Source organism: Terrabacter sp. C0L_2 (genome assembly GCF_036352015.1).
Lineage (GTDB): Bacteria > Actinomycetota > Actinomycetes > Actinomycetales > Dermatophilaceae > Terrabacter > Terrabacter tumescens.
In genome coordinates this window covers 3,975,422-4,033,092 of record NZ_CP143557.1, presented here as the reverse complement: position 1 = coordinate 4,033,092, position 57,671 = coordinate 3,975,422, and the positions used below count along the sequence as shown (strand labels likewise).

Annotated in this window: 48 protein-coding genes and 1 pseudogene (2 of these 49 running past the window's edge); 34 read left to right on the top strand and 15 right to left on the bottom strand. The window is 72.4% G+C overall.

All coding sequences use genetic code 11. The features are described 5' to 3' along the window. On the bottom strand, positions 1-476 hold the start of the coding sequence (gene mmsA / locus U5C87_RS18755; RefSeq protein ID WP_052358279.1) for a multiple monosaccharide ABC transporter ATP-binding protein. Its footprint begins 1,078 nt before the window's first position; only the first 476 of its 1,554 coding nucleotides appear in the window; its start codon is at positions 474-476; its stop codon lies off the left edge, out of view. Positions 477-903: 427 nt separating this feature from the next. Here mmsA and U5C87_RS18750 point away from each other — a divergent pair, with 427 nt between their 5' ends. From U5C87_RS18750 to U5C87_RS18740, 3 genes are read left to right on the top strand one after another with little or no spacing between them, the layout of a single operon-like run. Beyond that, complete coding sequence (locus tag U5C87_RS18750; protein ID WP_330473992.1) at positions 904-2,682, top strand: proline--tRNA ligase; 1,779 nt, start codon at positions 904-906, stop codon at positions 2,680-2,682. Beyond that, entirely contained in the window at positions 2,679-3,464 is a 786-nt protein-coding gene (locus U5C87_RS18745) for an HAD family hydrolase (RefSeq protein WP_330473991.1), read from the top strand. The genes U5C87_RS18750 and U5C87_RS18745 overlap by 4 nt, the downstream gene beginning before the upstream one ends. Beyond that, positions 3,461-4,243 carry a TSUP family transporter gene (locus tag U5C87_RS18740; RefSeq protein WP_030146598.1) on the top strand — a complete coding sequence of 261 codons (783 nt, stop codon included), beginning with the start codon at positions 3,461-3,463 and terminating at the stop codon, positions 4,241-4,243. The genes U5C87_RS18745 and U5C87_RS18740 overlap by 4 nt, the downstream gene beginning before the upstream one ends. Before the next feature lie 41 nt (positions 4,244-4,284). On the opposite strand, the gene U5C87_RS18735 is transcribed toward U5C87_RS18740, so the two are convergent. Next, positions 4,285-5,568 carry a cytochrome P450 gene (locus tag U5C87_RS18735; protein ID WP_330473990.1) on the bottom strand — a complete coding sequence of 428 codons (1,284 nt, stop codon included), beginning with the start codon at positions 5,566-5,568 and terminating at the stop codon, positions 4,285-4,287. A gap of 70 nt (positions 5,569-5,638) precedes the next feature. Between U5C87_RS18735 and U5C87_RS18730 the strand changes: the two genes are divergently transcribed. The 9 genes from U5C87_RS18730 to U5C87_RS18690 all read left to right on the top strand — a co-directional run bounded on the left by U5C87_RS18730 (position 5,639) and on the right by U5C87_RS18690 (position 15,047). Then, positions 5,639-6,649, top strand: a complete 1,011-nt coding sequence (locus tag U5C87_RS18730) for a 3-oxoacyl-ACP synthase III family protein (protein ID WP_330473989.1) — start codon at positions 5,639-5,641, stop codon at positions 6,647-6,649. Beyond that, positions 6,646-7,437 carry a glycosyltransferase family 2 protein gene (locus tag U5C87_RS18725; protein ID WP_330473988.1) on the top strand — a complete coding sequence of 264 codons (792 nt, stop codon included), beginning with the start codon at positions 6,646-6,648 and terminating at the stop codon, positions 7,435-7,437. Before U5C87_RS18730 ends, U5C87_RS18725 begins: the two co-directional genes overlap by 4 nt. After that, a complete protein-coding gene (locus U5C87_RS18720; RefSeq protein ID WP_330473987.1) occupies positions 7,434-8,675 on the top strand; it encodes a cytochrome P450 in 1,242 nt (413 codons plus the stop codon). Before U5C87_RS18725 ends, U5C87_RS18720 begins: the two co-directional genes overlap by 4 nt. Continuing rightward, positions 8,672-10,252: a class I adenylate-forming enzyme family protein gene (locus U5C87_RS18715; protein WP_330473986.1), complete on the top strand. Its 1,581-nt coding sequence runs from the start codon at positions 8,672-8,674 to the stop codon at positions 10,250-10,252. The genes U5C87_RS18720 and U5C87_RS18715 overlap by 4 nt, the downstream gene beginning before the upstream one ends. Next, positions 10,249-11,211, top strand: a complete 963-nt coding sequence (locus U5C87_RS18710) for an NAD-dependent epimerase/dehydratase family protein (RefSeq protein ID WP_330473985.1) — start codon at positions 10,249-10,251, stop codon at positions 11,209-11,211. The genes U5C87_RS18715 and U5C87_RS18710 overlap by 4 nt, the downstream gene beginning before the upstream one ends. Positions 11,212-11,261: 50 nt before the next feature. Beyond that, the gene (locus tag U5C87_RS18705) at positions 11,262-12,683 is read left to right on the top strand and encodes a ferredoxin reductase family protein (protein ID WP_330473984.1); all 1,422 of its coding nucleotides are present in this window, start codon (positions 11,262-11,264) and stop codon (positions 12,681-12,683) included. A gap of 85 nt (positions 12,684-12,768) precedes the next feature. Continuing rightward, a complete protein-coding gene (locus U5C87_RS18700; RefSeq protein WP_330473983.1) occupies positions 12,769-13,320 on the top strand; it encodes an FMN-binding protein in 552 nt (183 codons plus the stop codon). 34 nt (positions 13,321-13,354) lie between these two features. Continuing rightward, entirely contained in the window at positions 13,355-14,224 is an 870-nt protein-coding gene (locus U5C87_RS18695) for an FAD:protein FMN transferase (RefSeq protein WP_330473982.1), read from the top strand. A gap of 415 nt (positions 14,225-14,639) precedes the next feature. Continuing rightward, positions 14,640-15,047 carry a hypothetical protein gene (locus tag U5C87_RS18690; protein ID WP_330473981.1) on the top strand — a complete coding sequence of 136 codons (408 nt, stop codon included), beginning with the start codon at positions 14,640-14,642 and terminating at the stop codon, positions 15,045-15,047. A 70-nt stretch (positions 15,048-15,117) separates the two neighbouring features. Here the strand turns inward: U5C87_RS18690 and U5C87_RS18685 are convergent, their stop codons facing one another. Together U5C87_RS18685 and U5C87_RS18680 are read right to left on the bottom strand one after the other, a co-directional pair. Continuing rightward, complete coding sequence (locus U5C87_RS18685) at positions 15,118-15,915, bottom strand: response regulator transcription factor (protein WP_330473980.1); 798 nt, start codon at positions 15,913-15,915, stop codon at positions 15,118-15,120. Positions 15,916-15,979: 64 nt separating this feature from the next. After that, the gene (locus U5C87_RS18680; RefSeq protein ID WP_330473979.1) at positions 15,980-17,971 is read right to left on the bottom strand and encodes a thioredoxin domain-containing protein; all 1,992 of its coding nucleotides are present in this window, start codon (positions 17,969-17,971) and stop codon (positions 15,980-15,982) included. Between the two features lie 90 nt (positions 17,972-18,061). Here U5C87_RS18680 and U5C87_RS18675 point away from each other — a divergent pair, with 90 nt between their 5' ends. Beyond that, the gene (locus tag U5C87_RS18675; protein WP_330473978.1) at positions 18,062-18,709 is read left to right on the top strand and encodes a hypothetical protein; all 648 of its coding nucleotides are present in this window, start codon (positions 18,062-18,064) and stop codon (positions 18,707-18,709) included. Here the strand turns inward: U5C87_RS18675 and U5C87_RS18670 are convergent. From U5C87_RS18670 to U5C87_RS18660, 3 genes are all read right to left on the bottom strand, one after another. After that, complete coding sequence (locus tag U5C87_RS18670; protein ID WP_330473977.1) at positions 18,685-20,103, bottom strand: MATE family efflux transporter; 1,419 nt, start codon at positions 20,101-20,103, stop codon at positions 18,685-18,687. The two genes, U5C87_RS18675 and U5C87_RS18670, sit on opposite strands and share 25 nt — an antisense overlap. A gap of 131 nt (positions 20,104-20,234) precedes the next feature. Then, positions 20,235-21,203, bottom strand: a complete 969-nt coding sequence (locus U5C87_RS18665; protein WP_330473976.1) for an aminoglycoside phosphotransferase family protein — start codon at positions 21,201-21,203, stop codon at positions 20,235-20,237. Next, entirely contained in the window at positions 21,200-22,225 is a 1,026-nt protein-coding gene (locus tag U5C87_RS18660) for a hypothetical protein (protein WP_330473975.1), read from the bottom strand. The genes U5C87_RS18665 and U5C87_RS18660 overlap by 4 nt, the downstream gene beginning before the upstream one ends. 132 nt (positions 22,226-22,357) lie before the next feature. Here U5C87_RS18660 and rimP point away from each other — a divergent pair, with 132 nt between their 5' ends. The 9 genes from rimP to U5C87_RS18615 all read left to right on the top strand — a co-directional run bounded on the left by rimP (position 22,358) and on the right by U5C87_RS18615 (position 33,401). Next, positions 22,358-22,963 carry a ribosome maturation factor RimP gene (gene rimP, locus U5C87_RS18655; protein ID WP_330473974.1) on the top strand — a complete coding sequence of 202 codons (606 nt, stop codon included), beginning with the start codon at positions 22,358-22,360 and terminating at the stop codon, positions 22,961-22,963. Next, on the top strand, positions 22,963-24,018 hold the full coding sequence (gene nusA / locus U5C87_RS18650; protein ID WP_043415654.1) for a transcription termination factor NusA: 1,056 nt from the start codon (positions 22,963-22,965) through the stop codon (positions 24,016-24,018). The genes rimP and nusA overlap by 1 nt, the downstream gene beginning before the upstream one ends. Positions 24,019-24,136: 118 nt before the next feature. Continuing rightward, positions 24,137-24,382: a YlxR family protein gene (locus U5C87_RS22695; protein ID WP_229674773.1), complete on the top strand. Its 246-nt coding sequence runs from the start codon at positions 24,137-24,139 to the stop codon at positions 24,380-24,382. A gap of 177 nt (positions 24,383-24,559) precedes the next feature. After that, entirely contained in the window at positions 24,560-27,496 is a 2,937-nt protein-coding gene (gene infB / locus U5C87_RS18640) for a translation initiation factor IF-2 (protein ID WP_330473972.1), read from the top strand. 195 nt (positions 27,497-27,691) lie between these two features. Further along, entirely contained in the window at positions 27,692-28,186 is a 495-nt protein-coding gene (gene rbfA / locus U5C87_RS18635) for a 30S ribosome-binding factor RbfA (protein ID WP_030146577.1), read from the top strand. Then, a complete protein-coding gene (gene truB / locus U5C87_RS18630) occupies positions 28,183-29,133 on the top strand; it encodes a tRNA pseudouridine(55) synthase TruB (protein ID WP_330473971.1) in 951 nt (316 codons plus the stop codon). The genes rbfA and truB overlap by 4 nt, the downstream gene beginning before the upstream one ends. A gap of 56 nt (positions 29,134-29,189) precedes the next feature. Next, positions 29,190-30,161, top strand: coding sequence for a bifunctional riboflavin kinase/FAD synthetase (locus tag U5C87_RS18625; protein WP_188960082.1), 972 nt, complete (start codon positions 29,190-29,192; stop codon positions 30,159-30,161). Next, positions 30,125-31,387, top strand: a complete 1,263-nt coding sequence (gene rodA, locus U5C87_RS18620) for a rod shape-determining protein RodA (RefSeq protein WP_330473970.1) — start codon at positions 30,125-30,127, stop codon at positions 31,385-31,387. The genes U5C87_RS18625 and rodA overlap by 37 nt, the downstream gene beginning before the upstream one ends. Positions 31,388-31,547: 160 nt before the next feature. After that, positions 31,548-33,401 (top strand): AMP-dependent synthetase/ligase, encoded by a 1,854-nt coding sequence (locus tag U5C87_RS18615; protein ID WP_330473969.1) that lies wholly within the window; start codon positions 31,548-31,550, stop codon positions 33,399-33,401. A 245-nt stretch (positions 33,402-33,646) separates the two neighbouring features. Here the strand turns inward: U5C87_RS18615 and U5C87_RS18610 are convergent, their stop codons facing one another. Then, positions 33,647-34,780 carry an MBL fold metallo-hydrolase gene (locus U5C87_RS18610; RefSeq protein WP_330473968.1) on the bottom strand — a complete coding sequence of 378 codons (1,134 nt, stop codon included), beginning with the start codon at positions 34,778-34,780 and terminating at the stop codon, positions 33,647-33,649. 126 nt (positions 34,781-34,906) lie between these two features. On the opposite strand from U5C87_RS18610, the gene U5C87_RS18605 reads away from it, so the two are divergent. After that, positions 34,907-36,898, top strand: a complete 1,992-nt coding sequence (locus U5C87_RS18605) for a TIGR03960 family B12-binding radical SAM protein (RefSeq protein ID WP_330473967.1) — start codon at positions 34,907-34,909, stop codon at positions 36,896-36,898. 98 nt (positions 36,899-36,996) lie between these two features. On the opposite strand, the gene U5C87_RS18600 is transcribed toward U5C87_RS18605, so the two are convergent. The 6 genes and pseudogenes from U5C87_RS18600 to U5C87_RS18580 form a co-directional block, all read right to left on the bottom strand. Then, on the bottom strand, positions 36,997-39,285 hold the full coding sequence (locus U5C87_RS18600) for a hemagglutinin (protein ID WP_330473966.1): 2,289 nt from the start codon (positions 39,283-39,285) through the stop codon (positions 36,997-36,999). Positions 39,286-39,748: 463 nt separating this feature from the next. Then, positions 39,749-41,338, bottom strand: a complete 1,590-nt coding sequence (locus U5C87_RS18595) for a hypothetical protein (RefSeq protein WP_330473965.1) — start codon at positions 41,336-41,338, stop codon at positions 39,749-39,751. A gap of 341 nt (positions 41,339-41,679) precedes the next feature. Continuing rightward, the gene (locus tag U5C87_RS18590) at positions 41,680-42,213 is read right to left on the bottom strand and encodes an NUDIX hydrolase family protein (RefSeq protein WP_030146570.1); all 534 of its coding nucleotides are present in this window, start codon (positions 42,211-42,213) and stop codon (positions 41,680-41,682) included. Between the two features lie 61 nt (positions 42,214-42,274). Then, a complete protein-coding gene (locus U5C87_RS18585) occupies positions 42,275-42,688 on the bottom strand; it encodes a M28 family peptidase (protein ID WP_330473964.1) in 414 nt (137 codons plus the stop codon). Between the two features lie 80 nt (positions 42,689-42,768). Beyond that, positions 42,769-43,020, bottom strand: a pseudogene (locus U5C87_RS22690) (Zn-dependent exopeptidase M28); the annotation flags it as partial. 342 nt (positions 43,021-43,362) lie between these two features. Further along, a complete protein-coding gene (locus tag U5C87_RS18580) occupies positions 43,363-44,217 on the bottom strand; it encodes a GNAT family N-acetyltransferase (protein WP_330473963.1) in 855 nt (284 codons plus the stop codon). A 363-nt stretch (positions 44,218-44,580) separates the two neighbouring features. Here U5C87_RS18580 and ileS point away from each other — a divergent pair, with 363 nt between their 5' ends. The 11 genes from ileS (at position 44,581) to U5C87_RS18525 (ending at position 56,926) form a co-directional block, all read left to right on the top strand. Then, positions 44,581-47,865 (top strand): isoleucine--tRNA ligase, encoded by a 3,285-nt coding sequence (gene ileS / locus U5C87_RS18575; protein WP_330473962.1) that lies wholly within the window; start codon positions 44,581-44,583, stop codon positions 47,863-47,865. Beyond that, the gene (locus tag U5C87_RS18570) at positions 47,862-48,428 is read left to right on the top strand and encodes a GNAT family N-acetyltransferase (RefSeq protein ID WP_330473961.1); all 567 of its coding nucleotides are present in this window, start codon (positions 47,862-47,864) and stop codon (positions 48,426-48,428) included. The genes ileS and U5C87_RS18570 overlap by 4 nt, the downstream gene beginning before the upstream one ends. Further along, positions 48,425-49,816, top strand: coding sequence for a bifunctional folylpolyglutamate synthase/dihydrofolate synthase (locus U5C87_RS18565; RefSeq protein WP_330473960.1), 1,392 nt, complete (start codon positions 48,425-48,427; stop codon positions 49,814-49,816). Before U5C87_RS18570 ends, U5C87_RS18565 begins: the two co-directional genes overlap by 4 nt. 51 nt (positions 49,817-49,867) lie before the next feature. Continuing rightward, complete coding sequence (locus U5C87_RS18560; RefSeq protein ID WP_330473959.1) at positions 49,868-50,311, top strand: hypothetical protein; 444 nt, start codon at positions 49,868-49,870, stop codon at positions 50,309-50,311. A gap of 79 nt (positions 50,312-50,390) precedes the next feature. Beyond that, positions 50,391-50,831, top strand: coding sequence for a DUF4233 domain-containing protein (locus U5C87_RS18555; protein WP_330473958.1), 441 nt, complete (start codon positions 50,391-50,393; stop codon positions 50,829-50,831). Further along, positions 50,828-51,256, top strand: a complete 429-nt coding sequence (ndk, locus tag U5C87_RS18550; RefSeq protein WP_030146561.1) for a nucleoside-diphosphate kinase — start codon at positions 50,828-50,830, stop codon at positions 51,254-51,256. The genes U5C87_RS18555 and ndk overlap by 4 nt, the downstream gene beginning before the upstream one ends. Positions 51,257-51,274: 18 nt before the next feature. After that, positions 51,275-52,309: a rod shape-determining protein gene (locus tag U5C87_RS18545; RefSeq protein WP_443082075.1), complete on the top strand. Its 1,035-nt coding sequence runs from the start codon at positions 51,275-51,277 to the stop codon at positions 52,307-52,309. A gap of 4 nt (positions 52,310-52,313) precedes the next feature. Next, the gene (gene mreC, locus U5C87_RS18540) at positions 52,314-53,186 is read left to right on the top strand and encodes a rod shape-determining protein MreC (protein ID WP_330473957.1); all 873 of its coding nucleotides are present in this window, start codon (positions 52,314-52,316) and stop codon (positions 53,184-53,186) included. Continuing rightward, positions 53,183-53,683, top strand: a complete 501-nt coding sequence (gene mreD, locus U5C87_RS18535) for a rod shape-determining protein MreD (protein ID WP_330473956.1) — start codon at positions 53,183-53,185, stop codon at positions 53,681-53,683. Before mreC ends, mreD begins: the two co-directional genes overlap by 4 nt. A 23-nt stretch (positions 53,684-53,706) precedes the next feature. Then, complete coding sequence (gene mrdA / locus U5C87_RS18530) at positions 53,707-55,716, top strand: penicillin-binding protein 2 (protein WP_330473955.1); 2,010 nt, start codon at positions 53,707-53,709, stop codon at positions 55,714-55,716. 73 nt (positions 55,717-55,789) lie between these two features. Then, positions 55,790-56,926 carry an FUSC family protein gene (locus U5C87_RS18525; RefSeq protein ID WP_330473954.1) on the top strand — a complete coding sequence of 379 codons (1,137 nt, stop codon included), beginning with the start codon at positions 55,790-55,792 and terminating at the stop codon, positions 56,924-56,926. 331 nt (positions 56,927-57,257) lie between these two features. Here the strand turns inward: U5C87_RS18525 and mctP are convergent, their stop codons facing one another. After that, positions 57,258-57,671, bottom strand: the 3' end of a protein-coding gene (gene mctP, locus U5C87_RS18520) for a monocarboxylate uptake permease MctP (protein WP_330473953.1). 1,281 nt of this gene lie beyond the right edge of the window; 414 of the gene's 1,695 nt are visible here — the last part of the coding sequence; the start codon falls outside the window, past its right edge — the gene reads right to left on this strand; the stop codon is at positions 57,258-57,260.

Genomic DNA, 57,671 nt, shown 5'->3' with positions numbered 1-57,671 from the left:
ATGAGCAGCTTGACGTCCTTGGACAGCGCCTTGGCGATCTCGACGAGCTGCTGCTTGCCGACACCGATGTCGCGGATCTTGGTGTCCGGCTCCTCCTCGAGGCCGACGCGGGCGAGCAGCTCACGCGCCTTGACGCGCGTGGACAGCCAGTCGATGACGCCGCCCTTGGCCGTCTCGTTGCCGAGGAAGATGTTCTCGGCGATCGACATCTCCGGGATGAGCGCGAGCTCCTGGTGGATGATGACGATGCCGGCGTGCTCGCTGTCGCGGATGTTGTTGAACTCGCACAGCTTGCCCTCGAAGTGGATCTCACCGTCGTAGGTGCCGGCGGGGTGCACCCCCGACAGGACCTTCATGAGGGTGGACTTGCCGGCGCCGTTCTCCCCGCAGATCGCGTGGACCTCTCCTCGACGGACCGCCATCGAGACGTCGGAGAGGGCCTTGACGCCGGGGAACTCCTTGGTGATCTCCCGCATCTCGAGAATGATGCTGCCGGGCGGGGCGGCGGGCTGCGCCGCGCCGGCCGTCTCGGCACTCGATGATCCAGGAGCCGGGTTGGAGGGGGTGCTCATCTGGTCGTCAACACTCCTTTGTGGTGTTCGTGAGGCGCACGCGCCCGTCCCGATTGTTCCTCACGGTTCGTGCTCACGTGGCCGAACACCGCGTCGTGGTGTCACAAGGACGTCACGATCTCCGGACAAGCTCACATCGTCATCCGGCAGGGGTCACTGAACCCGCGGTGCTGCCTGTCGTCAACCCCGTGACCACGTCTTGTCCGGTCGGGACAACAACCGGACAATTCCCGGGCCGACGGCACCCTACGGCACCGTCCGGCAGGTGCGCCGGGTGGCCGATATCCTTCCAAGGTTCCGCACCACGCCCAGCACCACAAGAGGAGACCCGGTGGCCCTGCACATGTCGTCCCTGTTCCTGCGAACCCTTCGCGAGGACCCGGCGGACGCAGAGGTCCCGAGCCACCGGCTGCTCGTGCGCGCCGGCTACGTGCGCCGGGTCAGCCCCGGCGTCTACACGTGGCTGCCGCTGGGCCTGCGCGTGCTGCGCAACGTCGAGAGGATCGTGCGCGAGGAGATGGACGCCATCGGCGCCCAGGAGCTGCTCTTCCCGGCGCTGCTGCCCAAGGAGCCCTTCGAGGCCACGGGACGCTGGACCGAGTACGGCGACAACATCTTCCGCCTCCAGGACCGCAAGGGCGCCGACCACCTTCTCGGCCCGACCCACGAGGAGATGTTCACCCTCACGGTCAAGGACCTCTACAGCTCCTACAAGGACCTGCCGCTCTCGATCTACCAGATCCAGACGAAGTACCGCGACGAGGCGCGCCCCCGGGCGGGCGTGCTGCGCGGACGCGAGTTCGTCATGAAGGACAGCTACTCCTTCGACGTCGACGCCGCGGGGCTCGACAAGAGCTACCAGCTGCACCGCGAGGCGTACGTCCGCATCTTCGACCGCCTCGGGTTCCACTACGTCATCGTCGAGGCGATGGCCGGGGCCATGGGCGGCAGCAAGAGCGAGGAGTTCCTCGCGACCGCCGAGGTAGGCGAGGACACCTACGTCCACTGCACGAGCTGCGGGTATGCCGCCAACGTCGAGGCCGTACGCGTGCCCGCGCCCGACCCCGTCGGCTGGGACGGCGTCCCCGCCGCGCACGCCGAGGACACCCCGGACACCCCGACGATCGAGACGCTCGTCGCCCACCTCAACGAGCGCTTCCCGCGCGAGGACCGTCCGTGGGCGGCCGGCGACACGCTCAAGAACGTCGTCGTGACGCTCGTGCAGCCCGACGGCACCCGCGAGCCGCTCGCCATCGGCGTGCCCGGTGACCGCGAGGTCGACGAGAAGCGTCTCGGCGCCCAGGTCGAGCCGGCCGAGGTCGAGGCCTTCACCGAGGCCGACTTCGCCGCCAACCAGGCGCTCGTCAAGGGCTACATCGGCCCCGGCGCTCTCGGGCTCGAGGGCACGAGCGGCATCCGCTACCTGCTCGACCCCCGGGTCGCCGAGGGCACCCGCTGGGTGACCGGCGCCAACGTCGCCGGTCAGCACGTCATTGACCTCGTCGCGGGCCGCGACTTCACGGCCGACGGCACCATCGAGGCCGCCGAGGTGCGGGCCGGTGACCCCTGCCCGAACTGCGAGCACACGCTCTCGACGGCGCGCGGCATCGAGATGGGCCACGTCTTCCAGCTCGGCACGAAGTACGCGGAGGCGCTCGACCTCAAGGTGCTCGACCAGAACGGCAAGCTCGTCACCGTCGTCATGGGCTCCTACGGCGTCGGCGTCTCGCGCGCGGTGGCCTGCGTCGTCGAGGGCAACCACGACGAGTCGGGCATCGTCTGGCCGCGCGAGCTCGCGCCCGCCGACGTGCACATCGTGGCCGCCGGCAAGGACGAGGCGCTCTTCGTCAAGGCCGAGGAGATCGCCCGCGAGCTCGAGGTGCAGGGCCTGACCGTCCTCGTCGACGACCGCAAGGGCGTCAGCCCCGGTGTCAAGTTCAAGGACTCCGAGCTCATCGGCGTCCCGACGATCCTCGTCATCGGTCGCGGCCTCGCCGACGGCAAGGTCGAGATCAAGGACCGCCGCACCGGTGAGCGCCGTGAGGTCGCCGTCGACGACGCCGTGGCCGCCCTGACCGCCGAGGTCACCGCCGAGATCGAGCGCTCGTGACGGCTTCCCGGCGCCCCGTGGAGGCCGTGGTCTTCGACTGGGGTGGCACGCTGACCCCCTGGCACGAGGTGGACCTCCCGCAGCAGTGGCGGGTCTTCGCTCGCACCGTGCACGGGCTCCCCGTCGAGGACCCCGCCATGCCGGCCGAGGACCTCGCCGAGGCCGACTCGCTCGCGATGCGCATCCACGACGCGGAGGAGCACGCCTGGCGACGCGGTCGGGAGACGCACGAGAGTGCGTCGATCGCGGCGATCCTCGAGGCGGCCGGTGTCGACCCGGAGCACGACCGGCACCACTTGGCGCTCGCGGCATACCAGCGCTTCTGGGAGCCGCACACCCACACGGACGAGCAAGTGCGCCCGCTCTGGGAGTCTTTGCAGCGCAAGGGAATCCGGGTCGGTGTGCTGTCCAACACCATCTGGACGCGCGACTACCACCGGGAGGTCTTCGAGCGTGACGGGGTGCTCGACCTGCTCGACGCCGACGTCTACTCGTCCGAGATCCACGTCGTGAAGCCGCACCCGGACGCGTTCCGCGCCGTGTGCGATGCGCTCGGGGTGGCACCCGAGCGCGCGGTCTACGTCGGCGACCGGATCTTCGAGGACGTCCACGGCCCGCAGCAGGTCGGCATGCGCGCGATCCTCGTGCCGCACTCTGACATCCCGGCGGGCCAGCGCACGGCGGTCGAGGCCCGCCCCGACGCGGTCGCCCACGAGCTGCTCGACGTCGCGGGGATCGTCGCCCTCTGGAACCACGAGGCCCAGGAGCCGGAAGGGGCGTGAGCGACCCGACCACCACGACCCTCGCCTTCCTCGCGGCAGCGGCCTTCGTCGCCGGGTGGATCGACGCCGTCGTCGGCGGGGGAGGGCTCGTCCAGCTGCCCGCGCTGCTCATCGGGATGCCGGGGGCCACGCCGGCGCAGCTGCTCGCGACGAACAAGTTCGGCTCGATCTTCGGCACGGCGACGAGCTCGATCACCTTCTACCGGCGGGTCCGGCCCGACCTGCGCACCGCCCTGCCCATGGCCGCCGTCGCCTACGTCGGCTCGATCGGTGGCGCGCTCATCGGGCTGCACATCCCGAAGTCGGCCTTCAACCCGATCATCCTCGTGCTCCTCGTCCTCGTCGGGGCCTACACGCTCTTCAAGCCCGACCTCGGCTCCGAGTCGATCCGGCGGTTCCACGGTGCCCGCCACACCGTCCTCGCGATGCTGACCGGCTTCGTCATCGGGGCCTACGACGGGGCGCTCGGGCCCGGCACCGGCAGCTTCCTCGTCTTCGCGCTCGTCGGGCTGCTCGGCTACAACTTCCTCGAGGCCAGTGCCAAGGCCAAGATCGCGAACTTCGCGACCAACCTCGGTGCGCTGACGATCTTCGCCCCGATGGGCCTCGTCATCCTCAAGGTCGGCGTCGTCATCGCCGCGGCCAACCTGCTCGGCGGCTACGTCGGGGCGCGCACCGCGGTCGCCAAGGGGAGCGGCTTCGTGCGCGCGGTCTTCGTCGTCATCGTCAGCGCCTTCATCGTCAAGATCGGTGGCAGCCTGCTGGGCTGGTGGCCCTGACCTCCGGTGTCGTCGACTGACCGCCAGCCGGAGGGCCGTCGTCAGGCCCGGGCGACGACGAGCCTGCGGTAGGTCGGGATCAGGACGCGGCGGGCCGGCTCGCGCTCGACGACGGCCCAGGGCCCGACATCGGCCAGCGCTCCGAGCACGACGCGCAGCTCGGCGCGCGCCACCGGCGCCCCGAGGCAGAGGTGGCGTCCGGCGCCGAACCACAGGTGCCGGTTGTCCGGCAGGTAGGGCCGGTCGAGGTCGAGGGCACCGGGAGCGGTGTTGGCGACGTAGGTCAGGGCCAGCACCCGGTCGCCGGCCCGCAGCGTCCGTCCGCCGACGGTGACGTCCCGGGTGACGTGGCGGCCGATGACGGGTGCCGGGGTCGTGACCCGCAGGCCCTCGCGGACGGCGACGTCGAGCAGGTCGTCGCGCTCGTCACCCGTCGCGGCGCAGAGCCGCGACGCCTGGCCGGTGTCGGCGAGCAGGGCCGTCGTCCGCGCGATCGCGCTCGCTGCCGTCTCGGTCCCCGCGACGAGCAGGAGGGAGGCCAGACCCGTGGCCTCCTGCTCGGTGACCCCGAGCTGCCGGCAGCGGCCGAGCACCGTCGTGACCGGCGAGGAGCGGTAGGCCGCGGGGACCCCTGAGGTGAGCCCGCCGAGGAGCTCGCGGGCGCGGGCGACCGTGTGGTCGGAGAGCGTGGTGTCGGCCTGGGTCCCCAGGGCCAGGGCAGCGAGCTCCTCACCACGGGCGAAGACGAGCCGGTAGGCGCCCCAGCCGTCGTCGTCGAGCCCAGCAATCGCGGCCTCGTCGGCGAGGGTCGTCGCGTCGAGGCCGAGCATCGCCACGACGAGGCGTCCGACGAGGACCCTGGCCAGGTCGGCGACGTCCACGGTGTCCCCGTCACGGTCCCCGTCACGCAGGCGACGTCGGAGGACCTCGGTCACCGGTCCCGCGGCCTCCGACACGAGGTCACGGGCTGCGGCCTCGGTGAAGAGGTCGCGGGCGCGGGTGCGCAGCGAGTGGTGGCCCCGGCCGTCGAAGAGGTCCTCCACCCAGTCGCCGAGCACCTGCGACCAGAGGTGCCCGACGCCGCCCTCGCCGAGGAGCGAGGTGGAGCGGTGGTCGACGAGCAGCTCACGGATGAGCGCGGGATCCCGGACCAGCCAGCCGAGGCCGGGCACCCTCACGATCCGCGGGCCGCGTCGGGCGAGAGCGACGAGCAGACCCAGACGGGGGTCGGCCGACCTGATCACGCGGCGCTCGTGACGCGCGGCCAGCCGGTTGCCCGCCGGCGACGACACGGGGTGAGTACGTCGGCTCAGCACGGGCTCCATGGCCTCACCGTAAACTGCCCGCACGGTGCCGGGAGGGCCCGGTCGCCGAGCCAGGGAGGGTCACGCGCGCATGTCCAGTCGCATCGCCGGCGTCAGCGCCCACGTCGCCGAGCACGCCCTCGACGTCGAGCAGGTCGAGGCCCGCATCGTCGCGTCCAGCAGCGGGTTCGTCCCTCCCACCGGCGTGCTCGGACGCCTGACGGGCGTGAGACGGATCCACCACGCCGGCCCGGACACCCAGGCGTCCGACCTCGCGGCGGCGGCCGCCCGCACGTCGCTCGCGTCGCTCGACCTCGAGATCGGCGACGTCGACCTGCTCGTGTTCGCCTCCGCGTCGCAGGACCTCGTCGAGCCCGCGACGTCGCACATCGTGGCCGACCTGCTCGGCGCCCGGTGCCCGGTCATGGACGTCAAGAACGCGTGCAACTCCTGGCTCAACGGCGTCCAGGTGGCGGAGGCCCTGATCGGCATGGGGCAGTACGACCGCGTGCTCGTCGTGACGGGAGAGATGCCGTCGCGCGCGGCCCGGTGGTCCGTGCGCGACGCGGCGCAGTTCGTCGAGTCGGTGCCCGGCTACACGATGAGCGACGCCGGGGCGGCAGCCCTGGTCGAGCGGGCCGCACCGGGCGCCCGAGGCGAGATCCTGCACCGCTGGTTCACCGCCGAGTCCCGGCACTGGTCGGTGGGCCAGCTTCCGGCCGGTGGCACCAGGCACCCGCGCGACGTCGACAAGGGCTACTTCGTCATGGACGGCGCCCGCCTGCGCCAGGCGTTCGACAGCGTCGACGTCGAGGAGATCCACCGCGCGCTCAAGGCCGACGGACTCGGCGTCGAGGACTTCGTCGCCGTCGCCGTCCACCAGGTCGCGATGCCCTACCTCGACGTCTTCGCCGCGCGCCTCGGGCTGCGGCGCGACCTCGTCGTCGAGACGCTGCCCGAGCACGGCAACTGCGCCTCGGCCACGCTGCCCCTCCAGTGGCAGCTGGTGCAGCGGCTCGGTCTCGCCGAGCCGGGGGACCCGGTACTGCTCGTCGGGCTCGCGGGCGGCATCAGCGTCGGCACCATGGCGGTGCGCTGGTGACGGGTCCCGCACCCCTCGGGGCCGGTGACGTCCGGCTCTGGGTCGTCGTCCCGGCCTTCGACGAGGAGGCCGGCATCGCGCGCACCATCGCCGCGCTCGCCGCACAGCACGACCGCGACTTCAGACTCGTCGTCGTCGACAACGCCAGCACGGACGGGACGGTCCGCGCCGTCGAAAGAGCCTGTGCGGCATACGGACTCGGCGTCACGATCATCACGGAGCGGCGCAAGGGCACGGGCGCGGCCTCCGACACGGGGGTGCGCCACGCCATCGCGCACGGGGCGACGCACGTGCTGCGCACCGACGCGGACACGTTGCCCACTCCTCCGTGGACCGCCGTCGGGCGCCGCGCGTTCGCGGCCGGCGCCGACCTCGTCACCGGACCCATGCGGGCCCGCACCGACGAGGTGCGGCTGCGTCCGTGGGAGCGCGTCGTCCTGCCGGGAGTCATCGGCTTCTGCCAGGCGTTCGGCCGCTTCCGCCCGAGCAACCGCTCACCCGGGCTGCTCGGCCCCTACCGGATGAGCCCGGGCTGCAACCTCGGCGTCAGCGCCCGCGCCTACGAGGCGAGCGGCGGCTTCCCCCGCACGGCGATCGAGGAGGTCCACGAGGACCGTGAGCTCGTCAACCGGGTGCGACGAGTCAGCGCGCGCGTCGAGCACCACCGCGACCTCGTCGTGCACGCGTCGGTCCGGCGGCTGCGCGCCTACGGCCTGCTCAACACCCTGCGGTGGTACCTCGACCACGGCCACCGCCCAGACGTCGTCGACGTGCGGGTCGTCGCGTGAGGGCGCTCGCGCCCACCGACCCCGGCAGCCGCTGGGAGTCACGGCTGGTGCGTTCGGCCCACCCCGTGGTCGCCCGCGTGGTCGACTCGGCCGTGTCGCGTCGCGGGGTCGTACGCGTGCCCGGAGTCGGCGTGCTCGTGGCCGACCCGGGGGTGGCTCGGCGGGTGCTGACCGACCCGGACGCCTTCGCCAAGAACGGTCCCGGGTCGTCGGGGGCCCTGTGGACGCCGGTCCTCGGCGAGCGGGTCCTGCTCAACATGGAGGGCGAGGACCACCGCGCCCTGCGTCGCTCGCTGTCCGACCTCTTCTCGCCTCGCGTCGTCCGCGAGGTCTGCGACGCCGCCGCCGGGCCGCTGGTCGCCGCGGCAGCATCGAGGCTGAGGGCGGGTGAGGACCTCGACGTCGTCCGGCTCGCGCGCGAGGTGTCGGCCGCTGCCATCGGGGTCGTCGTCGGGCTCGACCCCGCGACGCCGCCCGCGACGCTGCTCGAGGCGAGCGACGCCATCGAGTCGATGGTCAGCTGGCGCACCCGCGGCTTCGACGACGGTGCCGTCCGTCGGGCGCGCGGGGCGCTAGCCGTCGTGCAGGACGCGGCCGAGTCCGCCCACGCGGCAAGGGAACCCGACACCGTCATGGGCCGACTGGCACGCCAGGGCGCCTCGCTCGACGACGCCCGGTCCCTCGCTGCAGCACTCTTCCTCACGGGCACCGGCACCGTCAGCAGCGCGTTGCCGCGGATCGCCGGGCAGCTCGCCGACGCCGACCTCCTCGCGCCCGGACGGGTCCTCTCCCACGACGTCGACGCCGTCGTCGCCGAAGGACTGCGCATGACGACGCCGAGCCTCGCGACCCTGCGCCGGTGCGTGCACGTCACCGACCTCGGCGGGGTCCGCGTGCGCGCCGACGAGCGCGTCGTCGTGCTGCTGTGGTGGGCGACCCGGCGCGAGGGCGGCTTCGACCCCGGTCGCCCCGCCACGGGCGACCTGCGCCACCTGTGGTTCGGCGCCGGCAGCCACTTCTGCCTCGGGGCTCCGCTCGCCCTCGCCGAGCTGCGCGCGATGACCGCGATGCTGCTCGACGTGGCTGGCGAGCAGGGGCTCGTCGTCTCGTCGCGCCGGGCTGCCCGTCGCGTCCTCGTGCCGCGCTACGCCGAGCTGACCGTGCGGACGCCGAACGGCAGACACGTCGACGGCATGGCGCGGTCGGCGGGGCCGAGCCGATCGGACCGGGCGGCGTGACCCCCCGCGACGACCTCGTCACGACGATCCTCGCGAGGGCCGGTGAGTCGCCACGTCGCGTGGCCATCCGCGACCACCGGGGCCGGTCGGTGACGTTCGGCGAGCTCGGCGCGGACGTCACGCGCGTCGCCGCACATCTCGCGTCCCGCGGTCTCGTCGCCGGGGACGGCGTGCTGCTCGCCGTCCGGCCCTCGCCGCGGGCCGTGTCCGCAGCCCTGGGGGTCGTCCTCGCCGGGGGAGTCGTCGTCGTGGCCGACCCCGGAGCCGGCGAGGCGCTGCTCGACGTGCGCCGCCGGACCGTGCCGGTGCGCGGGGCGGTCTCCGACACCCTCGTGCACGCCGCCACCCGCCGGCCGCTCTCGTCCTTGCTCGGGCGGCTGCCGGCCACATCGGGGCTACAGCTGCCGGACCTGTCGACCCCGGGACTGGTCCACCTCGTCACCGGCCCGCGCCTGCCCGGTGTGCCGAGGTCGGCGACGCGCTGGGAGCAGCTTCCGACCGGCAGTCCGAACCGCAGTCCGACTGCGGCCGTTGGGGATCCGACACGCGACGCGCTCGTCGTGTTCACGTCAGGGACGACGGCCGCGCCTCGGGCGGTCGTGCACACCCTGCGCTCGCTCTCTGCCGGTGTCGAGGCCGCCGTCGTGGCCCTCGAGCTCGACGAGCGTGTCGTCATGCACACCGACCAGCTCATGATCGGGCTGCCGACACTCGTCGCCGGAGCGACGTGGTCGCTGCCGCCCGTCACGGCCACGACGCGGGCCTGGCGGCGGCAGGCCGAGCGGGAGCACGCGACCCACGCGTATGCCGTGCCGGCCAAGATGCTGGCCGCCGCGTCCCGTGGGCTGCCGCCGGCGATGCGGCAGGTCGGCATGGGTGGCGCTCCCGTCCTGCCGGTCACCGTCCGTCGGCTGGGATCGCTCGCTCCCGGCGTGTCCGTGCGGGCGGTCTACGGGCTGACCGAGGCCCTCCCCGTCGCTGTCGCCACCGGGGAGCAGGTGCTCGCGTCGCCGCCCGGCCGCACCTGCCTCGGCCCCCCGCTGCCGGGGGTCTCGGTGCGCATCGAGGCTCCCGACCGCGACGGTGTCGGCGAGATCGTCGTCCGTGCGCCGCAGGCCCGCCACCGCCTCGCGGGCGAGTCCCCGACCGAGGAGGTGCGCACCGGCGACCTCGGCGAGCTCGGCCCCGACGGCACGCTCCTGCTCGCCGGACGGTCCAAGAACATGATCATCCGGGGCCAGGCCAACATCTACCCCGAGCTCGTCGAGCCGCTGCTGCTCGACCGGCTCGGCGACGCCATCGCCGACTGCGCCCTCGTCGGGGTCGCCCACCCCGTGACGGGGGACGAGCGCGTGGTCCTGGCCGTGGTCCCGGTGCCTGGACGGTCGCCGGAGCCGGACGCTGCCACCCTGTCGCGCCTCGTGCTGCGCGCCTGGTCGGGACTCGCGGACGAGGCCTGGCGTCCCGACGAGGTGGTCACGGTCGCGGAGGTGCCGCGCCGGGGCCGCTCGGCGGGCGTCGACCTCGAGGCCCTGCGTGGCCTCGTGGACAGCAGGCGCGAGGGAGCGCCGGCGTGAGGGTGGCCGTCACGGGTGCCAGCGGCTTCGTCGGGGGAGCGGTCCTGGACCTGCTGCTGGCGCGAGGACACGACGTGCTCGCCGTGAGCCGACGCCCCGTGGCCGCGCGTCCGGGCCTCGAGCACCGACAGTGGGACCTCACGAGCGGAGTGTTGCGGGACGCGCCGAACGTCGACGTCGTGGTCCATGCGGCCGCGCACGTCGACGAGTGGGACCCGTGGGCTCTGCACCAGGCCGTGACCGTCGGCGGCACGCGCGCCGTGCTGTCGACCTGGCCCGCCGCACGGGTCGTGCTCGTCTCATCGTGCAGCGTCTACCCGCTCCGGGCCCGGCGACCTCCCCGGGAGGTCCTGACCGAGGACGTCGCACCGACCCGGCGCCACCTGTCGGCGTACTCCAGGGCCAAGGCGGCCCAGGAGCGGCTCGTGCTCGACCGCCACGGCACCGTCGTCCTGCGGCCCCACGCCGTGCACGGCCCCGGCGACCCCACGCTCCTGCCGAGACTGGCCCGCGCACGCAGACGTGGCCGACTCGTCTGCCCGGGCGACCCCGACACCCTCGTCCACCTCACCGACGTCCGGCTCGTCGCCGAGGCGGCCGTCGCGGCCTGCGAGATCCCCTGCGACGCAAGGATCCTCAACGTCGCAGACGCCGAGCCGCTGCGCCTTGCTGCTGTCGCCGCCGGGGTGGCCACCGCCAACGGCTGGACCGAACGGCCGCTGTTCACCGGTGCACCCACCGCGTGGGCCGCGGCGCTCGCCCTGGAGGGCGCGGCACGGCTCCTGCGCTCATCCACGCCGCCGATGCTCACGGCATACGCCGTCTCCCACCTCGCGGTGAGCCGGGTCTTCGCCACGGACCTGCTGCGCCAGCAGCTCGGGGTCGAGCCCCGCGCGAGCGACCTCTCGCGCTGGCGACCCGCCCCCACGCCCGAGGGGGTCGGGGACTCACACGCGTGACATCCTCGTGACACAGCACACGCACAGGATCTGCGCCGAATCTGGGTGCCATGACCTCACTCGCCCTCTCCGAGAGCCGCGACCTCTCGGTGCCGGCCGCGTCGCGGCGACAGGCCCTCGCCCCGACGCCGCGCTGGTGGCGGGACGCGTCCGCCGTGTTCGCCTGGGGAGCCACGCTGTTCGTCGTCGCCCTCTGGGTGGCCGGCGGGGGACTGACCGCCTTCGGCACGCTCGGTGAGAGCCTCATCAACATCGGTCGCCTCACGGGTCTCGTCGCCTCGGTGCTCATGCTCCTGCAGGTGCTGCTCATGGCCCGCATCCCGTTCGTCGAGCAGGCCTGGGGACAGGACGAGCTCGCCCGCGTGCACCGGCTCGTCGGCTTCACCTCGTTCAACCTCATGGTCGCCCACATCGTGCTCACGACCGTCGGCTACAGCGCCGGCACCGACATGGGCGTCATCCCGACGTTCGTCGACCAGGTGCTGCACTCGCCGGGCATGCTCCTCGCCCTCGTCGGCACCGTCGCGCTGGTCATGGTCGTCGTGACCTCGGTGAAGAAGGCGCGGGCGAGGTTGCGCTACGAGTCGTGGCACCTGCTGCACCTCTACGCCTACCTCGGCGCCGGACTCGCCCTGCCGCACCAGCTGTGGACCGGGCAGGACTTCACGTCGAGCGTCACGGCGACCGTGTTCTGGTGGGGGCTGTATGCGTTCGCGCTCGTCGCCGTCCTCGTCTACCGCATCGGGCTGCCGCTCGTCCGGTCCCGTCGCCACCGTCTGGTGGTCTCCGAGGTCGTCGCCGAGTCGCCCACCGTGACGTCGGTCGTCATGACGGGTCGCCGGCTCGACCGCCTGCCCGTTCGCGCCGGCCAGTTCTTCCAGTGGCGCTTCCTCGACGGCCCGGGCTGGACCCGTGGCAACCCCTACTCCCTCTCCGCCGCGCCGGACGGCCGCTCGCTCCGCATCACGGCCGAGGCCGTCGGATCGTCCAGCGCCCGGCTCGCCACGCTCAGGCCAGGCACCAAGGTCGTCGTCGAAGGGCCCTACGGGCGACTCCACGCCGGGGTCCGCACGAGCGACAAGGCCGTGCTCATCGGCGCCGGGATCGGCATCACCCCGCTGCGCGCCCTCCTCGAGGAGCTGCCCGCAGCGCCCGACGGCGTCGTCGTCATCTACCGCGTCGGCAGCCAGGCCGACATCGTGCTCGCCGACGAGCTGCTCGACCTCGCCCGCGCCAAGGGCGGCCGCGTCGTCGCCGTCGTCGGCCACCGCAACCGCGAGCGTGCCAGCTGGCTGCCCATCGAGTCGAGCCACCTCAGCGACGCCGAGGCCCTGACCCGGATCGTCCCCGACATCGCCGAGCGCGACCTCTACGTGTGCGGCAACCCCGCCTGGATGGACACCGTCGTCACCGCCGCCCACGAGGCCGGCGTGCCGCCCGAGGCCGTGCACCACGAACGCTTCACCTACTGACCCCTTCGACCCCGAGCGGACCCGCGACGACGCGACGTACGCCCCGCATCCGCCCCGCATCCGTACCGAACGAATAGAGCCCCCCATGCGACGCATCGTCCTCTGGGCCATGAGCACCCTGACCGTGCTCGTCCTCCTGTTCAGCTACAGCACCTCCCGCAGCTCCTCGGCCCTCGTGGCCGCCGAGACGCGGACGGTGACGACCACGAGCAAGACCTCGGACAGCACCGGCTCCACGTCGGGATCCTCGTCTGCGTCGGCGACCGACTCCTCGGGCCAGCAGCCGACCGACACCTCCGCCACGGCGAGCGGCTCGTCGGGCTCGTCGGGCTCGTCCGGCTCGACTAGCACGTCGTCGGCGGCCAAGACGTACGCCGGTGACGCGGTCATGACGCGCTACGGCAACGTCCAGGTCCAGATCACCGTCAAGGGCGGCAAGATCACCGCGGCCGAGGTGCTCCAGGTCCCGTGGAACGACCGTCACGACCAGATGATCAACTCCGAGGCCGTGCCGGTCTACAACCAGGAGACCGTCGCCGCCCAGTCGGCCCAGATCGACGTGGTCTCCGGTGCGACCTACACGTGGGACGGCTACACCCAGTCCCTGCAGTCCGCCATCGACCAGGCCAACCTGTGACGCACTCTTGAGACAGGCGACCGAGGAGCCCACCATGAGCCGACCCGCGACCCCCAGCCAGCCCGTCCCCTCCACCAAGCCCGTCCTGCCGCTCCAGCCCCTGGAGCCCGTGCAGGGCATACGACCCCCGCTGCCCGCGCAACCGGGCGCGGCTCCCGCGCCGGCCCGGCGCGCCTGGGTGGAGCAGATCATGGGGATGCCGATCTCGATCCACCTGCGCGGCGACGACGTCGACCGCCCCGAGGCGCAGCAGGCCGTCGCGGAGGCCTTCCGGATCCTGCGCGAGATGGACTCGATCTTCTCGACCTACCGCGACGACTCCGACCTCATGCGCCTGCGCCGTGAGGAGGTCCAGGTGTCGCAGTGCAGCCCGCTCGTCGAGGAGGCGCTGCGCATCGGGCAGGAGGCCGAGGTCCTGACGAAGGGAGCGTTCACGACGCTCCTGCCCACGGGTGACGGCGACCTCGCCTTCGACCCGACCGGCCTCGTCAAGGGGTGGGCCGTCGACCGCGCCTCGGTGCCGCTGCGGTCGCTCGAGCGGATCTCCTTCTGCATCAACGCCGGTGGGGACATCCTCATCGGCGCCCACCCCGACATGCCTACGACCGGCCCAGATGCGATCGTGTGGCGCGTCGGTGTCGAGGATCCGCTCGACCGGCAGCGGATCGCGAGCACCCTGACCCTCGCGCGGGGAGCGGTGGCGACGTCCGGGACCGCGGCGCGGGGAGCGCACCTCTACGACCCGCACTCGCGCGAGCTCGTCGGGCGCCCGGGGTCGGTGACCGTCACGGGTCCTACTCTGCTGTGGGCCGACATCTGGGCGACGGCGCTCTTCGTCGGCTCGGACAGCACGAGCGAGGCCTTCGCCACGAGCGCCACGGACTACCTCTCCACCGCCCTCTGAGTCCGAGGCGCAAGGACAAAAGGAGCACGGCGTAGCGAAGCGGAACGGGCTTGCGAGTTTCTTGCGCAAACCATGCGTGCGACGGGCTTCGGCCCTTGCAGTTGGCCCGGCAGAGTCGTCTCTGTCAGCAGCAGCGGTCGGGGGACCGCCGGCTGGCACAGAGACCTTCGGGCGAGTGCCCGCCGATCCGGGGAGAGGAGCGCCATGACCGCCAGCACCGACACTGACCCTGCAGTGAAGGAGCGCGGTCCCGGCGCCCGCCCCGGACGGCGGGCCCACTCGAGGACTCCGTGGGGGGGAGGTAGCAGGAACGGGGCGGGCCACCTGGTGGGAGGCCGGCCCGCCCCGGTCCAGCTCGTCGCAGGGCGTCCGCGCCGCGAGAGCTCCCTCGCCCGAGGCGTCATCGGCGCCGACCGTGGCCGCTGAGCTGCTCGTGGGCCCGGTCTGTCCCGGACTCACGGCAGAGGAGCTCGACCCGGGCGCGCTGAAGCGCCTCGCCTCGGAGCTGGAGAGCGAAGAGCTCGCCCGTTCCATCGCACAGACCTACCTGCGGATGCTCGAGGCGCGACTGACACGCGCCGCCACCGCTCTGGACCGCCGCGACGAGGTTGCCGCCATGGACGTCCTGCTGAGCCTTCGCGTCTCCTCGGCCACCGTCGGACTCGCCCGGCTCGAGTCGGCCGTCCGGTGCGTCATCGACGCCGTGCGCCGCGGCGAGCACGATCTGGCGCGGGAGCGCGGTGCCTCGATGCTCGCGCTCGCGACGGGAGCGCGCCGAGCGCTGCGTGAGCACCTCGACGGAGCCGTCGAGAGTCCGGTCTGACCGGTCCACCAGTCTGACAGGTCCCGACCCGTCCGACGGTCCAGGGCGCCGGGCCCGGCCGCCCGCGACGTCAGAAGGCGTCGGGCTCCTCCATGCGGTAGCCCACGCCGCGGACGGTCCGGATCGGGGCTCGCGTGCCGTCCGGGCCCAGGCGGCTGAGCTTGCGGCGCAGGTTGCCGACGTGCACCTCGACGAGGTGCTCCTCCGACCATCCCGGCCCCCAGAGGCTGTCGAGCAGCACCGCGCGCGACCACACCCGGCGCGGAGCGCTGAGCAGGGTCGTGAGCAGGTCGAACTCGGTGCGCGTGAGGTCGACCTCCTGCTCGTCGACCGTGACGACGCGACCCTCCGGGTCGACCGCGATGCGGCCGTGGCGCACGAGCGGGTGCTTCGCGTCGACGGTCGACTCCGCCGCTCGGGGCGCACCCTCCGTGGCAGGAGCCGGGACCGGGGCGACAGGGCCGGCTCCGTCGGCGGCGCCGTTGGACCCTCCCGTGCGGGGACGGCGGAACATGGCGTTGACGCGGGCCTGGAGCTCGCGAGGGCTGAACGGCTTGGTGAGGTAGTCGTCGGCACCGATCTCGAGGCCCATGAGGCGGTCGATCTCGTCGGTGCGCGCACTGATCATGACGACGTAGGCCTGGCTCACGTCGCGGACCCGGCGGCACACCTCGATGCCGTCGAGGTCCGGGAGCCCGAGGTCGAGGGTGACGAGGTCGGGGTCCGTCGCGACGACGAGCTCGAGACCGGCCTGCCCGGACGACGCGGTGGACACCGCGAAGCCCTGCATCGTCAGGCTGTGCGTGATGAGCTCACGGATGTCGTCGTCGTCCTCGACGACGACTGCGGTGCGTGCGGAGCCCATCATGCGGTGATTCTTGCAGAATGCACGGGTTTGGCCGGACAGATCCGCAAGATGGGCGGTTCGCGCCTCACCCGTCGGCCGATGGCCGGCCGGCCCGCAGCTGCTCGACGAGCACCTCGGGGTCCGTCGTCGGCAGCTCGCACACCATGTGACGACAGACGTATGCCGCCGCGTGGCCGTCCACGAGCGGGCGTCCGGCGAGGAGCGGGACCCCCACCGCATCCGACGCGCCGCGGACGACGACGAGACCCGGGCTGGGGGAGCGCCGCGCCACCCGCTCGAGGGCGTCGGCGTCAGCCCCGGATCCGACGACCGCGACCTGCAACGGACCCGAGACGAGTGCCTCCGCGACGGCGAGGGACCAGCCGCCGAAGCGGGGCTCGCGGACCGCCAGGCCGAGCCCGGCGGCGGTCGCCCGGGCGCCGGCGTCGAGGGTCTCGGGGTCCCCGGTCACTGCGCCCAGGGTCACGAGCGCCCCCGCGAGAGAGGACTGCCCGGCCGGCTCCGCGTTGTCGGCAGCACTGCGTGGACGCAGGTAGAGCGGCTCGGCGGCGCTTGCCGTGTCGTGGAAGCCTCCGTCATTCGCGGCGAAGTCCTCGGCCCGGTGCAGCACCTCGCGGGCCGCGTCGAGCCAGCGACCCTCGCCGGTGACCTGGTGGAGCGCCAGCAGTCCTTCGGCGAGGTTGCCGTGGTCGTCCGCCACGGCCCGGGCCGCGCCCACGCGACCGTCGCGGGAGGCGCGCCGCAGCTCGCCGTCGACGACGTGGACGTCGAGCACGTGCGCGGCGCAGGCGGAGGCAGCCCGCACCCAGTCCGCCCGGTCGAACGCGCCACCTGCATCGGCGAGCGCACCGATCGCGAGGCCGTTCCACGAGGTGACGACCTTGTCGTCGCGCCCGGGCTGCGGCCGTGCGGCCCTGGCCGTCAGGAGGCGGGAGCGGACGTCGTCGAACCAGCCGCGGTCGGCGGGCTCGGACCTCAGCTGCAGGGTCGACGCACCGTGCTCGAAGGTGCCCTCCGGCGTGACGCCGAACAGCTCGGCCGCACGGGGCCCGTCGTCGCCGAGGACGTCGGCGAGCTGGGCGGGTGTCCACGCGTACGTCAGCCCCTCGACGCCGTCCGCGTCGGCGTCGAGCGACGAGGCGAAGCCGCCCCCGTCGCTCGCGAGGTCGCGAAGGAGGAAGCCGACCGTCTCGAGGACGACCCGTCGGGCCAGGGGGTCGCCGGACACCTTCCACCACGTCGTGTAGGCGCGGAGCAGGAGGGCGTTGTCGTAGAGCATCTTCTCGAAGTGCGGCACGACCCAGCCGGCATCGACGGCGTAGCGCGCGAAGCCCCCGGCGAGCTGGTCGTAGAGGCCGCTGCGGGCCATCGACTCAAGCGTGCGGGACGCCATCTCGAGGGACGACGTCTCGCCGGTGCGCGCGTGGTGGCGGAGCAGGAACTCGAGGACCATCGACGGTGGGAACTTGGGGGCGCCCCCGAATCCGCCTGCGGTGCGGTCGAACTGCCGAGCCAAGAGCTCCACCGCGCCCGACAGCGCGCGGGGCTCGACGGCATACGGCCTCGGGGGCTGGAGGGCGTCGGCCAGGCTGGTCGCGATGTGCGTGCCGGACGCGCGCACCTCCTCCTCACGGGTGCGCCACGCCTCGTCGAGCGCGGTCAGCACGCGCAGGAAGTGGTCACGCGGGAAGTAGGTCCCACAGAAGAACGGCTCTCCCTCGGGCGTCAGGAAGACCGTCATGGGCCACCCGCCGTGGCCCGTGGTCGCGGTCACCGCGGACATGTAGACGGCATCGATGTCGGGTCGCTCCTCGCGGTCGACCTTGACCGACACGAAGCGCTCGTTGAGCGCCGCGGCCACCGCCTCGTCCTCGAACGACTCGTGCGCCATGACGTGGCACCAGTGGCAGGCGGCGTAGCCGACGGACAGCAGGACGGGCACGTTGCGCGCGCGGGCCTCGGCGAAGGCCTCCTCGCCCCACTCCTGCCAGTCCACCGGGTTGTCCCGGTGCTGCAGCAGGTACGGGCTGGTGGCGGCTCCGAGGCGGTTGGGCATGGATCCACTCTCGCGCACGCCGGCCGGAGACGGACGACTGGTGCGTCACAACCGGGCGCCGACCATACCCCCTGGGGTTAGGTTCGTCGTATGGCAGGACGTGCTCGCAACCGGGGTCGGCGTCGTGGCTGGGCGGCCGCGCTCGCAGCCGGCGTGGTGCTCGCCGGGTGCTCGACGACCACCGTGTCGATGACCCCGGGCAGTGGCATGGGCAGTGGCACGGGCAGGGGCACGGGTGGCGGCATGAACGGTCTGCGCGCGACGCCGACCCCGGGCGCGCACCTGGCGGCGCCGCTGTCGTGCGCCGCCCCCGCCGACCTGGCCGGGGAACGCGTCACGGTGACCCTCGTCGACATGGGGATGTCGCGAATGATGGGCGGGGTCGCCCCGATGGGCTCGCACATGCTTCTCACCGCTGCACCCGCGACGGTCCGCAGCGGTCGGGTCAACATCGTCGTGGACAACACCGGGTGGCGCACCCACGAGCTCGTCGTCCTGCCGCTGGCCGCAGGGGCCTCGGCGGGTCAGCGTGTCGTCCGGTCCGACGGCACGGTGGACGAGGCCGGGAGCCTGGGGGAGGCGTCGGCCTCGTGCGCGGCCGGCGAGGGCGACGGCATCGCGTCGGGCAGTGTCGGCTGGGTCACGCTCACCCTGGCGCCCGGTCACTACGAGCTGGTCTGCAACCTGCAGAACCACTACGCGAGCGGCATGCGTCAGGAGCTCGTCGTCACGTCCTGAGGCTGTGCGGGGCCGGTCGGTCCCGCCGCCTTGGCGACGAGGACGTCCCAGCGCACGCGCCTGGCCCGCCACGTGAAGATCGCGAGCTTGGCCAGCTCCTCGAGGATGCGGGCGACGAAGATCCCGACGTAGCCGAGCGGCGTGTGCAGCCCGAGGACCACGGCGAGCGGCAGCCCGATGGCGAAGGCCCCGACCACGTCGCCCATGATGACGCCGCGCACGTCGTTCGCGCTGGGGAGCACGCCCGCGCCGACGATCATGTTGCGCACCTTGACCACCTGGAAGGCGGCGTTGATGAGGATGCCGACGCCAGCCATCGTGCGCACGTCGCGGCCTGCCTCGCCGAAGAGGACGTCGAGGAGCAGCACCGACACGGCGAAGAGCACTCCGAAGACGACGGCCGTCCCGATGCCGGCGCGCGTCAGGCGGCGCACCCAGGCCATCGCGTCGGTGACGTCACCGCGCCCGACCGAACGCCCCACGAGCGTCGTCGTGGCGCTCATCAGCCCGATGCTGCCGACGACGAAGACGCCCTCGAGCGTCGTGACGATCTGGGCGGCAGCCAGCGCCTCGTCGCCGAGCTGCTGGAAGACGACGTTGTAGAGGAAGGTCCCGACGGTCCAGAACAGCTCGGTGACGCCGAGCGGCAGGGCCAGGACGAACAGCGGCACGATGACGGCCCGCCACTGGCGCAGGCTGTCGGGCAGGCTCCAGCCCACGACGCCGCGGCGCCCGTAGGTCATCCACAGCAGGATGAGGGCCTTGGCGACGGCGGTGACGAGGGTCGCCCAGCCGGCGCCCGCGACGCCGAGCGAGGGCAGTGGGCCGAGCCCGACGACCAGGGAGTACGCGATCACCGAGTTGGCGACGACCGTGACCATGGTCGCGATCATCGGGCTCGTCGGCCGTCCGGCCGAGCGCAGCACGCCCGACAGGATCGCGCTGAGCATGACGGGCAGGGTCGCGAGGACGGTGAGGCGGAAGTAGTCGGTGCCGGCCGCCGCGACCGAGGGCGAGGCGCCGACGAGACCCATGAGGTGGTCGGCGAAGAACCACGGCACGACGGAGACGACGACGCCCAGACCGACGGCCACGAGCAGCGCTGCCGTCACGGTGTGGTCGAGGGCGTCACGCCGGCCGGCGCCGTGCGCGCGGGCCACGAGGATGCTGACCGACGTCCCGAGACAGCCGAGCGTCACGGCGAGGATGAAGGTCAGGCTGTTGGAGAAGCCGACGGCTGCGATGGCCGTTGCGCCGAGGCTGCCCACGACGATCTGGTTGACGAAGTTCAGCACCAGCATGAGGACGAACTCCATGCTCACCGGCACGGCGATGCGCGCGATCTCGCGGGCCGGCGTCGGCGGGGCCGGGCGACGGTCGCGGGAGGTGGGCATGGCAAGGCGAGGCATGCGAGTGCCTTTCGACAACGAAGGGGGGAGCGCGACACAGGCTACGGCGTCCGACAGTCGGAGTCGAAACGATTTGATCCCGGCCCGTCGCGCACCGGTCGCGACGGGCCCCGACGTCAGTCGTTCATCGCCTTGATGATCGTCACCGCGAGGCTGATCCGGTCGTGCGCCCACGCGTCGTCGGCCGGGCTCGCCGCGAGCCCCTCGGCGGCGTCGAGGGCGTTGTCGGCCTCTCGGACGATGGTCCACGCCCGGGCGCGTCCCTCGTCGAGACCGGCGCGCTCGCAGATGATCTCGAGGCGTCGGCGCAGGGACCACCGCACCTCCGATCCCGTGCCGAGCTCGTCGGCCCGGTTCCACAGTGCGGGCGCCACCTCGAAGGCGGGGTCGCCGGCCATCGGCTTGGGGTCGATGGCCAGCCAGGGGGAGCGGTAGGCGGCGAGCACGTTCGTGTAGTGCAGGTCGGTGTGCAGCAGCCGGTCCTCGGACGGTGCGCGGTCGGTGAGCTCCTTGGCGAGTGCCGCCGCCTGGTCGAGGTAGCGACGCGGCAGCACCGCAGGTGCGGCGCGCAGCTCGTCGGCCTGACGGAGGGCGTATGCCGTGAGGCTGGGGACGCGTGGGTGTGGCGGTCGCCGCAGGACAGCGAGGAGGTCTCCGATGACCCCGCACGCCTCGTCGATGTCGACGCGCATCAGGTCGCGGGTGTGCAGCCGCTCGAGCAGCAGCGCGAAGCGCGAGGGGTCGGCGCGCACGAGGCGCACGGCGCCGTGGCCGTTCCACGTCTGCAGGGCGAGGTGCTCGGTGGCCGCCTCGGGGTGGGGCCAGGAGATCTTGAGGACCCCCTCGCCGCTGACCCCGACGACGTCACGTCCCGCCCCGAGGAGGCGCACCGGGATGGCGACGGCGCAGACACCGCTCGAGCTGCGGCCGATGGGCTCGAGCTCCCACTCGGCGAGCAGGTCGCGGATGAGACCGGGGAGCGCGTCGAGCCAGTCGTCACCCGACTCGTGCCCGTCGGGCTCGTAGGCGCTGACGGCATGGGCGAAGTGGGCGGGGATGAGGTCGTACATCGGGTCGTAGCTCATGCCGAGGCTCCCGGGAAGGCGGTCAGGGGCACGCGCCAGTCGACGGCGAGTGCCTGGAGGTGGGCGCTCCAGCGGGCCACGTCCTCGAGGGCGGCAGCGTCAGGGAGCGTTCCCATGAGCTCGGTCGAGGCGTCCACCGCCGACGACAGCGTCTCGGTCGCGAGGCGGCGGGCGGCGTCCGGGCTGGTGACCGGATGGGGCAGGGCCCAGCCGGCGGGCGTCGTCGAGCTCGTGCCGGAGACGGCGATCTCGAGGCGGACGAGGGCCTCGAGGGTGTCCTCGGCCTGCTGCCGCTGGTCCCCGACGCTCTGAGCGGCGACGACCTCGAAGGCGTAGACGAGTGGCTGGGTGCGGGCGACGACGGCCGGCCGGGCGGTGCTGGGCGAGGCCAGCGCGACCTCCCGGCCCAGCAGCACGGCGCCGGCCAGGCGCTCTGACCAGGCGGCCGCCAGCAGGTCGCGGGTGCCGGCCGTCGCGGCGGCGAGCTCGGCCCAGTCGTCCCGGTCGAGCGAGTCGAGCAGCGCGGCCAGCTCCGTGCGGGTGCGCACGGGCGCACCGGCCTCGGGGGTCCCCGAGGTGGTGGGGGTGGCCGTGCTCCCGGGTGTGGGCGTGCCCGTCGGGGCTGCTGACGGGGACGCGCTCGGACCCCGCGCCACGGCTGCGGCGATGACGGCGGTCGGGACGCCCGCGTTGGTCAGGCGTCCGCGCAGGACCCGGAGCTGCTCACGGCTCACCGTGCGCAGCTGCCGGACCAGGGCGCCGCCGTCCTCGCCCGCGAGGACGGACGTCTCCGCCGCGACGACGCGCGAGAGGTCGGCCACGGCATGCAGCAGGAGGGCCTCGTCGGGAGCGGGGCGCCGAGTCGGCACCGGCGGGGGAGGCGGCGGGACGTCGAGGCGAAGGCCCCGGTCGACGAGCACGGCGAGAGCGGCTGCGCCGGCTCCCAGCGCGAAGAGACGCCGAGGCGGACGACCCATGCCGTCCATCACCCGTGACCCGGGTCCACGGGTGTCGCCGTCCATGCCGAGATCTTCGCACGCGGCCGGCGGTCGGCGACGACGCCCCGGCGCCGATAGAGTGGAGGCACGCGGCGTCCGTCGTGCCCTTCGGGGTGTCGGCGCCGGACATTCGAGAAGAGCAGGAGGCGTCGACTGATGAGCACGGCCCAGGAGATCAGAGCGACGCTCGAGCCGGTGCTGGCGCCCCTCGGGCTCGTCGTCGAGGACGTCTCCGTCTCGCCCGCCGGCAAGAGGCGGCTCGTGCGCGTGCTCGTCGACTCCGACATCGCCGACCTCGACGTCGCCGACACGACCAGCGCCGTCCCGCCGCTGTCGCTCGACGCCGTCGCCGACGCGACGAGGGCCGTGAGCGACGAGCTCGACGCGAGCGACGTCATGGGCGAGTCGCCCTACGTCCTCGAGGTGTCCTCGCCCGGCGTGGGCCGTGGCCTCACCTCGCGCGACCAGCTCCGGCGCCAGGTCGGCCGCCTCGTCGAGGTCGCCCACCAGGGCGGCAGCGACACCGGCCGCCTCGTCGAGGTGGGCGCCGACTCGCTCACCCTCGAGGTCGCCGCGACGAAGAAGACGCCGGCGCGACGGCTGACCCTCGAGCTCGACACCGTGCACCGCGGCACCGTGCAGGTCGAGTTCAAGCGGTCCGACGCCGACACCGACCCAGATCTCGGGCCGGACGTCGAGACCGACGCCGACCCCGACACCGACGAATCGGACGAGACGTCCGCCCTGGAAGGGGACCACTGATGGACATCGACCTCGCAGCCCTGCGCGCCCTCGAACGGGAGCGCGACATCAGCCTCGACGTGCTCATCCCGGCCATCGAGCAGGCGCTGCTCGTGGCCTACCACCGCACCGACGGCAGCCAGCGCATCGCCCGCGTCGAGCTCGACCGCAAGACGGGCCACGTCATCGTGTGGGCCCGGGAGGAGGGCGAGCTGCTCCCCGTGACCGAGGAGGGCGAGCGCCCGCAGCGCGGCGAGCCCGGTCCGGAGTTCGACGACACGCCGGTGGGCTTCGGGCGCATCGCCGCATCGACGGCCCGCCAGGTCATCGTCCAGCGACTGCGCGACCTCGAGGACGAGGCGATCCTCGGGGACTTCAAGGGCCGTGAGGGCGACGTCATCTCCGGCATCATCCAGCAGAGCCAGGACCCCCGGAACGTCCTCGTCGACTTCGGCACCGTCGAGGGCATCCTGCCGCTCGCCGAGCAGGTGCCGGGCGAGAAGTACGTCCACGGCGAGCGCCTGCGGTGCTTCGTCGTCAGCGTCAAGCGCGGCCCCAAGGGGCCCCAGGTCGGCCTGAGCCGCACGCACCCCAACCTCGTGCGCACGCTGTTCAAGTTCGAGGTGCCCGAGATCGCCGACGGCACCGTCGAGATCGCGGCGCTGGCCCGTGAGGCCGGGCACCGCACCAAGATCGCGGTCCACAGCAAGGTCGCCGGGGTCAACGCCAAGGGCGCCTGCATCGGCCCGATGGGGGCGCGCGTGCGGGCGGTCATGACCGAGCTGCGCGGCGAGAAGATCGACATCGTCGACTACGCGGACGACCCGGCCACCTTCGTGGCGGCCGCGCTGTCGCCGGCGCGGGTCCAGTCGGTCGAGATCGTCGACGCGGCGGCCCGCGCGGCACGCGTCGTCGTGCCGGACTACCAGCTCAGCCTGGCCATCGGCAAGGAGGGCCAGAACGCCCGCCTCGCGGCCAAGCTGACGGGGTGGCGCATCGACATCCGGCCCGACACCGAGGCCGGGGCCGCGTCCGGCCCCCGTGGCGGCGCCGGGACCACCCCTGACGACGTCTGAGCGGCCGGGAGGCGGCCCCCGTGGAGCGGGCGGTCGCCCGGACGCGGTAGACTTGTCTGTGGCCGACCGGACTGGACTCCGTGCTGAGCCGTCCCGCACCTGTGTGGGATGTCGAGGAATGGATAGCTGGTCGGCCCTGCTGCGAGTGGTCGCGGTGACGGACGGAGACGCCGGAGGCAACCCCCCGGTCACGCTCCGCCCCGACCCTCGGCACCGGATGCCGGGACGCGGTGCATGGATGCACCCGACCCCCGACTGTTTCGAGCTGGCAGTGCGCCGCAAGGCGTTCGGACGTGCCCTGCGCCTGCAGGCCGCGGTCGACGTGAGCGCGGTGGCACGACACCTCGGAGTCCAGCACGAGTAGCACGCACTGGTGCTGCCCCTTGCGGGTTGCACCGGATCAGTCAGAGATCAGTCAACGAACCACAAGGCGGGTTGAAACGCTATGAGCACCCGATGAGTACTCAGCGATGAGCAAGCCCCAGCAATAACCCACGGTTCGGCCACTTCCTGTTCAGGCCGGACCAGGAACAGGAGAGATGTGGCTAAGGTCCGGGTCTACGAGCTCGCCAAGGAGCTCGGAGTCGAGAGCAAGACACTGCTCGCACACTTGAAGAGCCAGGGAGAGTTCGTCCGGTCGGCGTCGTCGACCATCGAGCCCCCCGTCGTCCGCAAGATCATCGAGACCTTCCCCCGGGAAGGCTCGTCAGGCGGCGACAACAAGCCGGCGGCCCCCAAGGCCGCCCCCAAGGGCGCGACTCCGTCCGCCCCCCAGAAGGCTGCTCCGGCAGCCCCCGCGCCGTCGGCCCCTGCGCCGGCTGCCCCCGCCGCAGCAGCGCCGTCGGCCCCCGCGCCGGCCGCTCCCGCGGCACCGGCGGCCCGTGCGGCTGCCCCGGCGCCCGCCAAGGCTGCTCCGGCACCCTCGGCTCCGGCACCCAAGGCTCCCGCCCCAGCGGCTCCGGCCCCGGCTGCTCCCGCAGCCCCGGCGGCGTCCGCTCCCGGTCGGGTGCAGTCCAGCCGTGACGGTGGTCAGCAGACCTCCGGCGTCCCGGCCTCCCCGCGTCCGGCTCCCCGTCCGGGACAGCCGCGACCGGGCAACAACCCGTTCGCCCCGAGCCAGGGCATGGGCCAGACCCGCGCCCCGCGTCCCGGTGGCGACGCCGGCCCGCGTCCGGGCAACAACCCGTTCAGCCCCAGCCAGGGCATGCCGCGTCCGCAGCAGCGTCCCGGCGGCCAGGGCGGTCCCGGTGGACAGCGTCCCGGCGCTCCCGGTGGCGCTCCGCGTCCCGGCGCTGCCGCAGGCGGTCGTCCGGGCGGTGCTCCCGGTGGCGCCCCGCGTCCCGGTGGCCCGCGTCCGAGCCCCGGCATGATGCCGGAGCGCAGCACCGTCGGCCGTCCGGGTCAGCGCCCGGCCGGTGGCCCGGGCCGTGGTGGTCCCGGTGGTGGCGCAGGCCGTGGCGGCTTCGGTGGTGGCCCCGGTGGTGCCCCGGGTCGTCCCGGCGGCTTCGGTGGTCCCCGCGGTGGCGGCGGCGGTCGTGGCTCGACGGCAGGTGCCTTCGGTCGCGGTGGCGGTCGTCCGGTCCGAGGCCGCAAGTCCAAGCGCGCCAAGCGCCAGGAGTTCGAGCAGATGCAGGCGCCGAGCCTGGGTGGCGTCACCGTCCCCCGTGGCGACGGCAAGACGACCATCCGTGTCCGTCGTGGCTCCTCGCTGACCGACTTCGCCGACAAGATCAACGCCAACCCGGCATCGCTCGTCACCGTGCTCTTCCACCTCGGTGAGATGGCCACGGCGACGCAGTCCCTCGACGAGGACACCTTCAAGGTGCTCGGCGCCGAGCTCGGCTACGACATCCAGGTCGTCTCCCCGGAGGAGGAGGAGAAGGAGCTCTTCGACTCCTTCAACATCGACCTCGAGACCGGTATCGAGGGTGAGGACGACGAGGACCTCGAGGCCCGTCCGCCGGTCGTCACCGTCGTCGGCCACGTCGACCACGGCAAGACCCGCCTGCTCGACGCGATCCGCAACGAGGACGTCGTCGCAGGCGAGGCGGGTGGCATCACCCAGCACATCGGTGCCTACCAGGTCCACCGTGAGCACGAGGGCGTCGAGCGCGCGATCACCTTCATCGACACCCCCGGTCACGAGGCCTTCACGGCCATGCGTGCCCGTGGTGCCAAGGTGACCGACATCGCGATCCTCGTCGTGGCTGCGGACGACGGCGTCATGCCGCAGACCATCGAGGCGCTCAACCACATGCAGGCGGCCGACGTGCCGATCGTCGTGGCGGTCAACAAGATCGACGTCGAGGGTGCCAACCCGGCCAAGGTGCGTCAGCAGCTGACCGAGTACAACCTCGTCGCGGAGGAGTACGGCGGCGAGACGATGTTCGTCGACGTCTCGGCCCGCCAGGGTCAGAACATCGACGGTCTCCTCGAGGCGGTCCTCCTCACGGCGGACGCGGCCCTCGACCTCCGGGCCAACCCGGACAAGGAGGCTCGCGGCGTCGCGATCGAGGCCAACCTCGACCGTGGTCGCGGTGCCACGGCGACGGTGCTCGTCCAGACCGGAACGCTGCACGTCGGTGACTCCATCGTCGCCGGCTCGGCCCACGGTCGCGTCCGCGCCATGCTCGACGAGCACGGTCAGAACGTCGACGAGGCGGGCCCGTCCCGCCCGGTCCAGGTGCTCGGTCTCAGCTCGGTGCCGCGCGCCGGTGACACGTTCGTCGTGGCGCCGGACGACCGCACGGCCCGCCAGATCGCCGAGCGGCGTGAGGCAGCCGACCGCCAGGCCGTGCTCGCCAAGTCCCGCAAGCGCATCTCGCTCGAGGACCTCAACGAGGCCCTCGCCGCGGGCAAGGTCGAGACCCTCAACCTCATCCTCAAGGGTGACGTGTCGGGCTCGGTCGAGGCGCTCGAGGACGCGCTGCTCAAGATCGACGTCGGCGACGACGTGGACCTGCGCATCATCGACCGTGGCGTCGGCGCGATCACGATGAACAACATCAACCTCGCGATGGCCTCGAACGCCATCATCATCGGCTACAACGTTCGGGCCGAGGGCCAGAACGCTGACTACGCCGAGCGCGAGGGTGTCGAGATCCGCTACTACTCGGTGATCTACCAGGCCATCGACGAGGTCGAGGCGGCGCTCAAGGGCATGCTCAAGCCGGAGTTCGAGGAGGTCGAGCTCGGCACGGCGGAGATCCGCGAGATCTTCCGTTCGAGCAAGTTCGGCAACATCGCCGGCTCGATCGTGCGCAGCGGCGAGATCAAGCGTGGCTCCAAGGCCCGCATCACCCGCAACGGTGTCGTCGTGTCCGAGAACGTCGAGGTGGCCGGTCTGCGCCGCTTCAAGGACGACGTCACCGAGGTCCGCGACGGCTTCGAGTGCGGTATCAACCTCGGGTCGTACAACGACCTGCAGCTCGGTGACCTCATCGCCACCTACGAGATGCGTGAGAAGCCGCGAGCCTGAGCTCGCGACACGACCGACGGCGCCGGCCCCCACGGGGGTCGGCGCCGTCGCCGTCCGCTCGGCGCCACCCGGCCCGCGGACGCCCCGGGACGCAGCCGGGGAATGTGGGCCGTCCGCGGCCCGCTACTAGGGTGAACACCACGTCGGGCCGGCTCGACCGGTCCGACCGCACGTCACACGAAAGCAGAGGTAGTCATGGCTGACCCCGCCCGCGCCCGCAAGATCGCCGACCGGATCAAGGTCATCGTCGCCGAGTACCTCGAGTTCCGGCTCAAGGACGAACGACTCGGGTTCGTCACCATCACCGACGCCCGGGTCACGGGCGACCTCCAGCAGGCGTCCGTCTTCTACACCGTCTTCGGCAGCAACGAGGACCGCCAGGCCACGGCCGACGTCCTCGAGGCCAACAAGGGCCGCATCCGCTCCGCCGTCGGCAAGGGCATCGGCATCCGCCTGACGCCGTCGATCGAGTTCATCGCCGACGCGCTGCCCGAGGGCGCCGCGCACCTCGAGGACCTCGTGGCCCAGACGCGTGCCCGGGACGAGGAGCTCGCCCGCGCTGCGGCGAACGCCAAGCCCGCGGGCGACGCCGACCCGTACCGCAAGCCGGTCGACCGCTCCGAGGCCGAGGACACCGATGGCGACGACACCGTGGACGCCGAGGTGGACGCGGACGTCGACGCACGATGACCGACCGTTCGGGGGGCCTGCTCGTCGTCGACAAGCCGGCCGGCTGGACGAGCCATGACGTCGTGGCGCGTGCGCGCCGGCTCTGCGGCACCCGCAGGGTCGGCCACGCGGGCACGCTCGACCCCATGGCCACCGGCGTCCTCGTGCTCGGCGTCGACCGGGGCACCAAGCTGCTGACCTTCCTCGTCGGCTGCGACAAGTCGTATGCCGCGACGATCCGTCTCGGCATGGCGACCCTCACCGACGACGCCGAGGGCGAGACGACCGCGGCGCTGGGCGTCGACGACGTGCCGGCTCTCGAGGCGGCGCTGCCCGCCGCCGTCGCAGCGCTCACGGGCGACATCGAGCAGGTGCCGAGCGCCGTCAGCGCGATCAAGGTCAAGGGCGTGCGCAGCTACACCCGTGTGCGACAGGGCGACACGGTCGAGCTGCCTGCGCGTCCGGTGACGGTGAGCCGCTTCGACGTGCTCTCGGTCCGCCCGGCCACGGCGACGCCCGAGGTCGGTCCGGCCATCGACGTCGTCGACGTCGAGGTCGAGGTCGACGTCTCGTCGGGCACCTACGTGCGAGCCCTCGCCCGCGACCTCGGCGCCGCGCTCGGCGTCGGGGGCCATCTGACGGCGCTGCGGCGCACGCGGGTGGGCCGGTTCGGGCTCGAGGACGCCGCGTCGCTCGAGGCACTGACGGCCACGTCGGAGTCCGACGGGCCTGACGGCATACCGCTGCTCCCGATCGCCGAGGCGGCCCGCGCGCAGCTGCCCGTCCACGAGGTCTCGGCCCAGGAGGCCGTCGCGCTCGGCTACGGCCAGCGCATCCCGAGCGTCGTGGCCGGCTCCGACGCCGTGGCCGCGATCGACCCCGACGGACGCCTCGTCGCCGTTCTGGACGAGACCCGGGCCACGGCCCGGGCCAAGGTGGTCTTCGCCGCGTCCGGAGCGGGTGCCTGATGCCCGTACCCGAGCCGTCGGACGGCCGCTCCGGCGTGGCCACTACAGTGGGCGCCGTGCAGCGCTGGTACGGACTCGACGACATCCCGGCCGACCTCGGGGCCACCGTCGTCACCCTCGGCAACTTCGACGGGGTGCACCGCGGGCACCGAGAGGTCCTGACGCGCGTCGTGCGCGAGGCCGCCGACCGTGACGCGCTGCCGGTCGCCGTGACCTTCGAGCCGCACCCCATCGCCGTGCTCTACCCCGACCGTGCGCCGGCGGCCGTCATGTCGCTCGAGCAGCGTCTCGACGCGCTGGAGTCGGTCGGCCTCGCCGCGGTGCTCGTCATCGAGTTCACCCGCGAGTTCGCCCAGCAGACGCCCGAGGAGTTCGTCCGCGGCACGTTCGTCGACGCGCTCGGGGCGTGCGCGGTCGTCGTCGGCAAGGACACCCGCTTCGGGGTGCGCAACTCCGGCGACGTCGACACCCTGCGCGAGCTCGGCGGGGCGCACGGCTTCGAGGTCGTCGCGCTCGACGACATCGGCGAGGGCGCGACCGAGGGCGCCCGCTGGAGCTCGACGCAGCTGCGCGCCGAGCTGCTCGGCGGCAACGTCGACCACGCGGCCCAGATCCTGGGGCGCCCCCACCGCGTCACGGGTGCGGTCGTCCACGGCGACCACCGCGGCCGCGAGCTCGGCTACCCCACGGCGAACCTCTCCCAGGACCACGAGGGCCTCGTGCCCGCCGACGGGGTGTATGCCGGGTGGCTCGTCCGTCTCGACCTCGACGAGAGTGCCCCCGACCGTACGCTCCCGGCCGCGGTGTCGGTCGGGACCAACCCGACCTTCGACGGCCACCAGCGGCGCGTCGAGGCCTACGTCCTCGACCGCACCGACCTCGACCTCTACGGGGAGCGCGTCGCCGTCGAGTTCGTCTCGCACCTGCGGCCCACGTTGCGGTTCGAGTCGATCGACATGCTCGTCGAGCAGATGGCGCAGGACGTGGCGCGGTGTCGCGAGATCCTCTCGGCGATCGTCCCGTCGTAGGGACCCTCCCGCGGCCCGCGCGCGGCGGGTCGCGGACCGGTGCCCGGTGGGCGCCCGGGTCGGGCCGTCGAGCCGGGCCGAGGTGGCAGCAGGTCGACCTCGGTCTGTTCATCGGGGCCCTCGGCCTCTCGGTCGTCGGTGTCGTGCTCGTGTGGTCGGCGACGAGGGCCTCGTCCGGTGGCAGCGCCGCGCTCAAGCAGCTCGTCGCCCTCGCGGTCGGGATCGCGTGCGCGGCCGTCGTCGCACGCCTCGACGTGCGCTCGGTCCGCGCGCTCGCGCCCGTCGTCTACGTGCTGGCCGTCCTGGGCCTCGCCGCCGTCGTGTCCCCGCTGGGGTCGACCGTCAACGGCTCACGGTCGTGGCTCCGGCTGCCCGGTGGCATGACCCTGCAGCCATCGGAGCTGATGAAGGTCGCCCTGGCCGTCGGTCTGGCCATGCTGCTCGCGGAGCGTGCCGAGCGGGGGCTGCGCCAGCGGCACCGCGACGTCGTCCTCGCGTGGGTCGTGGCCGGCATACCGGTGCTCCTCGTCCTGGCCCAGCCCGACCTCGGCTCCGCCCTCGTGCTCGTCGCGATGTCCGTCGTCATCATCGCGGCCGCGGGCGCGCCGTGGCTGTGGACCGTCGCGGTGCTCGTCGCGGGGGCCGGCGCCGTCGCGGCGGCCTTCCTGACCCCGCTGCTCTCGGGCTACCAGCGCAACCGGCTGCGGGCCTTCCTCGACCCCTCCCTCGACCCGCAGGGCATCGGCTACCAGACGCGCCAGGTCCGGGTCGCGATCGGCTCCGGCGGCCTCGGCGGACAGGGCCTGTTCGAGGGCCGGCAGACCCAGGGCGGTTTCATCCCCTTCCAGGAGACCGACTTCGTCTTCTCGGTCGCGGGGGAGGAGCTGGGCTTCCTGGGGGCCGCGGGTCTCGTGGTGCTCATCGGCTTCATCGTCGTGCGCTGCGTCGTCGTCGCGCGCCGGGCCGATGCGTTCGGGCGGCTCGTCGCCATCGGGGTGGCCGTGTGGCTCGGTGTGCAGGCCTTCGAGAACGTCGGGATGAACCTCGGTCTCATGCCGGTGACCGGCCTGCCGCTGCCGTTCGTCTCGAGCGGCGGGTCCTCGCTCATCGCGTCGTGGGTCGCCGTCGGCCTCGTCGGCAACGTGGCGGCGGCGTCCGTGCGGCGCCGCGGTCCGACGGGTCCGGCGGGCGTCCGCGCTGGTGGGCAGGTCCGCCCGACGCGGTAGGGCGGGGGCGGGTCACGGCCGCGGGGTTACCCGGCGGTCACGTTTCGGTGAGGAACGTCGACAATGCGTGACTGGGGAGTCGAATCTTGACATCATCCCGGCATGGCGGGCGCCCGCAGACGCCGATGACGGGCCGGCCCGCAGCGACAAAGGAGTCCACATGCCCCTCCAGGCACTCGCCGAGCGGGACGTCGACCAGAACGTCCTCGACGGCCGCGCTCCCAGCGTGGGCGCGCTCTTCCGCAGCCGGGTCCGCGCCACGCCCGACGCCCCCGCCTACCTCTACTTCGCCGAGGGGTCGAGCGAGCTCACCACCCTGACCTGGGGGCAGACGCACGAGATCGTCGAGCAGTGGGCCGCCGGGCTCATCAGCCTCGGCGTGCAGCTGGAGGACCGGGTCGCCATCGCGTCGACGACGCGCGTCGAGTGGATCCTCGCCGACCTCGCCGTCATCTGCGCCGGTGGCGCGACCACGACCGTCTACCCGACGACGATCGCCGAGGACGTCGCCTACATCCTCGCCGACTCCGGCAGCGGCATCGTCTTCGCCGAGAACGAGGAGCAGGTCGCCAAGCTCCAGCACGTCCGCTCCGAGATCCCCGGCGTGCGGCAGGTCATCGCCCTCACCGGGCCCGGCAGCGACGACGGCTGGGTCATCACGACCGACGAGCTCGCCGAGCGCGGGCGCGAGTGGCTCGCCGCCACCCCAGACATCGTCGACTCGCGCGTCGACCAGCTCGGCCCCGAGTCGCTCGCCGTCGTCATCTACACCTCCGGCACGACGGGCCGCCCCAAGGGGGTGCGGCTCGTGCAGGACAGCGTCGTCTACGAGGGCGCCGTCATCGACGCCATCGGCACGTTCACCAAGGACGACCTCCAGTTCCTCTGGCTCCCGTTGTCCCACGTCTTCGGCAAGATGCTCGTCGCGACAGGCCTGCAGATCGGCTTCCCGACGGCCGTCGACGGCAGGGTCGACAAGATCGTCGACCACATGGCCGTCATCAAGCCCACCTTCATGGCCGGTCCGCCGCGCATCTTCGAGAAGGCCCACGGCCGCATCGCGCTGATGTTCGCGGGGGAGAAGGGCGTCAAGAAGCGCCTCATCGACTGGGCCCTCAAGGTCGGCGGCGAGATGCGCGACGTCCTCGCCCGGGGCGAGCAGCCCTCGTCGGGCCTGCAGCGCCGGCACGCCCTCGCCACGAAGCTCGTGCTGCACAAGGTCCAGGAGCGCTTCGGCGGCCGGGTCCGCTTCATGATCAGCGGATCGGCCCCGCTCAACGCCGACGTCGCGCGCTGGTTCGGCTCCGTCGGCCTGCTCGTCCAGGAGGGCTACGGCCTCACCGAGACCTCGTCGGGCACGACCGTCAACGCCCCCGAGCACGGCTCCTACCAGTACGGCTCGGTCGGCTGGCCGCTCCCGGGCACCGAGGTCCGCATCGCGGAGGAGGACGGCGAGATCCTCGTCAAGGGTCCGGGCGTCATGCGCGGCTACCACAACAACCCCGAGGCGACGGCCGAGGTGCTCACCGAGGACGGCTGGTTCCACACCGGCGACATCGGCCGCATCGACGAGCGCGGCTTCCTCTACGTCACGGACCGCAAGAAGGACGTCTTCAAGACCAGCGGTGGCAAGTACATCGCGCCGGCCGAGATCGAGGCGCGCTTCAAGGGACTGTGCCCGTTCGTCAGCCAGTTCCTGGTGCACGGCGCCGGCCACAACTACGCGACGGCGCTCGTGACCCTCGACCCCGACGCCGTGGCCGGCTGGGCGCCGACGGTGGGCCTGGGCGGCAAGTCCTACGCCGAGGTCGCCACCTCGCCCGAGGCGCACGCGCTCGTCCAGCGCTACGTCGACCAGCTCAACGACGGCCTCAACCGCTGGGAGACGATCAAGAAGTTCACCATCCTCGACCAGGACCTCACGGTCGAGGGCGGCGACCTGACGCCCAGCATGAAGCTGCGCCGCAAGGCCGTGACCGAGAAGCACCGCGCCGAGCTCGACGCGATGTACTGAGTTGTCTGGGCTCGCTTCGCTCGCCCGTGTTCGGCGCGCCTTCACGTCACGCCTTCCCTCCTCGGCTTGCTCGCTTCGCTCGCATCGCTCGTCAGTCCAGGCGTGACGCGCGCCGAACCATCATTTTGGGCTCGCTTCGCTCGCCCGGTCCGGCACGCTCTATCGTCGCGCCTTCCCTCCTCGACTGGCTCGCTGCGCTCGCTTCGCTCGTCAGTCCAGGCGCGACGGCGTGCCGGACGTGGTTGTCAGGGGCGAACTGGGAGGTCCAGGACGATCCCGGCTTCGGCGTGCTCAGGGTCGGGGTAGGTGGCTCGGTGGCCGTGGCGCTCGGTGAGCGCGGGGTCGCCCCACCGCTCGGTGCGCGGCGTGCGGTAGTTGAACCACAGCGTCGGGCCGGCCGGCGCGTCGAGCACGACGCGGGCCAGCGCTGCGTCGTCGGGATGGTGGAAGACGTCGCCGTTCGTTGAGACGAGGTAGTGGCTGGCAGGAGCGGCCGCGACCAGCTGCTTGACGACGTTCGCGCGGCTGGCGTGGTGCGGCAGCTTCAGGGCGTCGACAGGGAGGGTCTGGGCGCCCCGCGCCCGGGCGACACCGTGCAGCCCAGCGGCCAGGACGCTGCCGTAGGCGTCCGCCCCGAGCACGATGCTGGCCCCGCGGTGCTCGACGAGCAGGGCGATGCTGCTGCCGTTGGGCACTGAGGAGTCCTGGGGCGACCGCTCGTCCGCGAGGTGCTGGAGGTCGTCGAGCGGTCCGAGCACGTCGAGCTCCGCACCGCGGTCGCGCTCCTGGCCGTGCAGCGCCTCGCGCAGGCTCGCCGACCACGTGTCTGCGAGCCGGGCGAGGCGACGGGTCGTCGGCGAGAGCACCGTGATCGTGGGCCCGCCCGGCACCGCGACCTCGACGAAGCCGCCGGAGGCGCCGGTCTCGACGGGCCCGCCGCGGAAGGCGGTGTTCCACGGCAGCGTGCGGTCGTGCGAGGGGGCAGCCACGCCGGCGGCCAGGGGGTCGTCGAGGGGCCCGAGCAGTGCGGCGACGAGGCTCTCACCCTGGTCGACGCTCCGCGAACGGCCGGGCGGCCCCTGCGCCAGGTGCGTACGGCCGTTGAACCAGAAGTCGCCGACGTCGGCGGCGAGGTCGCTGGCCAGGAAGGCGAGCATCCCGCCGATGTGGTCGTTGTCGATGTGGGTGACGACCGCGACGTCGATGTGGCGGTCGGCCGGGTCGAGACGGCGCAGCCGCGCCTCGAGCAGCGGCCACGTGTCGGGAGGTCCGCCGTCGACGAGCATCCGCCACGTCGGGCCCCCGGGGCGCGGGCACTCGACGAGCAGGCAGTCGCCCAGCCTCGCGGGCAGCACCTCCACGTGGATCGCCGTCGGCACCTCGCCACCCTTCCGCCCCTGCCTCCCCAGACTAGGACCGGCGCCCACGGCTGTCCGGCCCTTGCAGGCGGGCGCACGGTTCGTCCGCGTTTTCGGTGTCCGCCGGGCCGCACGTACGATGGTCCAATGCCCGGTGAGTCACTGTTCAACGCCCTCGAGCCCCTGCTGGAGCGGGTCAACAAGCCCATCCAGTACGTCGGCGGCGAGCTCAACTCGACGGTCAAGGACTGGAACGTCGGCGGCCACGGCCCCGGCGGCGAGGAGCTGACCACGCGTTGGGCGCTGATGTACCCCGACGCATACGAGGTCGGCGTGCCCAACCAGGGCGTCATGATCCTCTACGAAGTCCTCAACGAGCGTCCCGACGCGCTCGCCGAGCGGACGTATGCCGTGTGGCCCGACATGGAGGCACAGCTGCGCGAGGCGGGCCTGCCGCAGTTCACCGTCGACGGTCACCGCTCGGTGCGCGACTTCGACCTCTTCGGCCTCAGCTTCTCGACCGAGCTCGGCTACACCAACATGCTGACGGCGCTCGACCTCGCCGGCATCCCGCTGCACGCGGTCGACCGTGACGTCGACGACCCGATCGTCATCGCCGGTGGCCACGCCGCCTTCAACCCCGAGCCGATCGCGTCGTTCATCGACGCGGCCATCGTCGGCGACGGCGAGCAGGCCGTGCTGACGGTGACCGACATCGTGGGCGAGTGGAAGGCCCAGGGGCGGCCCGGTGGTCGCCGCGAGGTGCTGCTGCGCCTGGCCCGCACCGGCGGCGTCTACGTGCCGGCGTTCTACGACGTGTCCTACCTGCCCGACGGACGCATCCAGCGCGTCGCGCCGAGCTCGGACGCCCCCGGCGTGCCGTGGCGCGTGTCCAAGCACACCGTCATGGACCTCGACGCCTGGCCCTACCCGAAGCAGCCGCTCGTGCCGCTCGCCGAGTCGGTGCACGAGCGCATGTCGGTCGAGATCTTCCGCGGCTGCACCCGCGGCTGCCGCTTCTGCCAGGCGGGCATGATCACCCGTCCGGTGCGCGAGCGGTCGATCACCGGCATCGGCGAGATGGTCGAGCGCGGCCTGGCCGCGACCGGGTTCGAGGAGGTGGGCCTGCTGTCGCTCAGCTCGGCCGACCACTCCGAGATCGCCGACCTCACCAAGGGCCTCGCCGACCGCTACGAGGGCACCCAGACCGGTCTGTCGCTGCCGTCGACGCGTGTCGACGCCTTCAACATCGACCTCGCCAACGAGCTGACCCGCAACGGTCGCCGGTCGGGCCTGACCTTCGCCCCGGAGGGCGGCTCCGAGCGCATCCGCAAGGTCATCAACAAGATGGTGTCCGAGGAGGACCTCATCAAGACCGTCGCTGCGGCCTACGGTGCCGGCTGGCGCCAGGTCAAGCTCTACTTCATGTGCGGCCTGCCCACCGAGACCGACGAGGACGTGCTCCAGATCGCCGAGCTCGCCAAGCGGGTCATCGAGACCGGCCGCCAGGTCTCGGGTCGGCGCGACATCCGCTGCACCGTGTCGATCGGTGGCTTCGTGCCCAAGCCGCACACGCCCTTCCAGTGGGCCTCGCAGCTCGGCGTCGAGGAGACCGACGCGCGCCTCGCCAAGCTCCGTGACGCGATCCGGGCCGACAAGCGCTACGGCTCGTCCATCGGGTTCCGCTACCACGACGGCCAGCCCGGCATCGTCGAGGGACTGCTCTCGCGCGGTGACCGCCGAGTCGGCAAGGTCATCGAGGCCGTGTGGCGCGACGGTGGCCGCTTCGACGGGTGGAGCGAGCACTTCTCCTACGAGCGCTGGATGCGCTGCGCCGACGAGGCGTTCGCCGATGCCCCGGTCGACCTCGCCTGGTACACCACGCGCGAGCGGGGCGAGTCCGAGGTGCTGCCCTGGGACCACCTCGACTCCGGCCTCGACAAGGACTGGCTGTGGGAGGACTGGCAGGACGCCCTCGACGAGACCGAGGTCGACGACTGCCGCTGGACCCCGTGCTTCGACTGCGGCGTCTGCCCCCAGATGGGCACCGAGATCGAGATCGGCCCCACCGGCAAGACGCTGCTGCCGCTCACCGTTCTGGGCTCCGGCCGCCAGGACCTCCTCGAGCACCAGCACTAGGAGGCGTCCTCACGCGGTCCAGTCCCGGCAGCGTGGACCCGGCCGACGGTGACGTCGGTCGGGTCCAGCCGTGGTCCGGGAAGGGACCGGAGCCCGTGTCAGTTGGTGATCGTCAGGCTCGTCTTCTCACAGTGCGAGCTGCTGCCCACGAGCGAGTCGCTGCTCGTGAAGCTCACGAGCCACGACACGGTGCTCGTCGTCGACACCTTGGTGGTCGAGTTCGTCGTCACCCGGGTTGCCGGTGAGGCGGCGTCCGTGAGCGTGAACGTCTCGGCGCTCCGGAGGACGGAACCGCTCGTCGCGCCGCAGTTGTCGCCGGAGTACAGCGTGAACGACAGCGTGCCGTTGAGGTTCGTCCCACCCGTCGACGTGATGGTCGCCGAGTCGTTCGGCAGCCAGTTCTGGGCCGACGTCGCAGCTGTCGTGTCCTTCACCTGGAAGCACTCACCCGTGCTGGAGTCGCTCGAGCCGGTGTAGTTCGCCGTGTCCGAGGTGTAGACGGCGCGGAAGCACCACGTGCCGACGGCGTTCGCCACGACGGCGTTCGAGTCTGCCGTGGCGGTGTTGCCGGCGCCCGCGGTCAACGGCGAGACGGATCCCGCCGCGGTGCCGCCGCTGCTGCACGTTCCGCCGCCCGCTGCGACCTGGGTCGGGTTGCAGACGAAGAAGGCGACGGTGCCGGTCGGGCTGCCGCCTGCCGCCGTGCCCGTCACGACCGCGTGGTCGGTGACGCTCGTGCCGACGGCCACGGCTGCCGTGATCGGCGTAGAGCCGACACGCGGCGTGGTGACCGTGGTCGTCCCGGCCGGGCCGACCGTGACGTCCTCAGCTCCCACCGAGCAGTCGCCGTTGTGCGAGGCGCCGACGGTGTTCGGCGAGTCGCCGCTGTAGACGGCCTTCCAGTGGTACTTCCCCGCGAGCGTCGGAGTATACGAGGCGCTGTACACGTTCGACGCGGAGCTGTCGCCGCTGACGGTCACCGACTGGTTGGCGGCCGTGACCTGGGTGCCGCAACCGGTGGTGCTCGGACCCCACAGCGTGAACGCGACCGTCCCACCGGCCGGGGTGCGAGCACCCGGAGCGGACGTCTCGATGACGTTCGCGGTCGGCTTCGGGGCCGTGCCGGAGAGGGTGGCGGTGTCGGTCACCGGGCTGCCCAACGTCACTGCGGCGCCGGCTGTGGTGCCCAACGTCGGCGTCACGGGCGTCGCCGTGAAGCACTCGCCCAGACTGCGGTCGCTCGAGCCCGCGATGCCGGAGGCCGAGACGCCGGTGTAGACGGCCTGCCAGCAGTACCGGCCTGCTGCCGTCACCCACGCGCTCGGCGAGACGACCGTGGCGGGGAACGACGCCCCCGTGACGGCCACCGGGCTGCCGATGCTCGTCGCCGTCGAGTCGCACGTGCTCGTCGCGGGCGGGACGTTGCCCGGGCCACCGGCCGAGTTGTTGGCGCGGCACAGGCTGAACTGCACGGTGCCTCCGGGCGTCCCCGAGCCGCCGGCGACCGAGATGAGCGCCGAGTCCTTGACCTGCAGCACGCCGTCCGTGGTGATCGACCTGCTGGCGGTGCCGTAGTCCGACGTGGACCCGCCGCTGACGATCTTGGGCGTCGTCACGGTCGTCGACGTGCAGCCGCCGACCGGCACGGTCGGCTGCAGGATCGTGTCCTTGTAGTCCGCGGTGTCGGAGTTGCCGGTGACGGTGCTGGGGATGACGTTCGCGAACGACCTGCAGGACTGGACGCCGCCGAAGACCGCGTCCGTGAGGTTGAGTGCCGCCTCACCGCGGAAGCCGTCAGAGCTGTACGCAGCGGCGCTCACGGACGCGTCGAGAGGCGATCCGGGCGGGCTGAGCACGAGGTTGGGCGCGGTGCCGGACCACGTGCGGAGGTAGAGGTCGCGGCTGCCGCCCTGTTGGTCCCACAGGATCATGAAGTCGCCGGCCTTGCGGTTGGCCCACGGGTTGCAGGTGTCGATGAGCTGCTGGTCGGTGCTCGACGTGTAGGCGCATGCGGCGGGCGGCGGGTCCTGCATGAACTCGTAGGCGATGAAGCCGCTGCCGCTGTTGCTGTCGCGCTCCCAGGCGAAGTAGAGCCAGTCGTCGCCGCTGCTGTCCTTGGCCGAGTTGGTCCAGCCTTGGCGCAGGTCGACCTGCGCGTTCGGGTTGGTGAGGCCGAGGGTCGGGACGGCGTCGTTGTGGATGACGCCGATCTTCGTGGTGTTCGAGTTGAGCGGTCCGAGCTCCTTGACGGCGCCGAACAGGTCGGGAAGGTTGTTCGCCCCGTCGGCTCCGGGCACGTCGGCCGAGCCGTTGGGGCCGATGGTGAAGGGCGGGGTCGAGCCCGCGAAGGCACTCGGCGCCGCGAGAACCGCCAGCGGTAGAGCCACCGCGGCAAGGGCGGACAGCCAACGAGTGCGGCGGCCCGACGTTCGTGATGATCGCCCTGGTGAGGGCTTCCCCCGAGACACGTTCCATGAAAGATGCATGAGCGTCTCCAGATGTGCAGGCGTTGTCCGGTCCCCGCACCGGTTGGAGAGCAGGGGCCGGCGACGTGCCGGCGGCGAGGTGGCGATAGCCGGGACGGATCAGGGTCCCGGTGCCGCACATCGCTGCACGAGGTCGACCGGTGCTCAACCGTTCACGTTAGGGATGTGCCCTGCGTCACACGGCCGAACCGGGAAAGCCGTCCGGTATGCCGGGGAAGTCCGTGACGAAGTCACAGAAGGTCTGTCTATCTGGTGAAACGTCCGGCGAATCGCACTGGGCTGCAACGTGATCGAACGTTCACTCTCCGACCGTGCACGGAGAAGCCCGGCCGCGATGCGCGCGGCCGGGCCTCCGGTCAGAGGGTCACGGAAGGGTGTTGTTGATCGTCAGCGTCGTCGCCTCCTTGCAGGTGGCGGTGAAGCCGGTCTGGTTGGCGTTGGTGCTGCTGTAGGCGAGCTTCCACGAGTAGCTGCCCGACGCCGTCACGACCACGGTCGTGGCCGGGACGCTGCCGTTGGAGGTGCTGACCGTCTGCGGCGAGGCGCCCGAGACGGGGACGCTCTCGGAGTAGACGCTCGTGCCGGTGCAATCACCGCTGGGGTACAGCGTGAACGTCGCCGACCCCGCGAGGTTGCCGCCGGCCGACGCCGAGATGGTGCCGGAGTCGTTCGGCAGCCACTTCTGGGCCGTGGTGCCGGACGCCGCGACGGGGTTCACGAGGAAGCACTCGCTCGCCCGCGAGTCGGACGAGGACGGGATGCCCTTCGTGGCGTCGCCGGAGTAGACGGCGCGCCAGCAGTAGCGGCCGACGTCAGCGACCGTGTAGCCGGGCGAGACGACGGTGACCGGGTTCGAGGTGTTGGTCGACGGGATGTTGGTCGTCCCGACGGACGCGCCGACGTTCGTCGTGCCGTCGCACAGCGTGGTCGTGCCGAGAGCGAACTTGCAGATCCAGAACGACACGCTGCCGGTCGGGATGACGGTCGACGGGGTCGCCGTGACCTCGGCCGAGTCCTTCACCGTGCTGCCCACGGCCACGCCGGTGGTCGGCACGTTGGTCGTGCCGTCCGCCAGCTTCGGCGTCGTCACGGTGCGCGACGTGCAGTTGGCCAGGTCGATGCCCTCGGGTGAGATGAAGTCCTTGAGCTCGGCGGTGAACGACGAGGAGGACCGGCTCTTGACGAAGATGCTGCCGAAGGCCTTGCACGTGCCTGCCTCGAAGACCCCGGCGGCCGTGAGGTCGATGGTGGCCTCGCCGAAGAGCCCGACGGTCAGGTTGCCGCCTGCGATGGGCTCGGAGACGGTACCGGTGTTGACGGCCCCCTCCGAGTTGGTGCCGTTGAGGTCCTTGTGCTTGCCCCAGCACGGAAGGCTGTTCGAGGCGAAGCAGTCGGCCGTCGTGCCGGTGGCCGAGGTGACCCAGGTGTTGAGCCCGAGCGTCGGCGTGCCGCTGCCACCGAAGTCGTAGGTCACCAGCAGGTCGCCGGCCGTGCGGTTGATGGTCACCGGACCGATCGTCGTGGGCGTCCATCCGGTCGTCGTCTTCTGGTTGACCTCGAAGTCGAGGTTGGCATTGCCGATGTTGACCAGGCGCTCCCAGGCCAGGTACAGCATGATGTCGCCGGTGCCGCCCGAGGCGCCGACCGTGGCCAGCGTCTCGTTGGCGGTGTAGAACCGCGTCAGGTCGTTCTTGTTGGGCGGGATCGACCCGTCGACGACCGTGACGGCGGCGTTGTCCTCCTTGGTGCCCTGCCCGAACGCGTCGTCGGTCTTGTCGGCGAACTTGTCCGTGCCCGTCACGCGGTTGGGCGCGTTCTCCCAGTCGGTGTTGCCGGTGGTGGTGACGACGAGGTTGCCGTCGCCGCCCTCGAAGGTGCTGCCGGTGAGATTCGCCTGGGCCGAGGCGGCCGCCGACAGCGCGAGGACGAGAGAGCCGACGCCGACGAGCGCCACGGCGCGTCTACGGCTTCGGCTGAAGACGTGGTGTCCCCGAGGCGTGCTCCATGAGCTGGTCATTGAAGACCTCCCAGTGCAGAAGTGCCCGACGCCGACCGACGTCGGCTGTGGGCGTGCGCACGGTGGCGGCAGCAGCGGTGGAGAAGAGACCGCACGGCCTCACCCCCGGGTCCCCGAGGAGTGCGCCGTGCATCGCTGGCACGTCCTGACAGAAGACCCTAGGCACGTTTTGGGCCGCACGTAAGGGAACCAGGAAAGGGGTCCCATTTGGGAGATAGGTCAGGCGACTTGTCGGCGGATAGCCTCAAGTAGCAACGGATTTCGTGAAGAGTGTCGACTCAGACCGGGAAACCGACGTGGGCGAGAGCCTGCCTGACGAGGACGCCGTGCGAGCCGGGCATCTCGCCCCGGACCGCGAGCGACGCCGCCTCCTCGGGGGTCACCCACGACAGGTCGAGGGCGTCCTGCTGGGGCCGGCAGTCGCCCGTGACGGCGACGACGAAGGCCAGGGAAACCGCGTGCTGGCGCGGGTCGTGGAAGGGCGTGACTCCGGGGGTCGGGAAGAACTCGGCGACCGTGAACGGCTGCGGCGAGAGCGGGATGCGGGGGAGGGCCATGGGGCCGAGGTCGGACTCGACGTGCCGCACCAGGGCGTCTCGGATGCGCTCGTGGTAGAGCACGCGGCCGCCGACGACCTCCTGACCGATGCCACCGTCGCTGTCCGCCCGCAGCAGCAGCCCGACGTGGGTGACGACGCCGCGGTCGTCGACGCGAACCGGGATCGCGTGGACGTAGAGGATCGGCAGTCGGTCACGGGCGTTGTCGAGGTCCTCGCGGCTCAGCCACGCACCCGTCGTGTCCACTTCGGTCATGACGTCATACTGCCAAACGCGGGACGTGACGCCGGGCCGGGTCCACGAGCGGCGCGTCGGCTCACCGCAGCGAGCGGATCCAGGCCCACAGCACGGCGCCTGACCGGCTCAGCTGTGCGGGGTCGACGACGGACGGCACGTCCCGGGCCGAGTGGTACGCCGGGTAGGGCACGCTGCCGAGGCGCGCCGCTGGGATGCCGAGCTTCTGGAACGACACGTGGTCGCTGGCCTTGTTGGTGCACGCCAGGGTCGCGACCGGGCCGGCCGCGGCGCGGATCGCGTCGGCGAGCGAGGGGTCGGCCCCGGCGACGTGGCACACCGGCACCGCCGCTGCACGTACGCCCACGCGGTCGAGAGCGACCATCCCGCGGATGGCCGAGCGCTCGGCCCCGGTGAGCGAGGCGACGAAGTGCCGCGAGCCGAACGCATACAGCGTGCCGTTGCCGCCGCGCGCCTCCTCCGCCCCGAACGCCACGAACCGCACGGGAGGGCGCCAGGCTGCTGCTGCGTCAGCCGGGCCACCTCGGCCATGACCATGAGCCCCGACGCGTTGTCCTCGGCCCCGGGCGACTGGGGCACGGTGTCGAGGTGCGCGCCGACGACGACGTGCGGCTTCGTCGGGTCGAAGCCCGGCGGGTCGGCGACGACGTCGACCGTCGTGCCAGCAGGGACCCGGACACCCCACGAGACCCCCGCCGGTATGCGGAACGGGACGAGGGTGACCCGGTAGCCGGCGGTGCGCAGGCGGGCCGCGACGAAGGACGCGGCCCGGTCCGACGCCGGGCTCGCCGCGTCCCGGGGTCCCATCGCGGCCAGGGTGCGTATGCCGTCCTGCACCGTCGCGACGTCGAAGCCCTCCGCGCGCGGTGGCGGAGCAGGCGTCGTCGTGCCGCTGGGCGTACGGCTGGGCGATGCCTGGGTCGCAGGCAGGGACGTGGTGGTCGCCGGGGGCGAGGCTGACGTGAGCGTCGAGGCAGGGCGCAGCGACCGGGCGTCGGGCGCGGGGCCGGCCGTCGTGCACGCGGTCAGGCAGAGCGCGACCGCAACGACGGCGGTCGAGGCGCCGCGCCGGGGTCCCACGCGTACGGGCATCACCCACGCTAACCCCGACAGCCCCTCACCGACGGGGTCACGAGCCGTGCGGCCGGGTCAGGCGTCGCCGCGGGTGAGCGTCGTGATGACCTCGACGGGAGGGATGCCTGCGGACTCGTAGAGCCGGACGCCGCTCGTGTTGGACTGTGGGGTCGCGACGCGGACGGCTGCGGCGCCGCTCGCCGCGAGTGCCTGGACGGCAGCCTGCACGACCCGGCGCCCGTGCCCGGCGCCTCGGTGGTCGGCGTGCGTGGCGACGGGCTCGAGCAGGCCGCACCGTCCGGGACCGGCGGACCAGGCCGTAGCGGCGGCCACGGCGGTGCCGTCGGCGTCGCGCGCGACGAGGTCGAGCTCAGGGTGGAAGCCGGGCGCCGCGGCCATTCGGTGCCAGCCCTCCGCGTCGAAGGTCGAACGTGCGAAACCGCTGCGCTGCAGGGCAACCCGCTCGTCGACGTCGTCGCCGGTCGGGCCGACCCCGGTGGCCACGGGCAGCGGCGTGCCGTCGAGGTCGAGGTGGAAGACGACCCATGCCTCGTCGGGACGCCATCCCCTCCCGAGCAGGACCCGGCGGTAGGCAGTGCCCTCCTGGGCATCGGTGCAGGCGTGCTCCGGCAGCAGGCGGGAGATGTCGTCGGCCACGACGGACGCCAGCTCGTCGTCGTCGAGACGGTCCGGCGCGACCCGTGGGCGCGCGACCTGCCCCTCGACGATCGAGACCGCGACCATCCGGCCGGCCTCCCACCACGAGTGGACCGTGCCGTCGACGTGCTCGTCGGGATGGCGCAGGTACCAGCCGAGGTCGCCGGCGTGCAGGCAGTCACCGGCGTAGCCGGCACCGGCCTCCCACGACGCCAGCGCCTCCACCACCTCTGGCAGGTCGGTGCGGGTGTGGCTGCGGTGCTCGACAGGCATCTGCGGAGTGTATGAGCGCCCGTCCGCGCGGCGCCCGGGCTTTTCCGTCACGACGGACATGACGGCATACGACTGCTCGACCTCGCTCGGCCGGTCCGGCGACGCGGGCAGGCTAGACTGGCGCGCACAGGCGTTCGAGCCGTCATCAGCGGCGAGCCTCCGGAAGAACAGGGCGCAAGCCCCCACTAGACCCGGACGGGTGGGCCCGTCACAGCCTTCGACAAGAGCGGCCGTATGCCGTCTGCCCGAGCGGGTGGGCAGCGTGCGGCAAGCGGGGTGGTACCGCGGCAGCCTCCGGCAGGAGACGTCGTCCTCGTGGCAGGGACGAGTGACCAACAGACGCGAACGCAGGAGACCACGAGCATGACCTACCCCAGGGTCACCACGAACGACGACGGCGCGCCCACGACGGGCGTCACCTCCAACCCACGCTTCCCCGAGATCGAGCAGCGGGTCCTGAAGTACTGGGACGAGGACGGCACGTTCATCGCGTCGGTCGAGGGCCGCGACGCCGGGACCGACGGCGACAACGAGTTCGTCTTCTACGACGGCCCGCCCTTCGCCAACGGCCTGCCGCACTACGGCCACCTGCTCACCGGCTACGTCAAGGACATCGTCCCGCGCTACCAGACGATGCGCGGCAAGCGTGTCGAGCGCCGCTTCGGCTGGGACACCCACGGCCTGCCCGCCGAGCTCGAGGCGCAGCGCCAGCTCGGCCTCAAGACGAAGCAGGACATCGTCGAGCTCGGCATCGACCGCTTCAACGACGCCTGCCGCAGCTCGGTGCTCAAGTACACCGGCGAGTGGCGCGACTACGTGACGCGGCAGGCGCGGTGGGTCGACTTCGACCACGACTACAAGACGCTCGAGCCGGACTACATGGAGTCGGTCATCTGGGCGTTCAAGCAGCTGCACGACAAGGGCCTCGTCTACGAGGGCTTCCGGGTGCTGCCGTACTGCTGGAACGACCAGACGCCCCTGTCCAACCACGAGCTGCGCATGGACGACGACGTCTACAAGATGCGTCAGGACCCGGCCGTCACCATCGGCCTGCGTCTCGAGACCGGCGAGCTCGCCCTCGTCTGGACGACGACCCCGTGGACCCTGCCGGCCAACCTCGGCATCATGGTCGGCCCCGACATCGACTACGTCGTCGTCGAGTCCGACGTCACCGGCACGACGGAGCGCTACGTCATCGGCGAGGCCCGCCTCGCGGCCTACGCCAAGGACCTCTTCGGCCCCGACGTCGACCAGAGCACGCTCGACCAGCGGATCCTCGAGCGCCTCAAGGGCTCCGACCTGCTCGGCCGTTCGTTCACGCCGCCGTTCTCCTACTACCGGGGGCACGAGCGCGCGCACTTCGTCTTCCCGGCCGACTTCGTCACCACCGAGGACGGCACCGGGCTCGTCCACACGGCGGGCGCGTTCGGTGAGGAGGACAAGATCGTCACCGACGCGGCCGGCATCGAGCCGGTCGTGCCCGTCGGCGCCGACGGCCGCTTCCTCTGGCCCGTGACGGACTACGAGGGCATGCACGTCTTCGACGCCAACGCCCACATCATCGACCACCTCAAGGCCGCCACCCGCGGCGAGGGCGAGACCGGTTCGGTCACGGCCGGCACGGTGCTGCTGCGCCGCGAGACCTACGACCACAGCTACCCGCACTGCTGGCGCTGCCGCGAGCCCCTCATCTACATGGCCGTCTCGTCGTGGTTCGTCGAGGTGACGAAGATCAAGGAGCGGATGCTCGAGCTCAACCAGGAGATCGAGTGGACGCCCTCGCACATCAAGGACGGCCAGTTCGGCAAGTGGCTCGCCAACGCGCGCGACTGGTCGATCTCGCGCAACCGCTTCTGGGGCAGCCCGATCCCCGTGTGGAAGTCCGACAACCCGGAGTTCCCGCGTCTCGACGTCTACGGCTCGTTCGAGGAGCTCGAGCGTGACTTCGGCGTCGAGGTCAAGGACCTGCACCGGCCCTTCATCGACAGCCTGACCCGTCCCAACCCCGACGACCCGTCGGGGAAGTCGACGATGCGCCGGGTCGAGGACGTCCTCGACGTGTGGTTCGACTCGGGCTCGATGAGCTTCGCGCAGGTGCACTACCCGTTCGAGAACGCCGAGTGGTTCGAGCACCACTTCCCGGGCGACTTCATCGTCGAGTACATCGGGCAGACCCGCGGCTGGTTCTACACGCTGCACATCCTCGCCACGGCGCTGTTCGACCGTCCTGCGTTCAAGACGTGCGTCAGCCACGGCATCGTCCTGGGCTCGGACGGGCAGAAGATGAGCAAGTCCCTGCGCAACTACCCGGACGTGCGCGAGGTCTTCGACCGCGACGGCGCCGACGCCATGCGGTGGTTCCTCATGAGCAGCCCGATCCTACGCGGCGGCAACCTCATCGTCACCGAGCAGGGCATCCGCGACGGCGTGCGCCAGGTGATGATCCCGCTGTGGAACGCGTGGTCCTTCTTCTCGCTCTACGCCAACACGGCGCGGGGCGGCGAGGGCTACGAGGCCAAGCGCTCCACCGCGTCCACCGACGTGCTCGACCGCTACCTGCTCGCCAAGCTGCGTGAGTTCGTCGGCGCCATGACCGAGCAGCTCGACGCCTACGAGATCGCAGCGGCCTGCGACACGATGCGCGGCTTCCTCGACGTGCTGACCAACTGGTACATCCGCCGGTCGCGCGACCGGTTCTGGGGCGGCGAGACCGACGAGTCGCTCGCAGCCTTCGACACGCTCTGGACGGCGCTCGAGACGGTCACGCGCGCCACGGCGCCCCTGCTGCCGCTCGTCACCGAGGAGATCTGGCGCGGCCTGACGGGCGGGCGCTCGGTGCACCTCGCCGACTACCCGACGGTCGACGACCTCCCGGCCGACCACGAGCTCGTCGTCGCGATGGACCGTGCCCGCGAGGTCTGCTCGACGGGCTCCAGCCTGCGCAAGGCCCGCGGGCTGCGCGCCCGCCTGCCGCTCGCCGAGCTGACGGTCGTGGCTGCCGATCCGGCCGCCCTCGAGCCGTTCCGCGCGATCATCCAGGACGAGCTCAACGTCAAGGCGCTGACCCTCGTCGACGTCGCCACCGCCAGCGAGTCCGACTTCGGGGTCAGCCAGCGCCTGACGGTCAACGCCCGCGCGGCCGGCCCGCGCCTGGGCAAGGACGTGCAGCGCGCCATCAAGGGCAGCAAGTCCGGCGACTGGAGCGTCGACGCCGACGGCACCGTGACCGCCGGGGGTCTCGCCCTCGTCGAGGGCGAGTACGCCCTCGAGACGGTCGTGGCCGGCGACGCCGCCGAGTCCGGTGCCACGGCGATGCTGCCGTCCGGCGGGTTCGTCGTGCTCGACACCACGGTGACCCCTGCGCTGGCCTCCGAGGGCCTGGCCCGCGACCTCGTCCGTGCCGTCCAGCAGGCGCGGCGCGACACCGGCCTGCACGTCAGCGACCGGATCAGCCTGACGGTCCAGGGCGGCGCCGAGGTCTTCGAGGCCACGGTGACCCACCGCGACCTCATCGTGGGGGAGACGCTCGCGACGCAGTTCGCTGCCGCGGGTCCCGACCACGCCCTGCCCGACGGGCTGCCGGGCACCCCGACCGACGTCGTCGTCGGCGACAACCACCCCGCGACCATCCTCGTGGTCAAGCGATGATCGCCGCGAACCGCGAGCACGACCTGGAGGGCGCCGACGTGAGCACCACCGAACCCGACCCGACCGACGGGGTCGCCGTCCGCGGCGCCGTCGGCGACGACCTCACGGGCATCCTGTCCGTCGGGCACCGCACCTGGCTCGCGACCTACGAGCCGATCGCCGGTCCGGAGTACGTCGCCATGGGCCTCGCCAAGTGGTGGACGAGCGACGTGGTCACCGATGCCATCCGCAAGGGGCGCACCCTCGTGGCCGTCGACGGGGACGACGTGGTCGGCGTCGCGACCTTCGGCCCGCAGGACGACGCCTTCGTGCTGTGGAAGCTCTACGTCCTGCCCGGGCACCACGGCCGCGGCATCGGCTCCCGGCTCATGGAGGCCGTCGTCGAGCGGGCGCTCGAGAGCGAGCACCCGCGCATCACGCTGTCCTACCTCGAGGGCAACCAGCAGGCCGCCCGCTTCTACGCCAGGCACGGCTTCGTCGAGACGCACCGCGAGACGCCGGGGTCCGGCCTGCCCGAGAGCGTGTGGATGGCCCGCGACCTGAAGGCAGGTGACTCCGCATGAGCGGCCGCCCCGACGCCGCCGCCCTGGAGGCTGCGCGCAACCTCGAGGAGATGAAGCGGATGCGCGAGATCGAGGAGGAGATCCTCGCCCGCGCGCCCGAGAACGACATCGGCCCGTCGCTCGACCGCATCCGTGCGGTCATGGAGCTCGCGGGCGACCCGCAGCGGACCTACCCCTCGATCCACCTCACCGGCACCAACGGCAAGACGTCGACCAGCCGGATGATCGACGCGATCCTGCGCGAGAGCGGTCTGTCCACCGGACGCTTCACCTCGCCGCACCTGCACGACATCAGGGAGCGGATCACCCTGTCGGGCAAGCCGATCCCGCGCGAGAAGTTCATCGCCGCCTACGACGAGGTGGCTCCGCTCATCGAGCTCGTCGACGCCCGCTCCCTCGAGTCGGGCGGGCGCAGGATGAACTTCTTCGAGGTGCTCGTCGCGCTCGCCTACGCCGCGTTCGCCGACGCCCCCGTCGACGTCGCCATCATCGAGGTCGGGCTCGGCGGCTCGTGGGACGCGACCAACGTCATCGACGCGCAGGTCGCCGTCGTGACGCCCGTCGACCTCGACCACACGCACCTGCTCGGTGACGACGTCGTCTCCATCGCGGAGGAGAAGAGCGGCATCATCAAGGCCGACTCCGTGACCGTCTCGGGCGTCCAGGACGAGGACGTCGCACGCGTGCTCCTCGACCGCGTCGAGGAGGTCGGGGGTGCGCGGATCGTCTTCGAGGGCAACGACTTCGGCGTCCTCGCACGCGAGGTCGCCATCGGTGGCCAGCAGGTCTCCGTCCGCGGCCTGGCGGGGGAGTATGCCGACCTCTTCCTCCCGCTCCACGGCGCGCACCAGGCGAGCAACCTCGCGACCGCCGTCGCCGCGGTGGAGGCCTTCGTGGGAGGCGGTGACCAGCGCATCGAGCAGGACGTGCTGGCGGCCGCCGTCGCGTCGATGACCTCACCGGGGCGCCTCGAGATCGTCCGCCGGTCGCCGACCGTCCTCGTCGACGCGGCCCACAACCCCCACGGTGCCCGATCGCTCGTCGCAGCGATCGAGGAGGCGTTCGCGTTCACCCGCCTCGTCGGCCTCGTCGGCATCGTCGCCGACAAGGACGCCGCCGGGATGCTCGAGGTGCTGGAGCCTGCGCTCGACCACATCGTCGTCACGCGCAGCTCGTCACCGCGCGCGATGCGCCCGGACGACCTCGGCAAGCTCGCGGTCGAGATCTTCGGCGAGTCCCGGGTGACCGTGGTCCGCGACCTGCCTGACGCGCTCGAGGAGGCCGTGACGCTGGCCGAGTCGGAGGGCATGGGGGGCGGCGTCATCGCCACCGGGTCGGTCATCACCGCCGGCGAGGTCCGCATGCTGCTCGGCCTCACCGACGTCTGAGCACCGTCTGTCGGCTCGGTCACCGTCCGTCCTCGACCTAGGCTGGGAGCCATGAACCCCGGAAAGATCGTCCTCGTCGCGATCGTCGTCGTCGTGCTCGTCGTCATCTGGGGGCGGGTCATGGGCCGCAAGGACCCCGACCGCGAGCTCGTGGGTCTCACCGACGCCGTCCGCGCCAAGGTGAGCCGGGAGATCAGCGCCGGCCACAAGATCAACGCGATCAAGATCTACCGCGAGGCGACCGGCGCGCCCCTCGCCGACGCCAAGCGCGCCGTCGACGCCTGGTTCGTGCCGGGACAGGGGCCCGGGGTGCGGGACGCGGCAGCGTCCTACACCGAGGGTCGCCTCACCGACGAGGGCCGCGCCCGCATCAGCGAGCTGATCCTCGCCGGGCGGCGTGAGGACGCGATGAGCCTCTACGCCGAGGCGACGGGCGCGAGCCAGTCCGAGGCCCAGGCCATCATCCGCACGTGGGACACCAGCCAGCACTACTGAGGCCCCACGACGGGGCGACCACCCACCACCACTCGTCCACCACGACAGAGCCGCACGACAGCCGAGGCGACCACACCCCATGCGTTCGATCATCTTCTACGGACAGACCGGCAAGTTCACCTTCCGCATGCTCGCGACGGTGCTGGGCGGCCAGTCCATCTGCATCCTGCTCGGCGCCCTCGTCGCCCGCGCCATCGCGGCGACCGACGAGGGCAGCCGGTCGAGCACGGCATACCTCGTCGTCGGTCTCGGCCTCGGAGCGCTGTGCATCGTGGCCGCGGGGCTCATGCGCCGGCCCTGGGGCCTGACCCTGGGCTGGGTCGTGCAGGCCCTCACCCTGCTCAGCGCTCTCGTCGTGCCGATGATGCTCGTCGTCGGTCTCTTCTTCCTCGCACTCTGGGTCACCTGCCTCGTCAAGGGCGCCCAGGTCGACCGCGAGATGGCCCGTCGCGAGGCGGCCGCGGGCGCTGGTGAAGCGGGCGCGGGCAGCGACGACACGGCCGATAGGGTGGACGGGTGACCACCGAACGCTCCCTCGTCCTCGTCAAGCCCGACGGTTTCCAGCGCGGCCTCACCGGTGAGGTGCTGCGTCGCATCGAGGGGAAGGGCTACCGCCTCGTGGCCCTCTCCGTGCTGACGCCCACCCGTGAGCAGCTCGCGGCCCACTACGCCGAGCACGAGGGCAAGCCCTTCTACGAGCCCCTCGTCGAGTTCATGAGCTCCGGCCCCGTCACGGCGGTCGTCATCGAGGGCCAGGACAGCGTCAAGGGCTTCCGCAGCCTGGCCGGCGCTACCAACCCGACCGACGCCGCCCCAGGCACCATCCGCGGCGACCTCGGCCGCGACTGGGGCACCAAGGTCCAGCAGAACATCGTCCACGGATCGGACTCCCACGAGTCCGCCACACGCGAGATCGGCATCTGGTTCCCCGATCTCGAGGGCTGATCGGGGCACAATCTCGGCATGACCTCCCGACCGTGGCTGCGCCCCCTCGGGCGTGACCTCGCGGTCGACCTCGGCACGGCCAACACGCTGATCCACGCGCGGGGGCGCGGGGTGGTCATCGAGGAGCCGTCGGTCGTGGCGGTCGAGGTCGGCACCGGGCGTCTCGTCGCGGCCGGCAGCCGCGCCAAGGAGATGCTCGGCCGGGCGCCCGGCACCATCCGGGCCGTGCGTCCCCTGCGCGACGGCGTCGTCTCGGACGCCGACGAGACCGAGCGCATGCTGCGCTGGTTCATCGACCAGGTGCGCACGTCGCGCCTCGTGCGCCCGCGCATGGTGCTCTGCGTCCCCAGCGAGGTGACGGGGGTCGAGCGCCGGGCCCTCGAGGACGCCGCCACGCGGTGCGGCGCCCGACGCGTCTACATGATCGAGGAGCCGATGGCGGCCGCCATCGGTGCGGGGCTGCCCGTCTACGAGACGGCGGCGAGCATGGTCGTCGACATCGGCGGCGGCACCACGGACGTCGCGGTCATCAGCCTCGGGGGCATCGTCACGTCGAGCTCGCTGCGCATCGCCGGCGACGAGATCGACGAGGCCCTCGTCAGCCACGTCAAGAGCGAGTACTCCCTCCTGCTCGGCGAGCGCAGCGCCGAGGACATCAAGGTCGCGGTCGGCTCGGTGTTCCCGCTCCGTGAGGAGCTGACCACCCGGGTGCGTGGGCGTGATCTCGTCACGGGCCTGCCCAAGACGGTGCAGGTGAGCTCGGTCGAGGTGCGCCGCGCCATCGAGACCCCGGTGCTCCAGATCATCGAGCTCGTGCGGGCCACGCTCGACGTCTGCCCGCCCGAGCTCGCCGGCGACATCCTCGACCGCGGCATCACGCTGACCGGCGGGGGAGCGCTGCTGAGGGGCCTCGACGAGCGAATGCGGCACGAGCTCGGGGTGCCCGTCCAGGTCGCCGAGGACCCGCTGCGGGCCGTGGCCCGTGGCGCCGGCAGGTGCGTCGACGACTTCGACAGCCTCGAGCGCGTCCTCGTCGGGGACCACCGCCTCTAGCCGCATGCAGCCCGCCGCCCGCCGCCGTCTCCTCGTCGTCCTCGCCTCGCTGACCCTCGCGCTCCTCGTCGCCGACCTCGCCGGCTGGGCCGGCGCCGACCGGGTGCGCAACGTCGGAGGGCTCGTGCTCGGTCCCGTCCAGCGGGCCCTGTCGGGAGCGCCGCGCGACGAGCTCGCCGCGGTCCGGGCCGAGAACGTCAGGCTGCGCGCCGTCGCGGCGGAGCAGCAGCACCGGCTCGACGAGCTCGGCCGCCTCGAGGAGCTCCTCGGCTCGGCCGCGACGACGGGCCGCACGCTCGTCCCCGCCCGCGTCGTCGCCACCGACGTCAGCCCGCTCGGAGGCCGAAGCGTGACGATCGACGTCGGCTCGAACGACGGCGTCCGGCCGGACTCGACGGTCGTGGCCGCCGACGGCCTCGTCGGCCGCGTCACCGCCGTGTCGCCGTGGACGGCCGACGTGCAGGTCCTCGGCAGCGCCGGGTCCGTCGTGGCCGTGCGGGTCGGGCCGGCCGGCACGCTCGCCACCGTGTCGCCGCCGGCAGCAGGCGACTCCGAGTCCCGCCCGCGTGGCTCGCTCCGGCTCACCGGTGTCGTCCCCGCGACCCCGGTGGTGGGTGACGTCGTGCGCACCCTCGGCAGCGTCGACGAGACCCCGTATGCCGCGGGCATCGTCGTCGGCACCGTGACCGCTGTCGACCCCGACCGGGGGCAGCTGACCCGCAGCGCGACGGTGCGACCCGCCATCGACGTCGACGCGATCGACGTCGTCGGCGTCCTCCTGCCGACCGCGCGCAGCACGACCCGCCCGACCACCCGCCCGACCACCCGCCCGACCACCCAGGCGACCACGGGGCTGACGACCGGAGCCCCTCGGTGAGGCCGACGCTGCTGGGGCTGCTTCGGACGGCATACGTGCTCGTCGCGGCACTGCTCGTGGCGACCCTGCTGCCGCGTCTCGGGGTCCCCCCGCGGTGGGTGCCGGACCTCGTGCTCGTCGGCGTCGTCGCCACCGCCGTGCTCCGCGGGCCCGTCCACGGCGCCCTCGTGGGGCTGCTCGCCGGCTGGGTCGTCGAGCTCGTGCCGCCGGTCGGCAGCCCGCTCGGACTGACCGCTCTCGTCATGATGGTCGCCGGGTTCGTGGCCGGCTTCTTCCGTCGCACCTCGTCTCGGTCGCGGCTGCGTGCCCCCGTCGCGCTGCTCGTTGCGGGCGTCGTGGTGCTCGCCGGACGTCTGGCCGCAGCGGTCGTCGGCGACGGCAGCGTCGAGCTCGTCGAGGGCCTGTGGCGGCTCGGCGTGACCGTCGCCCTCGGCGCGCTGCTGCTCCCGGCCTTCCTCGCGCTCGACCGCGCCCTCGTGCGCCGGCGGCTCGGATGAGCACGCGGCCCCGAGGTGGTCGCGTGCGGAGCCTGCGCCCTCGCCGGCGCCGGGTGGGCGTGGCGGGGGTGGTGCTCGTCCTGCTCGTCACGCTCTTCGGTCTGCTGCTCGGCCGGCTCGGTCAGCTCCAGCTCGTCCAAGGACCCCAGCTGGCCCGGGCGGCCGTCACCGTCAACACCCGCACCGTCACCGAGCAGGCCCTGCGTGGTCGCATCCTCGACCGCACGGGTGCACCCCTCGTCGACAACACGTTCGACACCGTCGTGACGGTGCAGCGCTCGGTGCTCGTCAGCGCGGACGACGGCGGCCGGGACCTCGTGACCCGTGTCGCCACCGCGCTGGGCCTGCCCTTCGAGCGGCTCTGGGGCAAGACTATGCTGTGCGGCACCCAGGGGGCGCCGGCAGCGCCGGCCTGCTTCAACGGATCGCCCTACGTCCCGATCCCGGTCGCCACCGATGTCGACGCCCGACGGGCGCTGACCCTGCTCGAGCAGCCGGAGAAGTTCCCCGGCGTCGGCGTCTTGGCCGCGCCGGCCCGCTCCTACCCGCGGCCCGCCGGCGCGCTCGCACCACACGTGCTCGGCTGGGTCGCCCGGGCGTCCGCGGACGAGGTGACCGGCAGCGACGGGCGCATCGGCGCCGAGGACGCCGTCGGACGCTCCGGGCTAGAGGCCCAGTACGACGGCGTGCTGCGGGGGACCAACGGCGCCACCGTGGTCGCCATCGACCCGCGGGGCATCGTCACGAGCACCGTCAGCTCCACCCCGCCGGTCCCCGGACGCGACGTCGTGACCCACCTCGACTCCCGGCTGCAGGCCCGCACCGAGGCCGCGCTGTCGCGCGCTGTCGCGTCGGCGCGATCGCAGAAGCTGCGTGCCGACACCGGAGCTGCCGTCGTCCTCGACGTGACCAACGGCGCCGTCGTCGCGGCGGCGAGCTACCCCTCCTACGACCCCGACGTCTTCTCCGGCGGCATCAGCAGCACCGACCTCGCGCGCCTCGACGACGAACGGTCGGGCACCCCGCTGCGCTCGCGCCTGACGGCAGAGGCCTTCCCGCCGGCGTCGACGTTCAAGGTCATCTCGGTTCCCGCGGCCGTCAATGCCGGTGCCGCCCTCAGGGGGACCTACGACTGCTCGCCGAACCTCTCCGTCGGGGGCCGCCTCTTCAACAACTACGAGTCGCGCGGCTACGGACCGATCGACCTGCACAAGGCCCTCGTCGTCTCGTGCGACACCGTCTTCTACCGCCTCGCGTATGCCGCGTGGCTCGAGCAGGGCGGTCTCGCAGCTCCCGTGACGGCCGCCGACCCGTTCGTGTCGATGGCCAAGGCGTTCGGGCTCGGGCAGCGCACGGGGATCGACCTGCCCGGCGAGGCCGCGGGCCGCGTCCCCGACCGCGCGTGGAAGGAGCAGTACTGGGCAGCGACGCGGAGCGAGACGTGCAAGCGGGCGGCCTCGGGCTACCCCGAGATCGCCCGCACCGACCGGGCGCGGGCCGACTACCTCAAGCGCCTCGCGGCCGAGAACTGCACCGCCGGCTACCAGTACCGCGCCGGCGACGCCGTGAACTTCTCCATCGGCCAGGGCGACACGGCGGTCACGATCCTGCAGATGGCAGGCGTCTACGCCGCGATCGCCAACGGCGGCACCCTGTGGCAGCCCCAGCTGGCCTCCGCGTACCGCTCGCCGTCCGGCACGACCGCGATCCCGCCGAAGCGCGTCGGCACGGTGCCCCTGCGACCCGACGTCGCGGCCTACGTCCGAGCAGCGCTCGCCGACGTGACGCGGCCCGGTGGCTCGGCGGGCACGGCCTTCAAGGGATTCCCGCAGGACCGCTACCCCGTCGCGGGCAAGACAGGCACCGGTGAGGTGTTCGGCAAGCAGGCGACCGCGTGGTTCGCGGGCTACGGTCCGACGACGAAGCCGAAGTATGCCGTCGTGGTCGTCGTCGGGCAGGGCGGCTCCGGCTCGAAGGTGGCCGCCCCTGCCGTCCGGCAGATCTTCGATGCCATCCTTGCCCTGGGCCTGTAGCCCGCCCGAACCACCGGCCGACCCACGCCCGCACCCGACCGCACCCGACCGCACCCGACCGAGAGGCGCCTTCGTGGACTACTACCTGAAGAGCGACGCCCCGGTCGTCGAGGCGCTCGACCGCGCGTGGGACCGCAGTCGGCTCAGCGTCCGCACCCGGCTCGACCGACTGCGCTCGCGCGGCTTCCTGCTCGTCCAGTGCGCCGTCGCGGCGGGCGTCGCCTGGTGGGTCGCGACGGACGTCTTCCGCCACCCGTCGCCGTTCTTCGCGCCGATCGTCGCCGTCGTCTGCCTCGGGATGTCCTACGGGCAGCGGCTGCGCCGCGTCTTCGAGGTCGCCATCGGGGTCGCCGTCGGCGTCTTCACCGCCGACGTCTTCGTGCACGTCGCCGGCAGCGGTCCGTGGCAGATCTCCGCGGTGGTCCTCGTGTCGATGGCGATCGCGACGCTCCTCGACGGCAGCGCGGTCATCGTCACGCAGTCAGCCGTGCAGGGCATCGTCATCGCCGCCCTCGTCGCGAGCCCCGGACAGGCCTTCGGCCGCTGGACCGACGCCCTCATCGGTGGCGGCATCGCGCTCATCGCGGCCACGGTCGTGCCCCAGGCGCCCCTGCGCCGGCCCCGGGTCGCGGCCGCCGAGGCCGTGCGCAAGATCGGGGAGCTGCTGCGGCGGGCGGCCGCCAGTGCCCGGGACGGCGACGTCGAGGGCGCGGCCGAGGTCCTCGCGTCGGCGCGCGGCACCGAGTCGCTGCTGCGCGAGCTGAGGTCGGCCGCCGACGAAGGGCTGTCGGTCATCTCGTCGTCGCCGTTCAAGCGGCACCACGGCCCCGGAGTGCGCAAGATGGTCGACCTCGTCGAGCCGCTCGACCGTGCCATGCGCAGCACCCGGGTGCTCGTGCGTCGGGTCACCGTCGCCGTCGGTCGCGGCGAGCCCCTGCCACCCGGCTACGGGACGCTCCTGATCGAGCTGGCCGACGCCACCGACGTCATCGGGCGCGCACTGTCCGAGAACGCGTCGCCCGAGATCGGGCGCCCGGCACTGCTCACCGTCGCGGCCGCGACGGGGGAGGTGCCGCGCACCCCGAGCCTCGCGACGGAGACCGTGCTCGCCCAGGTGCGCTCGACGCTCGTCGACCTGCTCCAGGTCACCGGCCTCGACGTCGACCAGGCCATCGCAGCCCTGCCACCCGAACGCCCCCGCGACGCCTGACCCGCAGCCCCCGCTCACCCCCTGACCACTCGAGTGGCCCCGTCGTCACACCCTCCGACCGCCGCCTCCCGTCGAGTGGCCCCGCTGTCACAGAGGCAGGTATGGGCCAGGTGAGGTTGCGGAGCCACTCGACGGGGGAGAGCCGGGCAGGGATGGGGCAGGTGAGGTTGCGGGGCCACTCGACGGGGGAGGGCCGGGCAGGGATGGGGCGCGTGGGGCCACGGGGCCACTCGAGTGAAGCGGGGGAGTCGGGAGGGCAGGCGGGGACGCGCGCAGGGCCGGGTCCTCGCGGACCCGGCCCTGCGGCATACCTGCTCGGTCGACGCGGCGACTAGGCCGACGGCGTCGTCTCGTGCGGACCCACGGCGAGCTTCTCGACGCGCGGGTCACCGGCGTCGGCGAAGTAGTCGGCCGGGATCGTCTCGTCCTTGCCCTCCGGCGCCTTGGCCGCGCGCAGGACGAGAGTCAGGACGGCGGCGACGATCACGTTGGCGGCGAAGGCCGTCACCGCGATGTAGCCGAGCTGGCCGATGACCGGGATGTTGGCCACGGACCCCGCGAACGGCGCCCCCGTCGCCTTGTTGGTCACGTTGTACGCGGCGAGCGTGCCGTAGACCATGCCGACGGCCCAGCCAGCGAGCAGCGCCCACCGGTGGAACCAGCGCGTGTAGAGGTAGAACACCAGCGACGGGAACGTCTGCAGGATCCAGATGCCGCCGAGGAGCTGGAAGTTGATCGCGTTGCT

Excerpts from the sequence above, each read along its gene's own strand:
- U5C87_RS18735 (WP_330473990.1), bottom strand. The coding sequence starts at position 5,568 with ATGGAGCCCGTGCTGAGCCGACGTACTCACCCCGTGTCGTCGCCGGCG.
- U5C87_RS18730 (WP_330473989.1), top strand. The coding sequence starts at position 5,639 with ATGTCCAGTCGCATCGCCGGCGTCAGCGCCCACGTCGCCGAGCACGCC.
- U5C87_RS18705 (WP_330473984.1), top strand. The coding sequence starts at position 11,262 with ATGACCTCACTCGCCCTCTCCGAGAGCCGCGACCTCTCGGTGCCGGCC.
- U5C87_RS18700 (WP_330473983.1), top strand. The coding sequence starts at position 12,769 with ATGCGACGCATCGTCCTCTGGGCCATGAGCACCCTGACCGTGCTCGTC.
- U5C87_RS18695 (WP_330473982.1), top strand. The coding sequence starts at position 13,355 with ATGAGCCGACCCGCGACCCCCAGCCAGCCCGTCCCCTCCACCAAGCCC.
- U5C87_RS18685 (WP_330473980.1), bottom strand. The coding sequence starts at position 15,915 with ATGATGGGCTCCGCACGCACCGCAGTCGTCGTCGAGGACGACGACGAC.
- U5C87_RS18680 (WP_330473979.1), bottom strand. The coding sequence starts at position 17,971 with ATGCCCAACCGCCTCGGAGCCGCCACCAGCCCGTACCTGCTGCAGCAC.
- U5C87_RS18675 (WP_330473978.1), top strand. The coding sequence starts at position 18,062 with ATGGCAGGACGTGCTCGCAACCGGGGTCGGCGTCGTGGCTGGGCGGCC.
- U5C87_RS18670 (WP_330473977.1), bottom strand. The coding sequence starts at position 20,103 with ATGCCCACCTCCCGCGACCGTCGCCCGGCCCCGCCGACGCCGGCCCGC.
- U5C87_RS18665 (WP_330473976.1), bottom strand. The coding sequence starts at position 21,203 with ATGAGCTACGACCCGATGTACGACCTCATCCCCGCCCACTTCGCCCAT.
- U5C87_RS18660 (WP_330473975.1), bottom strand. The coding sequence starts at position 22,225 with ATGGACGGCGACACCCGTGGACCCGGGTCACGGGTGATGGACGGCATG.
- rimP (WP_330473974.1), top strand. The coding sequence starts at position 22,358 with ATGAGCACGGCCCAGGAGATCAGAGCGACGCTCGAGCCGGTGCTGGCG.
- nusA (WP_043415654.1), top strand. The coding sequence starts at position 22,963 with ATGGACATCGACCTCGCAGCCCTGCGCGCCCTCGAACGGGAGCGCGAC.
- U5C87_RS22695 (WP_229674773.1), top strand. The coding sequence starts at position 24,137 with ATGGATAGCTGGTCGGCCCTGCTGCGAGTGGTCGCGGTGACGGACGGA.
- rbfA (WP_030146577.1), top strand. The coding sequence starts at position 27,692 with ATGGCTGACCCCGCCCGCGCCCGCAAGATCGCCGACCGGATCAAGGTC.
- truB (WP_330473971.1), top strand. The coding sequence starts at position 28,183 with ATGACCGACCGTTCGGGGGGCCTGCTCGTCGTCGACAAGCCGGCCGGC.
- U5C87_RS18615 (WP_330473969.1), top strand. The coding sequence starts at position 31,548 with ATGCCCCTCCAGGCACTCGCCGAGCGGGACGTCGACCAGAACGTCCTC.
- U5C87_RS18605 (WP_330473967.1), top strand. The coding sequence starts at position 34,907 with ATGCCCGGTGAGTCACTGTTCAACGCCCTCGAGCCCCTGCTGGAGCGG.
- U5C87_RS18590 (WP_030146570.1), bottom strand. The coding sequence starts at position 42,213 with ATGACCGAAGTGGACACGACGGGTGCGTGGCTGAGCCGCGAGGACCTC.
- U5C87_RS18580 (WP_330473963.1), bottom strand. The coding sequence starts at position 44,217 with ATGCCTGTCGAGCACCGCAGCCACACCCGCACCGACCTGCCAGAGGTG.
- ileS (WP_330473962.1), top strand. The coding sequence starts at position 44,581 with ATGACCTACCCCAGGGTCACCACGAACGACGACGGCGCGCCCACGACG.
- U5C87_RS18570 (WP_330473961.1), top strand. The coding sequence starts at position 47,862 with ATGATCGCCGCGAACCGCGAGCACGACCTGGAGGGCGCCGACGTGAGC.
- U5C87_RS18565 (WP_330473960.1), top strand. The coding sequence starts at position 48,425 with ATGAGCGGCCGCCCCGACGCCGCCGCCCTGGAGGCTGCGCGCAACCTC.
- U5C87_RS18560 (WP_330473959.1), top strand. The coding sequence starts at position 49,868 with ATGAACCCCGGAAAGATCGTCCTCGTCGCGATCGTCGTCGTCGTGCTC.
- U5C87_RS18555 (WP_330473958.1), top strand. The coding sequence starts at position 50,391 with ATGCGTTCGATCATCTTCTACGGACAGACCGGCAAGTTCACCTTCCGC.
- U5C87_RS18545 (WP_443082075.1), top strand. The coding sequence starts at position 51,275 with ATGACCTCCCGACCGTGGCTGCGCCCCCTCGGGCGTGACCTCGCGGTC.
- mreC (WP_330473957.1), top strand. The coding sequence starts at position 52,314 with ATGCAGCCCGCCGCCCGCCGCCGTCTCCTCGTCGTCCTCGCCTCGCTG.